The sequence below is a fragment of the Mesorhizobium sp. M7A.F.Ca.US.010.02.1.1 genome, from assembly GCF_004023085.1.
Lineage (GTDB): Bacteria > Pseudomonadota > Alphaproteobacteria > Rhizobiales > Rhizobiaceae > Mesorhizobium.
Genome location: NZ_RZRV01000025.1, coordinates 1 through 56,759, shown reverse-complemented (window position 1 = coordinate 56,759; position 56,759 = coordinate 1). Strand labels below are relative to the sequence as shown.

The 56,759-nt window shown below is 59.4% G+C and carries 53 protein-coding genes and 8 pseudogenes (1 of these 61 running past the window's edge); 25 read left to right on the top strand and 36 right to left on the bottom strand.

The features are described from left to right. Window positions 1-382: the 3' end of a hypothetical protein gene (locus EOA19_RS23080; protein ID WP_128304889.1), read on the top strand. 1,232 nt of this gene lie to the left of the window's left edge; 382 of the gene's 1,614 nt are visible here — the last part of the coding sequence; its start codon lies beyond the left edge, outside the window; the stop codon is at window positions 380-382. Then, window positions 372-1,397, top strand: coding sequence for a dienelactone hydrolase-related enzyme (locus EOA19_RS23075; RefSeq protein ID WP_128304888.1), 1,026 nt, complete (start codon window positions 372-374; stop codon window positions 1,395-1,397). The genes EOA19_RS23080 and EOA19_RS23075 overlap by 11 nt, the downstream gene beginning before the upstream one ends. Window positions 1,398-1,805: 408 nt before the next feature. On the opposite strand, the gene EOA19_RS23070 is transcribed toward EOA19_RS23075, so the two are convergent. Then, complete coding sequence (locus EOA19_RS23070) at window positions 1,806-2,333, bottom strand: helix-turn-helix transcriptional regulator (protein ID WP_245486264.1); 528 nt, start codon at window positions 2,331-2,333, stop codon at window positions 1,806-1,808. 117 nt (window positions 2,334-2,450) lie between these two features. Between EOA19_RS23070 and EOA19_RS23065 the strand changes: the two genes are divergently transcribed. After that, on the top strand, window positions 2,451-3,053 hold the full coding sequence (locus EOA19_RS23065) for a hypothetical protein (protein ID WP_128304886.1): 603 nt from the start codon (window positions 2,451-2,453) through the stop codon (window positions 3,051-3,053). Between the two features lie 57 nt (window positions 3,054-3,110). Further along, window positions 3,111-3,569 carry a hypothetical protein gene (locus EOA19_RS23060; protein ID WP_128304885.1) on the top strand — a complete coding sequence of 153 codons (459 nt, stop codon included), beginning with the start codon at window positions 3,111-3,113 and terminating at the stop codon, window positions 3,567-3,569. Between the two features lie 323 nt (window positions 3,570-3,892). Here EOA19_RS23060 and EOA19_RS23055 read toward each other — a convergent pair whose 3' ends face one another. From EOA19_RS23055 to EOA19_RS35375, 5 genes and pseudogenes are all read right to left on the bottom strand, one after another. Beyond that, complete coding sequence (locus EOA19_RS23055; RefSeq protein WP_128304915.1) at window positions 3,893-4,354, bottom strand: RES family NAD+ phosphorylase; 462 nt, start codon at window positions 4,352-4,354, stop codon at window positions 3,893-3,895. Then, window positions 4,354-4,797, bottom strand: coding sequence for an antitoxin Xre/MbcA/ParS toxin-binding domain-containing protein (locus EOA19_RS23050; RefSeq protein ID WP_127296804.1), 444 nt, complete (start codon window positions 4,795-4,797; stop codon window positions 4,354-4,356). Before EOA19_RS23050 ends, EOA19_RS23055 begins: the two co-directional genes overlap by 1 nt. Window positions 4,798-5,043: 246 nt before the next feature. Continuing rightward, on the bottom strand, window positions 5,044-5,253 hold the full coding sequence (locus EOA19_RS36005; RefSeq protein ID WP_245486263.1) for a hypothetical protein: 210 nt from the start codon (window positions 5,251-5,253) through the stop codon (window positions 5,044-5,046). 134 nt (window positions 5,254-5,387) lie between these two features. Further along, window positions 5,388-5,802: pseudogene (locus EOA19_RS23040) on the bottom strand (spore coat U domain-containing protein); the annotation flags it as partial. Beyond that, window positions 5,768-5,923, bottom strand: a complete 156-nt coding sequence (locus EOA19_RS35375; RefSeq protein WP_164893005.1) for a hypothetical protein — start codon at window positions 5,921-5,923, stop codon at window positions 5,768-5,770. The gene EOA19_RS35375 and the pseudogene EOA19_RS23040, both read right to left, overlap by 35 nt. 854 nt (window positions 5,924-6,777) lie before the next feature. On the opposite strand from EOA19_RS35375, the gene EOA19_RS23025 reads away from it, so the two are divergent. After that, the gene (locus tag EOA19_RS23025; RefSeq protein WP_128304884.1) at window positions 6,778-6,975 is read left to right on the top strand and encodes a hypothetical protein; all 198 of its coding nucleotides are present in this window, start codon (window positions 6,778-6,780) and stop codon (window positions 6,973-6,975) included. Window positions 6,976-7,090: 115 nt separating this feature from the next. Then, window positions 7,091-7,354 carry a hypothetical protein gene (locus EOA19_RS23020; RefSeq protein WP_127296814.1) on the top strand — a complete coding sequence of 88 codons (264 nt, stop codon included), beginning with the start codon at window positions 7,091-7,093 and terminating at the stop codon, window positions 7,352-7,354. A 1,285-nt stretch (window positions 7,355-8,639) separates the two neighbouring features. On the opposite strand, the gene EOA19_RS23015 is transcribed toward EOA19_RS23020, so the two are convergent. From EOA19_RS23015 to EOA19_RS23005, 3 genes are all read right to left on the bottom strand, one after another. After that, entirely contained in the window at window positions 8,640-8,813 is a 174-nt protein-coding gene (locus tag EOA19_RS23015; protein WP_127258409.1) for a hypothetical protein, read from the bottom strand. Window positions 8,814-8,887: 74 nt separating this feature from the next. After that, on the bottom strand, window positions 8,888-9,187 hold the full coding sequence (locus EOA19_RS23010) for a hypothetical protein (RefSeq protein ID WP_128304883.1): 300 nt from the start codon (window positions 9,185-9,187) through the stop codon (window positions 8,888-8,890). 757 nt (window positions 9,188-9,944) lie between these two features. After that, on the bottom strand, window positions 9,945-10,232 hold the full coding sequence (locus tag EOA19_RS23005) for a hypothetical protein (RefSeq protein ID WP_127296815.1): 288 nt from the start codon (window positions 10,230-10,232) through the stop codon (window positions 9,945-9,947). Between the two features lie 138 nt (window positions 10,233-10,370). On the opposite strand from EOA19_RS23005, the pseudogene EOA19_RS36000 reads away from it, so the two are divergent. Further along, a pseudogene (locus EOA19_RS36000) lies at window positions 10,371-10,682 on the top strand (transposase); the annotation flags it as partial. A gap of 790 nt (window positions 10,683-11,472) precedes the next feature. Here the strand turns inward: EOA19_RS36000 and EOA19_RS22990 are convergent. From EOA19_RS22990 to EOA19_RS22975, 4 genes are read right to left on the bottom strand one after another with little or no spacing between them, the layout of a single operon-like run. After that, on the bottom strand, window positions 11,473-11,955 hold the full coding sequence (locus tag EOA19_RS22990; RefSeq protein ID WP_127296816.1) for a DUF2269 domain-containing protein: 483 nt from the start codon (window positions 11,953-11,955) through the stop codon (window positions 11,473-11,475). Then, on the bottom strand, window positions 11,955-13,241 hold the full coding sequence (locus EOA19_RS22985) for an SDR family oxidoreductase (RefSeq protein WP_128304881.1): 1,287 nt from the start codon (window positions 13,239-13,241) through the stop codon (window positions 11,955-11,957). The genes EOA19_RS22990 and EOA19_RS22985 overlap by 1 nt, the downstream gene beginning before the upstream one ends. Beyond that, complete coding sequence (locus EOA19_RS22980) at window positions 13,238-14,761, bottom strand: FAD-dependent oxidoreductase (RefSeq protein WP_164893004.1); 1,524 nt, start codon at window positions 14,759-14,761, stop codon at window positions 13,238-13,240. The genes EOA19_RS22985 and EOA19_RS22980 overlap by 4 nt, the downstream gene beginning before the upstream one ends. Continuing rightward, a complete protein-coding gene (locus EOA19_RS22975) occupies window positions 14,758-15,237 on the bottom strand; it encodes a hypothetical protein (protein ID WP_206638101.1) in 480 nt (159 codons plus the stop codon). The genes EOA19_RS22980 and EOA19_RS22975 overlap by 4 nt, the downstream gene beginning before the upstream one ends. Window positions 15,238-15,853: 616 nt before the next feature. On the opposite strand from EOA19_RS22975, the gene EOA19_RS22970 reads away from it, so the two are divergent. After that, window positions 15,854-16,063: a hypothetical protein gene (locus tag EOA19_RS22970; protein ID WP_128304879.1), complete on the top strand. Its 210-nt coding sequence runs from the start codon at window positions 15,854-15,856 to the stop codon at window positions 16,061-16,063. Window positions 16,064-16,078: 15 nt separating this feature from the next. Then, on the top strand, window positions 16,079-16,399 hold the full coding sequence (locus tag EOA19_RS22965; protein ID WP_128304878.1) for a hypothetical protein: 321 nt from the start codon (window positions 16,079-16,081) through the stop codon (window positions 16,397-16,399). A gap of 124 nt (window positions 16,400-16,523) precedes the next feature. On the opposite strand, the gene istB is transcribed toward EOA19_RS22965, so the two are convergent. Both istB and istA read right to left on the bottom strand, forming a co-directional pair. Beyond that, a complete protein-coding gene (gene istB / locus EOA19_RS22960; RefSeq protein ID WP_127296454.1) occupies window positions 16,524-17,336 on the bottom strand; it encodes an IS21-like element helper ATPase IstB in 813 nt (270 codons plus the stop codon). Continuing rightward, window positions 17,326-18,855: an IS21 family transposase gene (gene istA / locus EOA19_RS22955; RefSeq protein ID WP_128304877.1), complete on the bottom strand. Its 1,530-nt coding sequence runs from the start codon at window positions 18,853-18,855 to the stop codon at window positions 17,326-17,328. The genes istB and istA overlap by 11 nt, the downstream gene beginning before the upstream one ends. Before the next feature lie 239 nt (window positions 18,856-19,094). On the opposite strand from istA, the gene EOA19_RS35370 reads away from it, so the two are divergent. Together EOA19_RS35370 and EOA19_RS22950 are read left to right on the top strand one after the other, a co-directional pair. Continuing rightward, the gene (locus tag EOA19_RS35370) at window positions 19,095-19,523 is read left to right on the top strand and encodes a hypothetical protein (RefSeq protein ID WP_164780330.1); all 429 of its coding nucleotides are present in this window, start codon (window positions 19,095-19,097) and stop codon (window positions 19,521-19,523) included. Between the two features lie 71 nt (window positions 19,524-19,594). Further along, window positions 19,595-19,871, top strand: a pseudogene (locus EOA19_RS22950) (ATP-binding cassette domain-containing protein); the annotation flags it as partial. 54 nt (window positions 19,872-19,925) lie between these two features. Here EOA19_RS22950 and EOA19_RS22945 read toward each other — a convergent pair. The 11 genes from EOA19_RS22945 to EOA19_RS35670 form a co-directional block, all read right to left on the bottom strand. Further along, a complete protein-coding gene (locus EOA19_RS22945) occupies window positions 19,926-21,062 on the bottom strand; it encodes a pyridoxal-phosphate dependent enzyme (RefSeq protein WP_128304876.1) in 1,137 nt (378 codons plus the stop codon). Next, entirely contained in the window at window positions 21,059-22,138 is a 1,080-nt protein-coding gene (locus EOA19_RS22940; protein WP_245486262.1) for a DSD1 family PLP-dependent enzyme, read from the bottom strand. The genes EOA19_RS22945 and EOA19_RS22940 overlap by 4 nt, the downstream gene beginning before the upstream one ends. 135 nt (window positions 22,139-22,273) lie before the next feature. Then, complete coding sequence (locus EOA19_RS22935; protein ID WP_127296457.1) at window positions 22,274-23,902, bottom strand: GMC family oxidoreductase; 1,629 nt, start codon at window positions 23,900-23,902, stop codon at window positions 22,274-22,276. Next, window positions 23,899-24,387: a hypothetical protein gene (locus tag EOA19_RS22930; RefSeq protein ID WP_127296458.1), complete on the bottom strand. Its 489-nt coding sequence runs from the start codon at window positions 24,385-24,387 to the stop codon at window positions 23,899-23,901. Before EOA19_RS22930 ends, EOA19_RS22935 begins: the two co-directional genes overlap by 4 nt. A gap of 65 nt (window positions 24,388-24,452) precedes the next feature. Further along, window positions 24,453-25,925: an aldehyde dehydrogenase family protein gene (locus EOA19_RS22925; protein ID WP_128304874.1), complete on the bottom strand. Its 1,473-nt coding sequence runs from the start codon at window positions 25,923-25,925 to the stop codon at window positions 24,453-24,455. Window positions 25,926-25,938: 13 nt separating this feature from the next. Continuing rightward, window positions 25,939-27,096 (bottom strand): amidohydrolase/deacetylase family metallohydrolase, encoded by a 1,158-nt coding sequence (locus tag EOA19_RS22920; protein WP_128304873.1) that lies wholly within the window; start codon window positions 27,094-27,096, stop codon window positions 25,939-25,941. Further along, complete coding sequence (locus EOA19_RS22915) at window positions 27,086-28,135, bottom strand: ABC transporter ATP-binding protein (RefSeq protein ID WP_128304872.1); 1,050 nt, start codon at window positions 28,133-28,135, stop codon at window positions 27,086-27,088. Before EOA19_RS22915 ends, EOA19_RS22920 begins: the two co-directional genes overlap by 11 nt. A gap of 14 nt (window positions 28,136-28,149) precedes the next feature. Then, window positions 28,150-30,042 carry an ABC transporter permease subunit gene (locus tag EOA19_RS22910; RefSeq protein WP_128304871.1) on the bottom strand — a complete coding sequence of 631 codons (1,893 nt, stop codon included), beginning with the start codon at window positions 30,040-30,042 and terminating at the stop codon, window positions 28,150-28,152. 114 nt (window positions 30,043-30,156) lie between these two features. Then, complete coding sequence (locus EOA19_RS22905) at window positions 30,157-31,461, bottom strand: ABC transporter substrate-binding protein (protein ID WP_128304870.1); 1,305 nt, start codon at window positions 31,459-31,461, stop codon at window positions 30,157-30,159. A 253-nt stretch (window positions 31,462-31,714) separates the two neighbouring features. Beyond that, complete coding sequence (locus tag EOA19_RS22900; protein WP_127297867.1) at window positions 31,715-32,659, bottom strand: MurR/RpiR family transcriptional regulator; 945 nt, start codon at window positions 32,657-32,659, stop codon at window positions 31,715-31,717. A 779-nt stretch (window positions 32,660-33,438) separates the two neighbouring features. Then, window positions 33,439-33,786: a transposase gene (locus tag EOA19_RS35670; protein ID WP_281040487.1), complete on the bottom strand. Its 348-nt coding sequence runs from the start codon at window positions 33,784-33,786 to the stop codon at window positions 33,439-33,441. Between the two features lie 3 nt (window positions 33,787-33,789). On the opposite strand from EOA19_RS35670, the gene EOA19_RS22885 reads away from it, so the two are divergent. Then, complete coding sequence (locus tag EOA19_RS22885) at window positions 33,790-34,809, top strand: IS110 family transposase (protein WP_128304868.1); 1,020 nt, start codon at window positions 33,790-33,792, stop codon at window positions 34,807-34,809. A 226-nt stretch (window positions 34,810-35,035) separates the two neighbouring features. Here EOA19_RS22885 and EOA19_RS22880 read toward each other — a convergent pair. After that, window positions 35,036-35,986, bottom strand: a pseudogene (locus tag EOA19_RS22880) (IS3 family transposase); the annotation flags it as partial. 740 nt (window positions 35,987-36,726) lie between these two features. On the opposite strand from EOA19_RS22880, the gene EOA19_RS22875 reads away from it, so the two are divergent. Next, window positions 36,727-36,936: a hypothetical protein gene (locus EOA19_RS22875; protein ID WP_127297887.1), complete on the top strand. Its 210-nt coding sequence runs from the start codon at window positions 36,727-36,729 to the stop codon at window positions 36,934-36,936. Window positions 36,937-37,091: 155 nt separating this feature from the next. Here EOA19_RS22875 and EOA19_RS22870 read toward each other — a convergent pair whose 3' ends face one another. From EOA19_RS22870 to EOA19_RS22860, 3 genes are all read right to left on the bottom strand, one after another. Further along, window positions 37,092-37,691: a response regulator gene (locus EOA19_RS22870; RefSeq protein WP_245486261.1), complete on the bottom strand. Its 600-nt coding sequence runs from the start codon at window positions 37,689-37,691 to the stop codon at window positions 37,092-37,094. Between the two features lie 1,391 nt (window positions 37,692-39,082). Further along, window positions 39,083-39,223, bottom strand: a complete 141-nt coding sequence (locus EOA19_RS22865) for a hypothetical protein (protein ID WP_245486260.1) — start codon at window positions 39,221-39,223, stop codon at window positions 39,083-39,085. Window positions 39,224-39,403: 180 nt separating this feature from the next. After that, a complete protein-coding gene (locus EOA19_RS22860) occupies window positions 39,404-39,781 on the bottom strand; it encodes a VOC family protein (RefSeq protein WP_128304867.1) in 378 nt (125 codons plus the stop codon). 486 nt (window positions 39,782-40,267) lie between these two features. Here EOA19_RS22860 and EOA19_RS22855 point away from each other — a divergent pair, with 486 nt between their 5' ends. The 3 genes and pseudogenes from EOA19_RS22855 (at window position 40,268) to EOA19_RS22845 (ending at window position 41,279) form a co-directional block, all read left to right on the top strand. Beyond that, window positions 40,268-40,924 (top strand): sensor histidine kinase, encoded by a 657-nt coding sequence (locus EOA19_RS22855; RefSeq protein WP_348629850.1) that lies wholly within the window; start codon window positions 40,268-40,270, stop codon window positions 40,922-40,924. A 66-nt stretch (window positions 40,925-40,990) separates the two neighbouring features. Next, window positions 40,991-41,083: pseudogene (locus EOA19_RS35995) on the top strand (integrase); the annotation flags it as partial. 13 nt (window positions 41,084-41,096) lie between these two features. Then, a complete protein-coding gene (locus EOA19_RS22845) occupies window positions 41,097-41,279 on the top strand; it encodes a hypothetical protein (protein ID WP_128304866.1) in 183 nt (60 codons plus the stop codon). Window positions 41,280-41,332: 53 nt separating this feature from the next. On the opposite strand, the pseudogene EOA19_RS22840 reads toward EOA19_RS22845, so the two are convergent. From EOA19_RS22840 to EOA19_RS22820, 5 genes and pseudogenes are all read right to left on the bottom strand, one after another. Next, window positions 41,333-42,399, bottom strand: a pseudogene (locus EOA19_RS22840) (IS110 family transposase). Between the two features lie 195 nt (window positions 42,400-42,594). After that, the gene (locus tag EOA19_RS22835; RefSeq protein ID WP_128304865.1) at window positions 42,595-43,314 is read right to left on the bottom strand and encodes a sulfite exporter TauE/SafE family protein; all 720 of its coding nucleotides are present in this window, start codon (window positions 43,312-43,314) and stop codon (window positions 42,595-42,597) included. Window positions 43,315-43,543: 229 nt separating this feature from the next. Further along, the gene (locus tag EOA19_RS22830) at window positions 43,544-43,978 is read right to left on the bottom strand and encodes a YqaA family protein (protein ID WP_128304864.1); all 435 of its coding nucleotides are present in this window, start codon (window positions 43,976-43,978) and stop codon (window positions 43,544-43,546) included. A 24-nt stretch (window positions 43,979-44,002) separates the two neighbouring features. Continuing rightward, window positions 44,003-45,331: a cation diffusion facilitator family transporter gene (locus tag EOA19_RS22825; RefSeq protein ID WP_128304863.1), complete on the bottom strand. Its 1,329-nt coding sequence runs from the start codon at window positions 45,329-45,331 to the stop codon at window positions 44,003-44,005. An 8-nt stretch (window positions 45,332-45,339) separates the two neighbouring features. Then, window positions 45,340-45,621 (bottom strand): metal-sensing transcriptional repressor, encoded by a 282-nt coding sequence (locus tag EOA19_RS22820; protein WP_128304862.1) that lies wholly within the window; start codon window positions 45,619-45,621, stop codon window positions 45,340-45,342. A 610-nt stretch (window positions 45,622-46,231) separates the two neighbouring features. Between EOA19_RS22820 and EOA19_RS22815 the strand changes: the two are divergent. Next, window positions 46,232-46,538: pseudogene (locus EOA19_RS22815) on the top strand (transposase domain-containing protein); the annotation flags it as partial. A gap of 7 nt (window positions 46,539-46,545) precedes the next feature. Here the strand turns inward: EOA19_RS22815 and EOA19_RS22810 are convergent. Beyond that, window positions 46,546-47,127: a DUF305 domain-containing protein gene (locus EOA19_RS22810; protein WP_127293844.1), complete on the bottom strand. Its 582-nt coding sequence runs from the start codon at window positions 47,125-47,127 to the stop codon at window positions 46,546-46,548. Between the two features lie 118 nt (window positions 47,128-47,245). Between EOA19_RS22810 and EOA19_RS22805 the strand changes: the two genes are divergently transcribed. The 8 genes and pseudogenes from EOA19_RS22805 to EOA19_RS22770 form a co-directional block, all read left to right on the top strand. Continuing rightward, complete coding sequence (locus EOA19_RS22805) at window positions 47,246-47,509, top strand: hypothetical protein (RefSeq protein ID WP_127293842.1); 264 nt, start codon at window positions 47,246-47,248, stop codon at window positions 47,507-47,509. Window positions 47,510-49,444: 1,935 nt separating this feature from the next. Continuing rightward, window positions 49,445-50,011 carry a hypothetical protein gene (locus EOA19_RS22800; protein WP_127293840.1) on the top strand — a complete coding sequence of 189 codons (567 nt, stop codon included), beginning with the start codon at window positions 49,445-49,447 and terminating at the stop codon, window positions 50,009-50,011. Window positions 50,012-50,069: 58 nt separating this feature from the next. Further along, window positions 50,070-50,474, top strand: coding sequence for a response regulator (locus EOA19_RS22795; RefSeq protein WP_127293838.1), 405 nt, complete (start codon window positions 50,070-50,072; stop codon window positions 50,472-50,474). 159 nt (window positions 50,475-50,633) lie between these two features. Then, window positions 50,634-50,795 carry a hypothetical protein gene (locus EOA19_RS22790; RefSeq protein ID WP_348629849.1) on the top strand — a complete coding sequence of 54 codons (162 nt, stop codon included), beginning with the start codon at window positions 50,634-50,636 and terminating at the stop codon, window positions 50,793-50,795. A gap of 284 nt (window positions 50,796-51,079) precedes the next feature. Then, entirely contained in the window at window positions 51,080-52,006 is a 927-nt protein-coding gene (locus tag EOA19_RS22785; protein WP_245486259.1) for a universal stress protein, read from the top strand. Between the two features lie 11 nt (window positions 52,007-52,017). Then, a complete protein-coding gene (locus tag EOA19_RS22780; protein ID WP_128304861.1) occupies window positions 52,018-53,619 on the top strand; it encodes an MBL fold metallo-hydrolase in 1,602 nt (533 codons plus the stop codon). A 124-nt stretch (window positions 53,620-53,743) separates the two neighbouring features. Next, complete coding sequence (locus EOA19_RS22775; RefSeq protein ID WP_128304860.1) at window positions 53,744-56,167, top strand: phosphoketolase family protein; 2,424 nt, start codon at window positions 53,744-53,746, stop codon at window positions 56,165-56,167. Between the two features lie 7 nt (window positions 56,168-56,174). Next, window positions 56,175-56,759, top strand: a pseudogene (locus EOA19_RS22770) (acetate/propionate family kinase); the annotation flags it as partial.

The window sequence follows — 56,759 nt, the reverse complement described above, 5'->3', positions numbered from 1 at the left end:
CCTGACATCGCGTGGAGAGAATATTGTGTCTTGGTTGGTCGGCGATATGTCTTCCGCCTTTTATGGGCGCAATGATGTGAGCGCCGGGATCATCTACCGTAGGCCGACCCATTACAGTAGCCTTCTTATCGCTATTTCGACCTGTGTGGTATTTGTGTACGGCTCCATCCGTTTAGGTGTCGAACGTCGGTTTTGTATGTCTTTGTGGAGAATGTCAGCGATCGTAGCGGTACTCGTTGCTAGCTACTTGCTGATCGATGCATTTGCTGGCTTTTCGATCCTTCTGGGCGTTGGAGTGCTGTTCGCGATATACGGCCTGTTTGACCCAGGGTTGGGGCGAGGGCAAGCGAGTAAGTTAGGAAACAATCAGAGTGTATCATAGTTGGCTTGACGTTTGGGATGAGCGGCGGGCGCGACGCGGTGAGGAAGGGAAGAAACCATCGGATTTCGCCCTTGACGCGGAACTCGCCTTTCCTGGTGCGAAGAAGATAACAAGTATCGAGGAATTCTGTGCCCTTGCGGACCAGGCCGTGGCTGATCCAGCCTTTTTCGATGACCCGAATCTGAGTGATCAGGGGTTTGAAAGGCTAGATGGGTGGCTCAAATTTCCATCGGACATTTCTACTGATATCGAACAGAACAATGTCGTCTCGGCGAAAATCACAGAAAGCGGGTCGTTCGATCAGGCGATGGTGATTTTTCACCATTGGAATGCAAGCTCCAGGAATCGTCAGATTGCCAACTTTTTCTCCCAGCGTGGCACCACGGTTGTCGAGATTGCTATGCCTTATCACTTCGAACGCAGCCGTCCCGGCTCCGTGCACGCCGACTATATGCTTAGCCCTAGTCTCGGTCGAACGATCCAAGCTGTAAGGCAGGCAGTGTTGGATGGGCGAAAACTCATACGTTGGTTGAAGATCGAAGGCTATCGAGAGATTTCGGTTCTCGGTATGAGCTTAGGCTCCTGGGTTGCGGGGATGGTCGCGGCGCACGACTCGACTGTGTCAAAAGCCTCGTTGTTTCTGACGGCCGGGAGTCTAGCGGATATGGTTTGGACAGGTCGCGCGACACGATTGATACGTGATAGCCTTGAGCCTGAGATTGAGCTGACCGATCTCAGAAGGGCCTGGGGTCCACTTAACTTGGAGAATTACGCACATAGTTTGGCGCGGCCTGATCTCGATCTTCATGTTGTGTTGGCTAAGAGAGACAAAGTGGTGTTGCCAGAGCTATCGGAAAGGTTCATGCATAGGCTGAAGGACGCCGGAGCTAGGCCAAATATTTTGAAATTAAACTGTGGTCACTATTCGCTCGCCATGCCGCCTTACATTTTGTTGGCCGGTTTGAGCTTGAAGCGGTTTCTGTCGCGTGCTGACAAGTCGGCCCGGAGAGCATGAGTTTGGTTTGGCCGGTCAGTTCACCGGCAAATTCTCTGGCAGGCATCACGACACAAAAGTGATGATGTGGGGTCGCCACCTACCGGAACCGACCCCTGGAAGTGGCCGACAAAGGCGCAGGCGAGACACCGGAAATTGTCGAAAAGGCCACGACACCCTTCTTCTCTACACGCGCCGGCAGGTTTGACGGCTTGTTCTCATATGGTTTCGACCCTCAAGGGAAAGCTCTTCATCAGCAAGCATTCCCGGCGCCGGCACAGTCGTCCATGTCAAGTCCCGTTATCATTCCCGCCGCTAACATCCGACGAGACGCCAGCGGCCGACAGGCGCGGGGAGGCGCTAGTCGGCCGCCGGGCCTGACCGGCAGAGGCATAGGAGCGACGCCGGCTGGGCCGAATTATAGGTCCTTTAGGAACACTCGTGGGGCGCCCAGGTGGCGGCTCTGCCAGGCGGGATCTTTTCGGAAAAGAGGAAGGTCGCTGGATCAAGTTTCAACGCCTTGGCGATCGCGGCAATCGTGTCCACGCTGATGTTGCCGCTCGCGCGTTCCAGTTTCGTAAATGTCGCCTCCGCCACGCCGATGAGTTCGGCCATCTCATAGCGGTGCAAAGTACGTCGTTGTCGCTCAAAATCGATGATATGCGCCAGCCGCTTGCGGATCGCATTGTCGTCCAACCGATGCGCCCATTCCGGAACTTTCTTACCGCCGGCGAGCAGTCCTGCAAAAGACACTTCCAAGCCCTTTGCCATGATCTGCAGCGTCGTCAATGTGACATTATTTTTCTGACGCACAGTCTGAATGTAGGTTCGATAGGCCAGTTTTTCGCCCTCAGGGGTCCGAAACAGTTCGGCCATGTGCATATGGGATAGGCCGCGTCTGGCTCTCTCCCGCTCAAGCGTCAGTGCAATGTTGGCGCGCAACGGGTTGTTGACCACGCCTCCGTCGTCTCGTTTCATAAATCGATGTAGTCGCACAAACCTGCCTTTTCGACCTGTCCTTTTTCGCGCGGATCATCCATAGTAAACTGTCAAATCTGCAGCGAGGAAAAGGCTATGACCATACTCAAATTCCTACTGGGGGGTGCCGTCGCCATCGCGGGCGCCGCAGCTCTTCCATCCCAATCAAAAGCGTCGGAATGGGGCTGTCAGGTCCTCCTATGTCTTTCCGGCGACTGGCAAGGCACCCCCTCGTGCCACCCGCCAATTTACAAGTTGATTGCGGCGATGGAAGCCCCGGGTTTTAATTGGCCGACCTGTCCGCAAGCCAACTCCAGCGCGGCGAGATTTGAGAAGTATGATGATTGTCCGTCTGGCTGGCAAGCAGTTGGCAGCTCCGAGTCCGATCGGCCGGGCTTAGGTCAAGAACGGAACATCTGCCGCATCGCGGCCGATAGGCTCACGCTGCCGGTCACGTTCACGAATAGTCGCCTCGGCCAGAATCAAGACAACGGATCTGGACAGGCTCAAATCGAAATCAACGGTAAGGTGGTGACGGCAAAAATCCAGACCGCGGGGAACGATCGAGGGCATGCCCTTGGTAATGGCCCCACCTACTACACCATCTCTCGGCCGATGCGCGGAAAGCCGTGGTTCATCGAGTATGACGACGCGAACGGCATGCGCCAGAAAAGCTGGTTCGATCTCAACATGCCATAAGCCAGGCGATCCCGCAGGACGAGACACTATGAGGGTCACAATTTAGGGAGGTTTGTAGTGTTCAAGGCACTTCTCCTGTCCACTTTGATTTTGAACACAGGCGCAGTGTTGACGGCGGCTGGTCAGAGCGACAAGCCGCGATCAAGCGTGGACAATCCTATGTGGCCCGCTTCACTGAAATGGGACTGCAAGACCGCTGCCAAAATCGTGTGTGAGCGTGATGGCAGTTGCTCGGTGGCTGAGGACCACACTCGATTTGTGCTGAACTACGGCAGCAACGAAGCTGAGTTTCCGGCCAGCAATGTCAGGATCAAACGCCACTATCAACAGACTGTGCAGGCAAGCCCTCTGCAGCAGGAAGTTAAAGTCGAACTGGCCGATAATCGCGTTCTTTGGCTGACGGCCGTGGATGCCAGCCGCACTTATTCGGAAGCATGGGTCGGTGCACTGAGCGAGTTGAAGGGTGGCGCGGTACTGATGGAATCCGAGGGAGTCTATTGCATGCCGCACAAGTGAGTGCGCGGAGAGGGGAGGAGCGAAGGCCGATATGGTCTCGCTTGAGACGCCGGCCCCGCGTTTCAGAAGAGTTCACGGCGTCCCGTCTAATTTCATCAGATGACGAGGTGATCTTAAGAAGCATAGATCTGTCGAACCGGGACGTCGATTAGGCGTTACTGCTGCAGGATCGCCCGGTTGCCTTTCGATGATCATTGATAAGACTTGTATCAAGCGCCGTGCATATTTTGCATAACTAAGAAATATTAACTTCCACCGAGGAAAGTCGCGTAATCTATCTTATGGAACTTTGTAAATCGTTGAAATAAAACACTATTTACGCACTACAGCAACCGCGCATCCAGATCAAAGGCTTCAATCCGCTCTATCCGAATCCCAGCGGTCGCGGGATGGCGATGATTGATGATCACGTTCTGGTCTGGGCTGTCCGCAATCGAAACGATCGCAGACGGAATGAACAGTATTGCCGCTCGATTGCTCGCGAGCCACTCATCTCCGATTCTCTGCGTTTCCGCCTCCCGCCGACGCCAATCCTCGGGAAGATCCGCCAGAGTGATGGGTTCAACGGGCATCTCATCTGACACCTCATAAACCACCATCGCAAGCGCCGGCAGCAGCTCCGGGTCCTCAACATGAACGAGCTTTTCGAGAACGCAGAGCGATGGCGATGTCGCGGCGTATGTCAGAGGACGGCCCACCGTGTTCCACCGGCCGTCGAACCGGAGACCGTAGCCCCCGTCGAAGGCCTCCGCGAATTGCAGGCTCGAAAGTCGCCAAAGCCGCATCAAGCAGCGGCACCCCAGGCAATCTTGCCGAGAATGGTTTCGATTACGCGCGCGCCGGCCTCGGTCTGGGCTACAGTTAGCGGCGTCTCACGCCCCAGCTCAGCCAACTCTTTACGCAGCCAACGGTTCGCCTTGCCGGCATCACCAAACGTCTCTTCCGCAAGCGACTGGATGCGGACAAGGCGCACGGCCCGATCGGACTCGTCTATCGTCAGCGGCTGGTTCTTCTCGGCGCGGTGTCTGCGCGTGCGCTGCGGAATGACAAAACGCTCGATCTCCTGTTCACTCATGCCGGCGAGAGAAAGCCCCTTCAGCGTGGCGAGTGGAAGCCGCCGCCGCACCACGGTCGCAAGATCGGCCTGCGAGCGAACGTCCGCTCCAAGCACGGTCACGCCGCCCAGCTTGCGGGCGACTTCCTCAATCACTGCGTTGGATGTGGCCATTTTTCTTACTCCGGCAATCTGCCACAGAAGTTAGGGCATCTTGCCGGAAATGCAATAGCATGGCTTGCCGGCGCACGCCGAGACGACGAGATGCGGACTCCCTGCCCTTGCGTGTGGAGGCTGAGCAGCAGGGCCGGTGTTGGCTCATCTGTCGCGACGAGCAAGGCGCGCCTACAAGCGGCTGCGGCGCAAACGCTGGTTCGATAGCGAAAATGAATGCTGCCCAGTTGGATTCGTGCTGCGCTCTTAGGCGTCTAATTCAAGTGGCTGTTGGTCCGGCTGCTCGTGCCACATCACCATGGGCGTCAACGGGCAAATTTTTGGCACCGATCCGCGCACGACTTGATAATGTCGGGACAATCCGATCATCACCAGAGCGCCCCGCCCGCCCTGCCATTGGACCAGGGCGTTCATTGCGAGCGTGGTCGACATCGAGACGAGCTTGATCGCGGGCATCGCCCGCCCCGACGCCTGAAACCGTATCGGCGAGCGAAATCGCGAAGGCTGAGAAGCTAAGCCGTAACCCGGGCGTCAGCAAGTCGTCCAAGTAGATGCAACTCAGATCCGGATTCTGTCGGGAGACCCCTGCTTCATGTGTACACCCCTGCCGAAGGCGTGGTCTGTGGGGGGACACGACCAAAAACTGTGAAGTTCTGCATCACCCCATTTCCGGTTCCCGCTACAGTGCTGCCGGGTGTCGAGGAGTCCCCCCATGGCTGGGTGCGATCGCTGTCCTTGTAGAGCCATACGTTACGGTTTCTGCGCCTTTCGATATCTTGCGTGTTGTCGGTGGCGCGCCTGTCATCCCGCCATTCAGCGAGACCGTATATGCTGCTGCCGGTGTGCAGGTGACTGAAACCTGGCCAGTGGCATCAACATTGCCGTCAAGTACCCCCTTCGACCGAAATCGTTGTTCTGTGTCGCAACGAGGCAGTTTGCAGCGACCGTCGCATTGATGGTGAGAGTCGGATCAGCGGCCACGCTGCCCGAGGCGGTACTGCAACTGCTGCTGGCAACTCGCCAGGTCGAGCATGCCGCTGATAGCAAAATCCTCCGCGACCGAGCCATTGCCGTGCAGCAGGAGCAAGGGAAGCCCGCTGCCTTTCTCGACGACGCGCAGTTTCACTCCATCGATCTTGAGAGTGCGTGCCATCAAACCGGGAACCAGGGCCTTCCTGGCGCGCGCGTGATTGTATGCTGCCAGCGACAGGGCGGTAGCCCCACCAGCGTGGCGAGCTTTATTCGCTTTGATAACATGCTGAACTCCGGCGCTGGGACTGTCGTGGCACCACAGTTTCACCAGCTAAAAAGGCCCCCCTCGCGCGGACGGGCCGAAGGACACTCTTTGGTGCGAAATCTAGATTGCTCGCGGCATCCATGGAACTCCGGGGTTTGCCGTTAAAGCCTCTTGCCACAGATGGCAACTCAGTGTGATCTTGAACATTGAGAAAAGCCCCCCGCGCGGTAGCCGGTCCGTAATGAGAAGTTACGTTTGACTGCTGGACGGATGCGCCGCCGAATTTGACGGCAGCCAATGCCGAGCGCATCGCCTGTGGCATCTCCGCGTCTTCCGGCAGCCCGCATGCGAATTCGGCAGCCTCAGGCAGAAGCGCGCTTCGCTTTGCCCGCGAGGAGATCTTCAAGCTCTTGTTTGGGCACTGGCCTGTTCAACGGCAAGGTTGAGGGATGGTTGTCCTTCTGTGACATCTATCCGGCCGATGCAGCCATTGAAATTGGCAGTATCTGGCTTTCGCCAATACTACAGCGAACGCGCGCAGCAACGGAGGCGATTTTTCTCCTTTTCGAGACGGAGGAATTCGCAAGGAATTTCGCAGCCGGTCAGTGGCAACGGTTAAACCCGAAGCCTGTTCCCCCATTGCGCCGGCAACGGCGGTAGACTGCTAAGCTTCAAAATTGCTCAATTCTCGGATGCTGCACTGGGGCGGAACTTTGATGCAATAGCGAAGTTCGAGAGGAGATATGTTCGCAGCAGGCACGCAGATGAACGGGATCGTAAACCACATCCTGGCCGAGGTGGCAGAGATACTTCCTTCGCTATCACCGGACGAAAAAGATTCGCTGCCGAAACTGCCGGTCGACGCACCCAACTTTCCCAACGACCTGGAACCGGTGATCCGAGCTGAGACGCCACCCCGCAGCAGAAAGCAGAAACCGTAGACCGTCAGTGCGACGGGAAGCCGCCTCAAGGCGAAGCCTGATGTCGGACAATGGGCGGAACCGAGCTCGGGAAGGCGCGTTGCTCCCCAGCGCCACTCCACGAAAGGCCGGATCAATGGTGGACAACCTATCTCGCAGGGAAGAACAACGCGGCACGCGACGACTCATGGCGTGGGGCGTGGCGGTTATTGCCGTCATTTTTCTAGGCCTGATGGCATTCTTTGTACTCACGCCTTTATCGAACGGCTCTTGGCAAACGGCACCGTTCAAGCGTGCTCCTGAGCAAAATCAGGGCGGTAATGCGCCAGCAGACACGTCACCCAGCCCAGGCGTGAAAAAAGACCCTCAGGAAAATACTGAAATGCCCGAGCAGCAGTAGTGGGGTTGTCAACAATTCCGCACCAGCTGGAAACTTTTCCGGGGCTGCCGGGCGATTTTAACAAAGAACCCGCCTGACTTGGGCGGCTTCCGGCGCATCTCCGAGCATGAATGTGCCGTGAGCATCACGTAGGGGAAGACCAGAACGGGAACGAGCCAAGAACCCGCTAGGTTTTGCGATCCAGTTGCCGAGCATCGATCGCTATGATCGAACTCGCCGCCTTGTCCTCAGCCAAACCGATGAGGCAATCGATCTCGAACATCGCCTCGATATGGCCTCGACGACTTACCGACCGGCGTAGGGTGTGGAGCGCGTCTCGCACCTCACATAGAGTGGTACGAAGGGTAAGTGGCATGGGGGAGCCCGCCTTATCGCATTCAACCACCAGCAGGTCTGTCCGGTTCCGTACAACTGAAAATAATGGCTGGCAGCCCTCAGATCATTCTCTTCAGCGCGCCGACAATATCCGCAGGGCAGAATTGTACATTTAAACGCTTTGTCTGTTCTCGTTGACTTGCCGGATTGGCAGGAGTTGAGTTCGCCATCAGCAAACGGTCCGATCGTGGCCTCCTTTATCCGAGCGACCTCGCCCTTTGCCAACGCGTATTTGAACAAGCTCGGATCGAGCGCGGCTGGGCCGTCAAGGCGGTGTGCGATACGGCGGCAGCAGCATTTATTGCGGCACTTGTAGTGAGAATGAAGCAGTGGACACGAGAGCCTACGGCAGGTCAGTCTCGTGGGCGGCACCCGGTTCAAAGGCCCCAGTACTCACTGATTGCTCGCTGCGGGGTAGTCCCCTGCAACATCGCAACTAGAAGGACGGTCTTCAGATCCTCAGTTGGCGAGCCTACCTAAGAGTCTCCGCGGGCGCTAAATTTCTCGTAAGGTTGGAACCTGTTCGTGAAATCGAAGTTTGGTTTGCAGCTTGGCTTCCGGGCCAGGTCTCAAAGCAAAGGCCCGTCGCTGTTTCAGTGTCCCTCAGCGGCGGGCCTAGTTCGTCAGCCGTTCGACTGTCTCGATGATGGCTTTCGCCAGAGTTCCGCACGCCAATTACCGGCAAGCCGCACGGGAATTTCACAGGCGCGTCGCTTAGGCATTATCGGCAGTAGTCGACACGATCAAGCAGCCAAAGCATGAGTTGAGTGACCGTGCCGACCAAAGCTGGACACGAGGGTGGGCCTAATGACCAGGTCCAATGATACTAGACAACGGCATTTCTACAATTAAGCCTGATGGCCTATGTCGGATAAGGTGTCCGCCGCCTCGCCCCAATAGGCGGCGGACTCTAATGGCGCTCCTTTAAAAATCGGGCTTCACGAAGTAGCGAATTCCAGTCGGTGCCGATAAGCTTGATCAGACCGCGCGCGTCCGGCTCTGAAATGCCGACTTCTTCAGACAAACGTCGGGCAAGCAGTTGCTGGTTGTCTTTGTCCACACGTCCATCGCCATCCTTTTTCATTGGCTCCTCCTTTGAACCAACTGCCGGACTGCGCTTTCGTTCACGGAAAACGAAAAAGCCAGCCGTCCGGCAAGTCAGCAGCCTTCGGTGGTCTTTTTCATCTGGCCAGGAGCAGCCGAGTTGGCATCGGTATCCTGTTGACCTGGCGCTGCCTGCTTGGCGCTGCCAGTTTGTTGACCCGGAGCGCAGTCCTTGGCGGATTTCGAGTTTGTTCCACTCGTGGTGGTCGAATCCGTCCGCTGATTGGTCGTAGTGCTCGGCATTGTCTTTGTTGTCGAGTTCGACGACCCGCCTGTGGTCGTGGTGGTCGATTGCGCAAAGGCGAGGCCAGTTAACAGTGCCATAATGGCTGAAGCGAAAAGAACCTGTTTCATGATCAACTCCATATCGGAACGTCCCTTCGGTACCGAACTTCGCTGCGAAATGACGGTTCCTAGAAAAATGCGCAATCGCATATCCGGAGCCCATCGCGCGCAATGGCGACGGGCTTGTAGTCATGCTTCGGTATAGTACTCGAGGTCCATTGCCTCTTCAGAGCTAACCATAAACCACCCCGGGAACTGAACTGACCCCCGAAAGTTGGACATCAACCTTCGGGGGTTTTCATGTCCAAACACAGCGAGAGTTTGAAGCGCACTGTTGTTGATCGTTATTTGAGTGGTGAAGAGAGCTATGCGAGCGCCGGGATGCGCGTAACTGGCTTACTGTGAATGCGAGCACGCTAGCTCAGCTAGGAACAGCGGATATGAAGCTTTCCCATTGAAGAAAGCACATTTGCAAGGTGGTCACTTCGCGCAACTCCACGAGAGGCCGGCGCCTACGCGATCCGCGGGCCTAATCGAGCCGGTGGCACTCTGGGTGACCGTGGTCGGCCCGACCGACGCACGGCCCGCATGGCGGTCGACTTCGTTGTCGAGTCCGATCGTCCAGCGGACGGACGATTGGGGACGACATCGGCAACACCTTCATGTCGACGATGACGTTTCCGCCTTCACCGACGAGCGCGGAACCGATCAACCGCGTTCGTCCGTGTGCGACACGCGCCGAGCGGTGCGCGCGGCCGGCCGGCGCTATTCAGATCGGCTGCCGCAGGTCGATTGACGCAAGGAACGCCAAGGACCGTATCTGATTTCATGTTCCCTTCACGATTCTGGGTTTGGTCGGTCGCCGGGATTGAGCCGCGCTCTCGATGGCCAAGGTCAACCGCTTCTCGTCCTCTATGGCGCGGTCGACTGCCTCAATTTCCTCTTGGAGCGCCTTCAGCTCGGCTCCGTAGCTGGAGCCGTCGCTATCCCCAATTTGAAAGCCACTTGCCCGCATCGCGTCGCGAGTATGGTGCACATTACGGATTCCTTCGCGTCGAGCCGCGACCAGAATTTCCCTAAACTCATCAAGACGTTCAACGTGACTGCGGGTCATTGCGTTCTCCTATTTCGTCGTTAGCGTCGCCGACGGCCAGTCAAGAACGGTGGAACCTCACCGCGCAGAAGGCTTAAGTGATTTACATCAGATACCCTCGCTAAAGCATTAGTGCGGAAGCTCAAATTTGAACGGCTTGCAATAACGTGTAGAGCGAGCACAGCTACATTAGGCTTCGGCCAAATCATTGCCTATCGGGGTTGTTGGTTAAGGGGGGCCAAGGATCAGGCGCTGGGGCGTTCCCGAGGTGGACTGACCACCAAGATCCACATGCTCTGTGGCACGCTCGGCCGTCCCTTGCGGTTTCTGATCACACCTGGCCAAGCCAATGACATCACCGCTGCTCCTGATCTTCTGAAGGGCCAGGAGGCCTGTGCCGTGCTGGCCGACAAGCCTGTGACAGCAACGACTTACGCCAACGCATCGCCGGCATGGAGGCCAAGGCGGTGATCCCATCCAAGCGCAACCGCAAGCCGCCATCCCTCACGACACCGACATCTACAAGCACCGAAACCGCATCGAACGATGCTTCAATCGCCTCAAACACTTCCGTAGATTCGCCACGCGCTACGACCGACGCACAGTTCACTTACAGGTTTCGTACACCTCGCCGCCGCAATGATCTGGCTACGCTGAATATCGATCCGGCTAGCGAAGCGCGGCGCACCCTTGCCGCAATCGGCATGTTCACAGAAATGCTTCGGATCCGCGCCCGCTCGTGAGGCGCCGGCGTCATGCCTTCCGCAAACCTCAGCGGTTCGTCGCTCAGATCGGTTTGGTCGGCCCCACGAAGGCATGGTGATCGAGGGAAGCTTGTTGGCAACCGTCGCGTTGATCTCCCGGCCGACGCGATTGCACTGCAATTGACCCTTCATATCGTGGCTGAGGATGTCCTTCCTTCGGAGTCGCCGGGCCCACCCAAGCATCATAGTAAACCTGATCGAGAATGACCGGTCGCCGATCGGGCAGGTTCTCATCGGCTGTCCGCCGGCTCGGTGACAGTAGAGCAACTGGTGATGTCGAGATTGGAATTGTGGGCCACAGGCTGGCAGATGGAACGTCCCATGGCCGGCAGGTAGATGTTGCCAAGGGTCGTCGGCCATAATCAGACAGCGCCTGGACTGGAACGCGTCGCGAAAGGCCGGCACTGTGTCGACCCCTCTGTTTCGGCGTTGAAATGGCGGCTTGGGCAACTCCTTCGCCCAGACGCCGCAGGGCAGCGTTTAGCGAGCCACGACGGCTAAAAGGCCAGCCACTCGATCGGCGGGCGCGCAATCATCAGCCAGAAGATGGCGAGCACAGCCGCAAAGGCTGGAAAGCCGAAGGCGAACCAGAGCCTGAACAACTGATTATAGCGCTCAGGCGGGGGTTGGTTGGACGTCGCGGCGTTGATGGCGAGATCGCGCATCTTGATCTGCATCCAAACCACAGGCAGCCAGAACAGGCCGGTGGCAATGTAGAGCAGGATCGAAAGAACGATCCATCCTTCAGCAAGCGAATAGCCCGCGTACTGGGCGAGAGCGATTCCGGTCACAGGTTGCGCAACAACGGCCGTAGCCGTGAACAGAAAATCGGCGAGGACGACGATGCGGGCGACAGCCGCGATGGTCGCGGCATTTCCGGTTCGGTGTGCCAGAAGCATGAAGAAGGCGATGCCGGCGCCAGTTCCCAACAGCACAGCCGCACCGATGACATGCAGGTATTTGAGCACGAAATAGACCATCAGCGTTCCTCCAGCACCGCCAGCGCGACAAAATGCAGAACCAGGATCGGCAGGATCTTCATCAGCGGGCCGAGCGGCTCGTTCCAGAGCTCCGGCCGCAGAATGCTCCCAGCGATCGCATAGAAAAGCGACAGCGCGATTGCACCGAAGAGACCAAGCCGGCCGGTCGGGCGCCAGGCGATCAGCGCGCCGACAATCATGTCGGCCAGCGCCCCGGCGACGACGGCCGGTCCGGCCAGCGCGCCGACCGCTGTGTCGATGAGCAACTCAACACCGCTGCGCCAGCCGGTGGTGAGGGAAATGATGCCGGTCATGATCCAGAAGAAGGGTAGCACGGCGAAGATCGCCGGCTTGACGAAGTAGAGACCGGCGAACCATCGTTCCTGCACCGTGGCAGGGTTAAGGCTGAGTGCGGTTGCAAGACTTGACGGTTGAATGCCGGTCTCCGCTATCCACGGCTGGGGATCACCGACCGCGCCCCGCTCGATCTCCTTTGCGGCATTGCTGCGCATCGGCGGACGCCAGCCGAGCTGAGCCGCCGCATCCCCAACCCGGTATAGGATTGCTGCGGCCCAATTGGGCAGGATGAATTCCCGGGCGCTGTTCCATCCGAACCAGTGGCGGTAGCAGGCAACGACCTTGTTCATGGAAAGGGCCTCAGGCCCAGCCAGTTCCAGAGCGAGGCGCGATGGGCTGTCGGGCCTAAGAAAGAAGAGAACGGTGGAGATCACGTCGTCGAGCTGTACGACCTGAAGACGACCCGTGTCGGGCATCACAGGCAACAGTGGCAAAGCAGCGAGACCACGAAAAAGCGCGCTTGCGCCGAACGCCGGCCTCCCCAGCACAACCGAGGGGCGCAGGATCACCCAGTTGAGATCGCGCGCCATCAATGCCTCATCGCCAGCGAGCTTGCTGGCGGAGAAAGCGGACGGCTGCTGGCGATCGACGCCGATAGCCGAGAAGTGGATGACCTTTTTCACATTTGCCTGTTCACACGCGGCAAAGAGTGCCGAGGCGCCGCCTGTATGGACATGCTGGGTATTCTCGCGAACGCTGTCCTGCAGAACGCCGGCGCAATTCACAACGGCATCGGCACCGGCAAGATGAGGGATCCAGTCCTGCGCCCGCAGCGCATTTGCCATGTCGAGCAAGATGGGAGGAGGCCCGGTGAACGGGGCAACACTGGGGCGATGGAGCACACGAACGACGTCATGTCCCCCGGCTGCCAGCCGCGCGCAAAGCGCGGTCCCGATCAAACCCGACGCGCCGGTGACGAGAACTCTCATTTAGCGTGCCCGGCATTCGGCGACGCTCGCGGCTCGAGCGGTCTCGTCGCGGGGCCGGAAAGAACCTCACCAGCTTCATCGAAGCGGGATCCATGGCATGAGCAGTCCCACGTCCGGTCGACCGAATTCCATCCAACAACGCAGCCAAGATGGGTGCAAATCGCGGAGCGGGCGGTTACCGTACCGTCCTGCGCCTTCCTGATAGCCAGTTGCTCTCCGTCGTGCTCGATCACCCCCCCTTCTCCTGGGCGGATCTTGCTGATTTCCATAGTTCTTGAACCCAGGAGCCGTTCGGCCACCAAATGAGTAGCCGTCTTGACGTTCTCAGATATGAACGTCGGGCCGCCTGCGAGCGGCTTGATACGAGTCGCGTCGAAGATCTCCGCCGCAGGGTGGGATTTGCCGAGAAGCTGCGACGCGAGGATCTCTCCTGCAACGGCACCTTGTGTGATGCCCCATGCGTCGAAACCGGTAGCAACAAGAAGGTCTGGTTTGGAAGAACTCGCCAAGCCGACAAAGGCCATTCCGTCCATTGATCGGAAATCTTCGTTTATCCAAAGGTGCGACGGTTGGTTGATAGCGAACGTTGCCTTGAGGAAGGCCAGCATGTCGGCGACGGCGCGATCCGCACCCTCGCGGTCTCCGGTCTTGAATTCGCCGCCGGCGGCCACCAGAAAGCGCTTGCCGTCACGGTTCGTCGTGCGAAAGGAATGAGACGGCCGGCCGGCACTGATGAACATGCCGTCCACTCTTGCTTGTTCCGGCAGTGGCGCTGCCGCGACCGGATGCGCGAATGGGAAAGCCTTGGCAAAGAAGAGTCCGTCTCCGATGATGGGCATCTGCGTGGCGACGACGACCTTACCGGCGGTCACAATGCCGCCAGCCAGAGTCAACTGATAAGGCCCCTCGCCTGCAATCTCAAGAACGCGGCTATTTTCGAAAACGGAGATGGTGCTCTCGCTCACCAGACGGGCCAGCCCGCAAAGATAAAGATACGGATCGAACTGGTACTGGCCGGAAAAGCGGAGCGCCGCGGTCGCCGTAACGGGCAGCTCCGGATCGGACAGGAATTCGGCGGGCAATCCAAGCGATGCGGCGGCGTCGGCCTCACGGCGTAACGTGTCCGCCTGTTGTTCGTCTTCAGCATAGATGAAGGCAGATTTGGCTTCCAGCTTGGCCTTATCCACCATAAGCAAGCACTGTGCAGCGATCTCTTCCTTGGCCTTTTCATTCGCGTCCGCGTAAAGTTTCGCGCCTTCGCGGCCGAAATTGCGAATGAGGGAAGCGAATTTGAGCCCATGCTGGGATGTGACCTTGGCGGTGGAGCGGCCGGTGGCCTGCTGGCCGATCTGACGTGCCTCGAGGAGCGCGACCCTCAGACCCGAGCTGCGTAGCAGATAGGCAGTGTGCAGGCCCACGATGCCCGCGCCGACGATTACGACTTCGAAGTCACGGTTGCCTTGGAAGGCACCGAAAGAAATCTCGGGCTCTCGATCGAGCCAAAACGGGATCGGCTTCATCGGCCAGTTCCTCTCTCGCGCCTTTCCAAGACTGACAGTTCGGCGTCGGCAGGCCTGCCGAATGCTTCGGCTTCGGCGGCTTCCAACTCGCTGAGCGATTTCGCGAGCACGGTACCCCACACGATGTGCACGGCGATCATCAGCAGATTCCTTTCTGCAGGATGACGCCATGCGGGAGCAAGAATTCGCGCTGCTGGAATCCAACCCAGGTAACTGGCTGTCCACACGCCGAGGCCATAGAGTATGCCGCTGCCGCGATGCCGAGGCAAAAGGGCGAAAACGGCGCCAGTCATGGCGCCGCTATTTGTTCGCGCCTGCCTTTCATCGCGCCCGGAGTTCATGCGATCGACAATTTCACGCAGCGGCAAAGGGTAGCGATTCGTCCCGTTTAGCAATCCATGGAACCGGCGCATGGCACTGGTCATCGCCATCGTTGCCGCAAGGCCGGCCAGAGCTCCCAACATGACGTGTCGCACAGCATTCTCCTGACGCGATCCTGCCCAACGAGGTTGCGGGTTGATTGTTCCTTGAGGTGCATCTCGATCGCATTGCAAGGTTGCTGCACGGTGGCCGCGGAAGTTCAAACGCTATCGAGGCGACGGGCAGGGTCTCAAGGCTGATTGTCAAGGAAATGATCGTCAACACGTTCCCGAGCCGGACTGACAACCAAATCCACGCTCTTGTCGACGCCCAAGGCAGGCCGCTCACGGCAGGCCAGGCGAGCGACATCGCCTCCGCAGCGGGCTTGACTAAGGGTTTAGCTCAATGCTGCTCGCCGACAAGGGCTACGATGCCGAAGCATTGCTAGGGCCAATATCCCTGGCCCCAACTGTAGCCCAGATAAGAAGTCCATCCACGCCCACCCAATTCGACCTTGACAATTATGTTCCGTTTTTGTTCACTGTGCGCACAATCTTTTGGAGCGATCTCATGGACCACACTGCGACGCTCACAGCCGCCAGGAAGCTGTTTTGCAGGCAATCGCTGACAAGTTCATTGCTCAGAATGATTGTCCTCAATTGCCATTTGCAAGAACGGCTTGACTCGCTCTCCGCACCGCGCCGGGCAAGTCGCTAGATCTAGGAGACCGAAATGGCGACAATGCATCTGCACGCCGACGCCGAAGCCGAATTGCACTCGGAGGCGGAGGAGCTCATCGCTCGCTACGAAAGCCCGCTTGAGGCCGTGAAGGCGCTCATGGCCTACAACTGCGAGCTTGAGACCCAAGTCCTCGCTCTCGCCAACAGGTACCCTGGCTTCGTGGCGATCAGCTACGATCCCACGCCGCCTGTGCTGGCATGACTTAGGCGGCTCTCGATGCACGACCTTATCGCTTTCATTGGCAATAACACCGAACTGGTCATCGCCCAGCCGACAGCCTTCGCCACATTCGCCGTGCTGTTCGGAGGCGGTGGATTTGCAGTTGGGCGCTATTTCTTAGCAGAGCGCATTGCCAATCTGGAAAGCCGAATTGCCAGACGAGATGACGAAATCATTGAGTTGAGAGCTAAACAGGCATGGCCAGAGCGGGAGGCATCGATGATACCGATCATAGGCACGTCTGAGTTTCTTCCCAGCGAGCCGGTCAAGTCACGCCAGCCGGTTGGCCAGCGGAGGGAGAGCCTCCATGTCAGATAGCTTGCTGCCGCAACAGAAGGCCCGGAGACTCATCGTCGTCACAGCATTGACCGCGATGAGAGCGGCGACTGTCGATTTTCACTGAGAACTGACCCGGCATTTCCACCGAGATTTGACCCGCCTTTTATGTATGTTTCGGTTCGGGGTTGAGGGTCAAGGTCCTGGCTTTCTCCTTCGCTTTTTTAGGCTCGTGGGCAGAGCTGTTCTTGAATCGGAAGCTGTCGTTTCCGGTTTCCAGGATGTGGCAATGATGGGTCAGCCGGTCGAGAAGCGCGGTTGTCATCTTTGCATCGCCGAAGACACTGGCCCACTCGCTGAAGCTGAGGTTTGTGGTGATGATGACGCTTGTGCGTTCGTAGAGTTTGCTCAGCAGATGGAAGAGCAATGCTCCACCTGATGCACTGAACGGCAGATAGCCAAGCTCGTCCAGGATGACGAGATCGGAATGCACGAGGCGATTGGCGATCTGGCCCGATCGTCCCTGTGCCTTCTCCTGTTCCAGCGCATTGACCAGCTCGACAGTCGAGAAGAAGCGAACCCGCTTGTGATGATGCTCGATGGCCTGCACGCCGAGGGCCGTGGCAACATGGGTTTTGCCTGTGCCAGGGCCGCCGACGAGCACGATGTTGTGGGCTTCATCGACGAACTCGCAACGATGAAGCTGCCGCACGAGCGCCTCGTTTATCTCGCTGCTGGCGAAGTCAAAGCCGTTGAGATCGCGATAGGCTGGAAAGCGTGCGGTCTTGAGCTGGTAGGCTGTGGACCTGACCTCACGTTCCGCCGTCTCAGCCTTCAGCAGTTGCGACAGGATCGGAATGGCGGCCTCAAACGCTGGCGCTCCCTGTTCGGTGAGTTCGCCTACAGCTTGCGCCATGCCGTGCATCTTCAGGCTCCGGAGCATGATGACGATTGCGCCGCTGGCGGGATTATGACGCATGGCGGACCTCCGCGGTCTTCCTCAAAGCATCGTAGCGTTCGACATTGGCCTTCGGCTCATTGGTGAGCGTCAAAGCCTGAGGAGCACTGATGGTCGGGGGCGTGAGCGATTTGCCGTCGACGAGCCGATGGAGAAGGTTGAGCACATGGGTTTTGGTTGGAACGCCGGCCTCCAACGCCATCTCCACGGCCAGAAGCACGGCCTGCTCGTCGTGTTGCAGCACAAGTGCCAGGATGTCGACCATCTCGCGATCACCGCCCGGCTTCTTGAGCAAATGCTGCTGCAACGACCTGAATGCATCGGGAAGTTCGGCAAAGGGTGCTCCGTTGCGTAGGGCGCCTGGTTGGCGCTGAACAACAGCCAGATAGTGCCGCCAGTCATAGACGGTCTGCCCTGGTCGGTCATGCGAGCGATCGATGACGCGGCGATGCTCACAGATGATCAAACCTTCCGCGGCAACCACGACACGATCCGGATAGACCCGCAGGCTCACGGGCCGGTTGGCAAAGGACGCCGGAACGCTGTAGCGGTTACGCTCCAGATGCACGAGGCAGGTTGGGGAGACCCGCTTGGTGTATTCGACAAAGCCGTCGAAGAGACGGGACGCCGGCATGAGAGCCTGGGCTTCCTCAGCCCAGATATCGGCAATGGTGCCGCGCATTTTTCCATGCGGGGTCTTGTGCCAAAACTCCTTGCATCGAAGCTCCAGCCAGTCGTTCAGGGCTTCCAGTGATGGAAAGCGCGGCATGGGTTGCCACAGTCGGTGACGCGCATCCTGGACGTTCTTCTCGACCTGTCCCTTCTCCCAGCCAGAGGCCGGATTGCAGAACTCAGGCTCGTAGAGGTAGTGGCTGGCCATGGCCATGAAACGGACATTGACGTCGCGCTCCTTGCCGCGCCCGACCTTGTCGATCGCTGTCCGCATATTGTCGTAGATGCCGCGCCGGGGAACGCCGCCAAACACACGGAAGGCATGATTGTGGGCGTCAAACAGCATCTCGTGCGTCTGCAACAGATAGGCCCGAACGATGAAGGCCCTAGAGTAGCTTAGCTTCGTATGAGCCACCTGCAACTTGGTGCGTTCATTGCCGATGATCGCCCAGTCTTCCGACCAGTCAAACTGGAATGCTTCACCCGGATCGAACGCAAGCGGCACGAATGTCCCGCGCCCTGTCGTCTGTAATTCCCTCTGCAGATCCGCCTTCCACTCCCGAACGAAAGCCGCAGCACGACCGTAAGACCCCTCATAGCCAAGGCTCAGCAGATCGGCATGAAGCTGCTTCACCGTACGTTTCTGTTTGCGATTCTTTTTGGCTTCCGTCCTCAGCCAGGCCGACAAACGGTCGGCAAAAGGGTCAAGCTTGCTCGGCCGCTCGGGAACCTTGAACTTCGGCTCCACCCCATCCACACGCAGGTATTTGCGCACGGTATTCCGCGACAGGCCGGTCCTACGGCTAATCTCACGGATCGATAGATGCTCTCGAAAATGCCAGCGTCGGATCACGCTCAGTAATGCCATGTCGATCACTCCGTAGCCCCCGCTGAAAAACGCAGGGCAAGGTTCAAACATGGGTCAATTCTCGGTGGAAATATCCTGTGTTGCCGGGTCAGTTCTCAGTGGCAATCAACAGACGTCCCACAACGTCCTCGACACCGCTCTCCAGGCCAAGGTCGAAATCCTTGAGTCGCAGGCGCGACAGTAGTTCAACCCGGCATCTCTCTTGCCTGGAAACTGGAAAGGCACGACCCAGCCGGGAAATGGTCGCTCGCCTTTCCGAATTCCTCGATATTCCGTTGCGGGATCGCAACAGCCTGTTTTTCGCGGCCGGCTTTGCTCCGGCGTTCCGCGAGAGCACCTTAGATGGTTTAAGTGCAGCCAAGGCGGCGATGGATCGCGTCCTGCAGGCCCACAAGCCGTATCCCGCCTTCGCGGTCGATCGGCATTGGACAGTGGTAATGTCAAACGCTGCGCTGCCGCAGCTAAACGAAGGATGTTCAGCGGATTTGATGCAGACTCCGGTGAACGCGATGCGCCTCATTCTGCATCCCGCCGGCATGAGCCAGCGGATCCTCACTACGCGGCTTGGCGCGCCTACAGTCTTGGCCTGCTCCGCCGCCAGGTTGAGGCCAACGCTGACTGGTTTTTCATCGTTGCGATGGTGTTCCGGTCCTACGCGCTCAACCTGACCACGTCGTGGCCGAGAACATTGCCTTCCCGCCGAAGATGCCCCGGGCTCGACCGCAAGACATCAGGCGAAAAGGTCGCCGCGGTGGCAAAGCTGCTGCAGATCGAACCCTTGCTGGGTCGCAAGCCACGTGAGCTATCCGGCGGTCAACGGCAGCGCGTCGCCATCGGCCCGGGCGCTGGTGCGCGATCCCCGGTCGTTCCTGTTCGACGAGCCGCTGTCCAACCTCGACGCGGCGCTACCTACGGAGCTCAGGGCCGAGATCAAGCGCCTGCACCAGTCGATCCGCCGGACCATGGTCTATATGACGCACGACCAGACTGAGGCGCTGACGCTGGCCGACAAGATTGGCGGTCAAAGGCTGAGGCGAGGACAAGTGCCGACGAAGAATCCGCTCTCATCCTCAGGTCCAGGCCGCGAAATCCTTGAAACCATGTCCGGTCACAATGCAGACCACGGTGTCCGTCGATCCGATCGTGCCTTTCACGAACAGATCGCGGGCCGCGGCCAGCGAGGCAGCCCCCGTCGGTTCGCAGAAAAGACCGGCTTTGCGCGCCAGTTCGATCATCGCCTCGCGAATGTCGGCATCGCCGACGGCGTGAGCAACGCCCTTGCTCGCGCGGACGAGTGAAAGCGTCAGACTGCCTTCCTCGGGATAGGCAAGCAACGGGTCCGAAATGCCCGAAGCGATCGTTTTGGGGGTCTCCCAGCCATCAACGTCGTTTTTTCCTTCCCTGAAGGCTCTCGCTATCGGAGCACAGCCTTCGGACTGCGCCGCGATCAGGCGCGGCACCTTGCCAGCCCTGTCCATGAAGCCCTGAAAGACGCCTTTGACCAACGGCCCGGAACTCGTCGGGATGGCGATCCAGTCGGGTCCGACGCCTTCCATCTGCTCATGGAGTTCCTGCCCGATCAGCCGCAAGGCATCCACGCCATAAGGGTTCAGATAGGTCGTCGTCAGATTTGCATAGCCGGTTTCGGCGCAGATTAGTCTGGCATGTTCAAACGCATTTCCGTAATGGCCCGGCACCTGCTCCAGCGTGGCGCCATAGGCGACAATCTGCGCCAGCTTGCCACGCGGCGTCGCGTCCGGGCAAACGATGATGGCGGGAATTCCGGCGTTCGCGGCATAGCAGGCGGCAGCGGCACCGGCGTTGCCGCTCGACGCGCTGACGATACCCCTCGCGCCAAGCGCAATCGCCCGGCTCAACGCCGCTGCCACAAGGCGATCCTTGAAGGAGCCGGATGGGTTGCGGGTTTCGTCCTTGGCGAGCAGCCGGCCTTTGAAGCCGGCGTGGAGGAGATCGGGTCTGAGTTCTCGAAGCGGCGTGCCGCCTTCTCCAAGCGTGATATCATCTGCGACGAAGTCAGCCCTGAGCCAACTGCGGCCCTCCGGTTTTTGATGGACAACTTCCAGTATGCCGCCGCAATCGGGGCAGCGGTAGACCAGGGTCGGCGGCAGGATGGCGTTGCAAGCGATGCAGCGCAGCGTCAGTTTCCGGGATGAGGTTTCGGCCTCTGGAAGTACCGCGAGCGTCATTGCATCATTCCGCGCGCCGCGACAGGAAAGACGCATTCGACCCGTTTGCCCCGCATGCCGACATACCAGTCATAGCGGTCGACCGTTGGATCGCAATGGCCGGGAACGAGACGCAGCGTTTCTCCGATGGCAAGGCTTCCGGGGCCCGAACGCAGGATGAGCGAACCGTGCTCATCGGATGCGCCGGCATAGTCGATATCCTGTCTGGCATGAATGAGAGGAAGACCGCTGTCGATGGCAATCCCCTTGTGTCCGCAATCCAGAACCGCGATTCCGTGACGGGCAGCGCTCATGACGGTGCTCAACACGAACAGCGATTGTTCGAAATCGGGAGCAGGACGATTTCGCGCATAGTCGGCATCCATGAACACATAGGAGCCGGCCTGCAGCTCGTTGTAGACGCCGCTGGCCGCCTCGTGGGCGAAAGTTCCCGTGCCTGCGCCGCCGACAATCGCGCATTCCAGCTTTTGCTTTCTGATTGCGGCGACCGTATCCATCGTTCGCGCCGCGGCCTGGCGTATCGCGTCGTGCCGCTCCTGCTCGGTGCGCATATGCTGGGCGCGCCCGTGATAGGATTGCAGGCCGCCGAACACCAGATGGCGGCTTCTCGCTATGCGTGCCGCCAGTGCCGCCGCGGGCTCGCCGGGCTCTACACCGCAGCGGCCGCCGCTGACGTCGACCTCGACCAGCACGGTCAACCGCGTGGCGAGGGATTCGGCCACTGCGTCGATCTGGTCGACCACAGCCGCGCTGTCGGCACAAAGCGAGATATTCGACATGCTGGACAGTGCGGCCAGTCGCGCCAGCTTGCGGGGAGAGACAACCTCGTTCGAAACGAGAACGTCACTGACGCCGCCCCAGGCAAGAACCTCGGCCTCAGCCGTTTTTTGCACGCATTGGCCGACGGCCCCCCTGGAGATCTGCCAGTGGGCGATGACGGGGGACTTGTGGGTTTTCGCGTGAGCGCGCAACCGCACGCCTGCATTGCGGCAGAACGCGGCCATTCGGTCGAGATTGCGTTCCATTGCATCGAGATCGATGACGAGGGCAGGGGTATCGATATCCGCTTCGCTCATTCCGGGCTCGGCAGGCGGGCGTTGGGGCATTTTGTCTTTCTCTGATCGCGATGATGCCAATCATGACCATGCGGGCAGTAGATCGTCTTTGCTTGGCATGCGAGACGATTGGACGAAGAGCCCGCTTCGTTTGCGTCAGGCGGCTATCGATGGCCGCGTCTGCTGCGACAGGGTTTCGAAATTGTCGCGGATATAGGCCGCGGCACGCAAGGCGAGCGCCGAGATGGTCGCCGTCGGATTGACGACGCCGCCAGTGGCGAGCACGCTTCCGTCGACAATGAAGAGGTTTGGAACCTCCCAGGTCTGGTTCCATTGGTTGACGACGGATGTCGACGGATCGCTGCCCATGCGGCAGGTGCCGATCATGTGCCAGGCGGGTGTGCGATAAACGCCTTCCTTGTCGCGATAATCATGCAGCCGATATTCGAAGGCGCCGCAGGCTCTTGCAAGCTCTTCGAGACGGTCGAGCATGTAGTTCATCATGCGCTTGTCGTTTTCACCTGGCGCGTAGCGGGTCCTTGCCGCGGGCACGCCATCGGAATCCTTGAGCACCGGATCCAGCGTCACGCGATTTTCCGGATTGGGCAGATCGTCGCCAATGCCGAAAACACCGATGGAATGGCCGAAGTGACGTTCGAACCATTGGTGATGGTCGCGGCCCCATGGCGCGCGCGCCGGCGTGAACCAGCCTGCCGCAAGCTCTCCCGCGGAGGGCGTGGAGGTGATGCAGTTGAAATTGAAGCCGTTGACGAAACCGCGCGACGGGTCCGTTTCGGCAAACTGCCGCGACAGCAGGGATGCGACGTAACCGATATGACCATCAACCGGCTCGTCGACCCACATCTCGCAGGCAACCAGGGTGTGATGCAGGAGATAGCGTCCGACCTGATCGTTGGCGTTGGCAAGATTGTCGGATGCAAGAAGAATCCGTGGCGTTCCGATGCCGTTCGCGGCCACGATAACCAGTTTCGCCCGCTGGAAATGTTTCATCCCGGTGTTACGGTCGACATAGAGAGCGCCACTTGCGCGGCCATCTTGGTCCTTCTCGATCTTGAGCACACGGGCATTGATGCGCAGTTCGCAACCGGCGTTCAATGCCTTCGGCCAGATGGACAGCGAATATTTGCTCATCGATCCGCGCGGGCAGCCGTTGCATGTGCCGCAATTGTTGCAGGCCGGCCGACCGTCGTAATCCTCGGAGATCGCCGCGGCCTCGACCGGCCACCAGTGCCAGTCAAGCGCATCGAAACCGGAAGCAAGGCGCTTGGCCACCTTGGACACAGGCATTGGCGGGGTCGGACAGCGGTCTCGCGGTGGCATGGCCAGATCGCCGGCAAGCCCCGACACGCCGACGAGCTTGTCGGCTTGCTCGTAAAAGGGAGCGATATCCTCATAGGTGATCGGCCAATCCGGCTGAAGACCATGCTCCGTGCCCTTGCGGAAATCGGAAGGACGATAGCGCGGCCAGATTGCGCCATAGACGTTGGTCGATCCGCCGACGGCGTTCCACATCAGGATTTGCGAGGAGTCCGAATTGACGGGGAAATCGTCCGGGTGGCTGCGTTTGTTGACGTCCGGGCTCCAGTTGGTCCGGCGCTGCCACGACCAGTCCGCATGGAGATGCGCATGATCTTTCGCCTCCACCCAGGATCCCTGCTCCAGGCAGACGACATCGAGACCGGCTTCCGCCAATGTCAGCGCCGCGAGCGATCCCGTCGCACCGGCGCCCACGATCAATACGTCACAGATGCGATCCGTCGTCATCTTTCCAGTCCCCAGCGATTTGTCTTTTCCGTGTCCAGCCCGAGCGACGACGTGTCGACGGGTCTAACCTTTTCGGTTTCCAGGTAATGGCCACGTCGATGGGCTGGCAGGTCCCTGTTGAAATCGAAGGGCGCCATCTCATAGCCGGTCAGATGAGGCCGGTGGGAGTATGGACGCCCCGTGTTCCGAATGGCTTCGATGACGAAGGGCGTTTCGTAATAGGCAAGCGTCACGGCCGTGTAGATCTTGTCGAAAAGCTCCGTGTCGGCTTCCTCGAAGGCCTTGACGGACGCGATGCGGATTTCACCATTGGCGCTTGAAAGGCCGTCCTTTTCCCAACCCAGCAGATCGGCCAGCGCCGTAATCTGCATATCGCTCCAGTCCGCAAAGAGACGCATCGCGACGATGCCATGCGCGCCGGCCTCGGATGCGGAGGGCCAGCCCTCGCTGCCGGGGATCAGTTCATCGACAAGAGCGCGGATCATCCGCGTTCTCTCGGGTGGGGAAAGGGGCGAATTTCGTTCGCCGGCAAACGCAAGCGATTGAGGGCTCATGCGGCACGTGCCTTTCTGTCGATCGTCACCGTGATCATCTTGAGTTCCGTCATGGCTTCCATCGTGTGCACGCCGCCCAGCCGGCCGATGCCGCTCTTGGTGCCGGTCCCGCCTCCGAAGGGCAGGTGAATTTCCCACCAGGTGCTGCCGGCGTTGACGTTGACGATCCCTGCGGGGATCGCCCTGGCGACCGAAACACCCCGCGCCACATCCGCCGTGAAGACGCCCACCGACAGGCCATATTCGCTGTCGAGCGCCAGATCGAGCGCTTCGTTTTCGTCCTTGAAAGCGAGTACCGGTACGACGGGGCCGAAAGTTTCCTCGCGATTGATTTTCATCTCGCGCGTGACGCCGGTGATGATCGTCGGTTCGAAAAACAGTTCGCTGCCGAGATCGGGGCGCGGCTTGCCGCCAAAGAGCACCTTGGCACCCTGCGCGATTGCGTCATCGACATGCTCTTTGACCTTGGCCGCGACCTTGGCGTTGTTCAGCGGCCCCATGGTCGTTCCCTGATGGAAGGGATCGCCAAGCACATGTTTTTGGGCATGGGCGACGAGCTTTTCGCACAGGCTTTCGGCAATCGAATGATGCGCGAGTACACGGCCTGTCGCGGCACAGACCTGACCCGCGTTGAAGAATGCGCCGCCGGCCGCGGCGGCGGCTGCCGCGTCGAGATCGGCATCCTCGAAAACGATCACTGGACCGTTGCCGCCCAGCTCCAGAAGCAGCGGCTTGCCGGCGCCGCGCTCGGCGATTTTCCTGCCGGTCGCGGCGCTCCCCGTAAAGCCGATGGCCGCGACGTCGGGATGGACCACGACGGCATCGCCGGCGGTTGCGCCTTCCCCGATAACCAGGTTGATGACGCCTGCTGGAAGACCGGCGCTGTCGATTACCTCCATCAAGGCACAGGCGACCAGCGAGGTGGACGGGGCGGGCACCCAGACGATGGTGTTGCCGGTCGCAATGCCCGGTGCCAGATATTCCACGGGGATGTTGACCGGGAAATTCCAAGGGGTGATGACGCCGTACACGCCACGCGGCTGGCGGATCGTCATGACGAGTTTCGTCGGATCCTCCGCGGGCAGGGTCTGGCCACCCAGTTGCTTGACGAGCTCGGATGCGAGTCGGAAGCCATCGGCGGCCTTGCCGACCTCACCCATGGCCTCCGCAAGAACCTTGCCCTGCTCGGCCGAGAGGATGCGTGCAATCTTTTCTTGCGCGGCGTCGATTGCCGAGGCGATGGCAACGCAGATCGCGGCGCGCTTGAAAACCGGCATGCCTGCCCATGCCGGCGCGGCTGCCTTTGCAGCGGCGACGGCCCGTTGTGCCGTCTCGCGGCTTGATCGCGGGAGTTGGGCAATGATCTCTCCGGTCGCGGGATTGACCGCCGCCATAGTATCCGGCTCCGTCCGCCATTCGCCGCCTATGAAATTGGCCGGCGCGTCTCTCATTGCGTAGCCACCATCCATTTTCAGATCTCCTTTATTCCGCCGCTGCTGCGAGCGTTTGATCATCGGTACCGATATCCTGGCCGGCAATGACCAGACCGGCGGCAAAGATACGTTCAGGCGCAACGACAATCTCGCCGCGCGTGTCTTCAAGGGAAAACGCGCCATTGCGCAATTCGAGGACGCTTGCATCCCCGGCCGAGCCAATCTTGAACGTTCCAAGCTCAGGGCGCTGCAATGCCTTGGCCGCATTGATGGTCGAGGCCGCGATGATGTCGTTGATCGACATGCCGAGCGCCAGGAATTTTGAAAGCGTAGTGACCTGATCGTAGGCCGGGCCCTCGATGCAGAGCGCATGAACATCGGAGGAGATGGTGTCCGGCAGGAAACCTTGCGCCATCATCGCGCGCGCCGTTTTCCAGGAGAAGGAGCCCATCCCGTGGCCGATATCGAAAAGGACGCCGCGTTGCCTTGCCTCGAGGATCTCCGGCTTGATCTTGCCTGCGCCGTCGACGGGCGCATTGGGGAAGGGCCGGAAACAATGGGTCAGCACATCGCCAGCACGCAGGCGCGAGACAACGGCCTCATAGGAGGGCGGCGGCTCATCGATGTGGGCCATCAGCGGCAGGCCCGTCTCGTCGGCAACCTGCAGCGCGACATCGAGAGGCTGGATACCGGCGGGACCGGAGGCGTGGCGACCGATACGCACCTTCACGCCAATGATGACGTCACGGTTGGCATTGATGATCTCGACTGCCTCACGCCCGGCAAGAAGCCGCATGTCATGGCCTTCGCCGATCATGATGTTCTTGGCAAAACCATAGATGCCGGCGAAGGAGATGTGCAGGTAGACGAGAATGCGGGCCGTGCTCCGCTCGATCACATGCTTGCGAAATCCCGGGAAATTTCCCGGTCCGGCACTTCCGGTATCGACGCAGGTCGAAACCGCGCTCTTGCGAGCAAACGCGTCCGGGTCCACGCCGAGCGACGTTCCACCCCAGTAAACATGCGTGTGCAGATCGATCAGGCCGGGCGTCACGATCAAGCCGGAGACGTTTCGTTCTTGCGCGCCGGAAAGACCGTCCCCAAGCGCAGCCACCTTTCCGCCAGCAAAGGCGACATCGGTGATGCGGTCGATGCCCTGGGAAGGATCGATGACGCGACCATTTTTCAAAACGAGATCATAGGGCATGAATTCGGCTTTCAGTTTCCAAGAAATGCTGATTGATGCGGGTGCCGTCCTCGGCGGCGAAATAGCGGACAACGTCGGGGCTCGCGCAGAGGGTGATGCGTTCGCCCGAGGACAGGCCGGACGCATCGCTGCAGGTTGCCCGGACGATGTGGCCGGCGACGTCGACGTCGAGGAATTGGAAGGGCCCAGCGGGTTCGATAAGCACAAGCTCGCCCGAAAGTGTGAGACCACCATTGCCGCGGGATGCCGGCTTCAGGTCGTGGGGACGCACGCCGAGAATCTGGTCGGAACTCCCGCCACAGAGATTGGCGGGTAAGAAGTTCATTTGCGGGCTGCCGATGAACCCGGCGACGAACTGGTTGGCAGGAGCCGAATAGACCTCCATCGGTGGCGCGAACTGCTGCACGACGCCATCCTTCATCACCGCGATCCGGTCGGACAGCACCATGGCCTCTTCCTGATCGTGCGTGACGAAGATGACTGTGATGCCGAGTGCCTTCTGCAGGCGCCGGATCTCGGTGCGCATGCGCACGCGCAGCGAGGCATCGAGATTGGAAAGCGGCTCATCCATGAGAAGTACAGAGGGGTTTCTGACGATCGCGCGGCCAACGGCAACGCGCTGGCGCTGGCCGCCGGAAAGCGCTGTCGGCAGTCGGTCGAGAAGAGCCTCGATGCCGAGAACGTCGGCTGCCCAGGCGACCTGCTTGCCAACGGTCGCTTCGTCCAGCTTCTGCTGGCGTAACGGAAAGGCGATATTTTCGCGCACCGTCATGTGCGGGTAGAGGGCGTAATCCTGGAAGACAAGCGCGATGTTGCGTTCACGCGGACCGAGATCCGAGATCTCCCTGTTGTCGAAGCGGATGGATCCCTCGTCGATATCCTCCAGGCCGGCGATGCAAAACAGCAATGTCGATTTCCCGCATCCCGACGGTCCGAGGAAGGAAATGAACTCGCCATCGTTGATCGAAAGATCGAGCCCTTTCAAAACGGCTATCGTCCCGAACCGCTTGTTAAGGCCCGTGATTTTGATCGATGCCATGGTGGTAGCTCCTTTCAGCCCTTGACCGCGCCGGAAAGCGCACCCTGGACAAGGTAACGTTGGAAGAAGAAGGCGACGGCCACGGGCGGCAGGATGGCAAGCACGCTGGCGGCGAAAAGCGGCCCATATTCATAGAAACGGGCCTGGTTGAGAAAGCCCGCGATGACGACCGGGATTGTCTGCGTCTTGGGGGTCGAGGTCAGGATCATGGCAAAGAGGAACTCGTTCCAGGACACGAGGAAGCAGAAGATGAGCGCCGCGATGATGCCCGGCCGCACCACCGGCACCAGAACCTTCCGGAACATCGTCCAGCGGCTGCAGCCGTCGATCTGTGCCGCGCGCTCCAGGCTGAGGGGCACAGCTTCGAAGCTGGTCTTCATCATCCAGGCGGCAAGCGGCATCAGGATGGTTGAATATGCGATCACCAGACCGAGATGGGTGTCGATGAGCCCGAGCGTCCGGAACAGGACGAAGAACGGCAGAACCAGCGTCAGCGCGGGAACCATCCGCGTCAGAAGAAGCGCCCAGAGGCTGACGGCGAAGAAACGGTGACCGGCGTAGCGGGCAAAGCCGTAACCAGCCAAGGTCCCCAGTGCGACGTTGACGACGGAGACGACGATGCCGATGCCGAAACTGTTGAGCAGGGACAACGGCACGCGTGCGGCCTGCACGCTGGTCGTGCCTTGCGCCAGGAGCACCGCTCGATAATTCTCGAAAGTAAGGGTCGAGGGCACGATGGAGGGAGGCGTGCGGATCAGGTCGGTGGCTGGCGACAGGCTGATCAGGATCAGCGCGGCAACAGGCAGGAACGACCAGACGAAAATCGCAACGACGGCGAGCGCGAACAGGATCTTGCCCGTGTTGCGCGTGGCAATCGGGCCCATCAGCCTCTTCGGCTTCCATTCCGGCAGGACGACCATGGTAGGCCGCGGACGGCCGGCTGTCGGCAGCCCTGGGGCTATCACCCCCGGCACAGTCGTTGTGGCTTTCCTTGGGCTGAGGAAGGCAAAATAGACGATCGCGAATGCAAGGCTGAGAAACGTCAGCACGTACAGAAGAGCGGCCCCTTCGCCGAACTTCAGAAACTGGAAGGATTGCATGTAGCCGAGCCAGGACAATGTGGTGGTCGCCGCGCCGGGGCCGCCGCGCGTCATGATCCAGATGATGTCGAAGGCCATGAAAGCATTGATCGTGGAGATGATCGTGGAGAAAAGCAGCGTCGGCTTGAGCCAGGGCAGCGTGATCGAGACGAAGCGCCTGACCGGCCCCGCGCCGTCGAGAATGGCCGCGCGGTGCAGGTTGCCCGGCATGGATTGCAGGCTGGAAAGAAGCATCAGGGTCGTCAATGGCGTCTGGTTCCAGACCTGGGTCAGTGCCACGAGGTTGAGGGCGCGGAAGCCGTCTCCGAACCATGCCCGTCCCCACGAACCGAGTCCTATGTCGTTGAGGAAACCGTTCAACAGACCGAAATTGCCCGCATAGATGAAGGACCACAGCACCCCGATCGACACAGGCGCCATGGCCCAGGGAACAAGGACTACACTGCGCAGAAAACCCCGGCCAGCAAATCGCTGGTTCAAAACCAGTGCGATCAGTGTTCCAAATATGGTCGTTCCGATGACCGCGATCGCGGAGAAATAAAGCGTGCGGCCAAGCGCATACCAGAAGTCCTGGTTCTGGAAGATCTTCGTATAATTGCCAAAGCCAACGAAAATCCAGCGTTTGGTGATCGGATTGGTGATGTTGAAGGACAGGTAGAAACTGTAGAGGAGCGGCAGGCCAACGATCAGGATCATCAGGATCAGTGTCGGGGCGACGGAGAAATAGGCAAAAGCCGGTAGGCTGATCCGTCGGCGGTTTTCGCGCGCAAGCGGCTCGGTTCTTTGCGACTGCAGTGTTATTGTCACGCGTCCTCGCACATCATCTGGGCCAGACCGCCGACAGTGCCTCGTCTGGCGATGTCGATGGAGGTTGATGCGGACGGAACAGCCGGTACCGATGACCGGCTGCCCCGGCATGTCCTACTGATATTGGGCCTTCAGCTCGGAAGCCTTGGACGCAAGCAATGCCACCAGCTCGTCGGTCGAGCTGCCCGAACGGATATATTCCTGAACCTGCTGCATCATGAACATATCCCATTCCGGGAACCAGATCGCCTTGCCGATCGAGCGTGACGTCGCCATGCCGAGCTGCTTGGCCGAAATGTCGAGGTCGCGCCATTTTGAAAAACTGGCGACGATCTCCGGATCCTGCATGACCTCCTTGTAGCCAGAGCCGAGACCGAACTCGAGTGCCCAGCGCTTGATCACATGATACTGGCCATCCTTGGCCTTGCCGCCGAAGAACTGGAGCAGGTTCCACACGCGCTCCTCATCGACGGGCTGCGCACCCATAAGATAGGCCGCCGTCCAGGCCATGGTCGAGCGGGTCGCGCCCGGCATGATCGCATTGCGCACCTTCCCCGCGATCTTGGAAACGGCGGGATCATTGGCGACCTTGTGGTTGTAATCATGGACGACCATGAATGTGTGGCGGCCGGAGGCATAGCTGGGTACCCCTTCGCCGGGCAAAGTCATGATGTCCTCGACGACCAGCTTTTCCTTGTAGAAGGTCTGGTTGATTTCGAGAATCTTGCGCAAGGCCGGCTCATCGACGAAGTTTCCATCGGCGTCGAAGACCTTGGCGCCCTCGGAATACCACGCCGCGAACATATACCAGGACATGTTCGGCCATTGCTGCTGCCACATCGCATGAAATGGCGCGTCGGATATGCCATCCTTCTTGAGCTTGCGGCAAACATCAAGAACGGCATCCCAAGTTTCCGGCGCCTGAGCCCCGGCTTTTTTGAGATGCTCCTCGTTGTAGAGGAAGGTATTGTAGCCGGCGTAGTAGGGGAGCCCGCACAGGGCCCCGCCGTTAGGCAGCGAAAGCGACTCGACGCTGACCGGGAACATGCCGGCCTTGATATCGGCAACGCCCGGCAGGCTCTCGATGTCACGGATCCAGTTGGCCGCGTGCCAGCGCGCAATGTAGTTCTCTTCGGAATACAGCATGTCGATATGCTGACCGCCGGTGAGCTTCGTTTCCGCCAAAGGGTGGTAGTCGCCCGATACGAGCTCGTAGTTCACGTTCTCGTCGTAGAGTTTCATGAACGTCTTGACGTTCTCTTCGACGATCTGCGGCTGGTATTGCCAGCCGACGAAGCTGATCGGTGTCGAGGGTGCCGCGAAAGCGCGAGACCCCATCATCGCTGCAGCGGACAACCCCGCCGCGCCTTGCAATATCTGTCTTCTGGACAGCAGGTGTCGTTCCAGCGAAGAAATCATGCCAGTTCCCCAATCGTTATAGCTTTTTGATTTCGGCCAACCGGCTGTGCCGGCAGATAACTTTCGGTATCTCCGACCTGGAAGATAAACTGTAAGGCCGGTTAAGCTCTTGCTGCAGGGGAACTATGCCTAAAAATTTTTAGCTGTCCAACAAAATTTTTATTTCCGGATCATTTTTTGGCCGCCCTGAGCGTATGTTCATTTTTTGAGCTGTTTTTTGATCAAAAAAGCAAAAAATGGACTCTATCTGGGATCAGTCGCACAATGGTTGGGTCTGGGCCGCATCGCGTGCGATCGCCAGTTGCTGCTTGAGGCGGCGAAGTTTTTCCCGGCCCGCGTCCTTGCGCGCGATGGCGACGCCGTAAGAGATGATATCGATCGCGATCATGTAGGCGTAGCGAATTGACGCTGGGCTCAGAATGTCTTCGTCCGGGGGGCAGTCTATCGGCAGAAGTTCATCAACCGCGGCAGCAAGAGGTGTTCCGTTCGGAGTCAGTGCGATCGTTGTCGCTCCGTACTCGCGAGCGACGGTTACCGCCTTTTCAAGCTCGATATTGGCGCCGGTGAGCGAACAGCAGATGACAACGTCCGTGCGTTCCACTGCTGTTGCCAACATGAATTGCATCTGGTGGTCGTTACAGGGAATGACACGTATCCCCAACCGGAAGAAGCGGTTCTGAATCTCCTCGATAAGCCATGAGGAGACACCGCCACTCCCGAATGCGTAGAGCGTGTGACAGACGCTGATCTTGTCGACGACTGCCTGGGCGCGTTCGAGGTCGACGTTGTGATGCATGTCCGCAATGGTTTTCTGCGCCCGTTTGCTGACGCGCTCCGCGACTTCGGCGATGGATCCGGGCGGCGTCTGGGGTTCGAGATAACGGATGCCGATGCGCACCGACCCCATGATCTTGAGCTTGAGGTCCTTTAGACCGTCACAGCCCAACATGCGGGAAAATCGTGTGATGGTTGGCGCCGATACGTCGAGCCAAGCGGTGAGCTCCTCGATGGGCTTTTCGGCAAAGCTATGCGGCTCGCTCAAAATCGCGTGCGCAATCCGGCGGTTTGTTTTGGAAAACTGTGACTGCTGGTCGACAATTAATCCGATAATGTCTTGTGCATTGCGCTTGTCGCCTTGGACGACCGCGCCTTCATTGGATTGCGATGTGCGATTTTCTTGCGACCGATTGCGAGCCATTGACTATCTCCTTTTAGGAATTGATCTCGCAACGTGGACGCGTGCCCAAGGCTGACAGCGATGGCACGCACGTCGTCTTCCGTCGCGACCGCTCGCTTTCGGAGTGCTTTCCAGCTCGTTGCATCAACTTACTTCACCCATACCGGCTATGATCAAGAGGATTTAGGAGCTCATAGACCCGGGCAAATTACGGTACCGCCTTTGCGTTCGATACCGCAAATCGGCGTGATGCATCGTAGGCATTTTCCAGCGACGTAGCTTTGGCTCGACTATCCGAGCAGTTTGTCAAGATTGCTTACGCTTCCCGCTCGTGCTTGGCCGGCCGCTGCATCAGGGTTTTCGGCGACGCCTGTTTCAGCCTGCAAGATCCGATTTCGGAAACAGTTCGGATATCCATTAGGTAGAACCCTCAGCGGTGCAGCAGAAAGCGGGTTCCACTCTTCGAGTCGCGACCTTCGATTCGGGCATAAATCGGTGGCAGGCCTTTCGTGCTGGAATGGCCTTTCCGACCAATAATGATGTGATCATGCACGGCGATGCCCAGCCGCTTGCCCCTGTCGACGACTGGTGATCTCGATCCGACAGCTGCTTCTTGCCCTCGATTGTGCGTTGCTCGTTCAGCGCGTGGATCAGCGTTGATCCCTTTATGCAGCGCAGCCTTTGAGGACTGACACTGGGGCAGGGCGGTTGCATGACCCATTCATTTCAAGGAAATTTAGATCGTAGCTGCGCAAGCATGATCCAGAATGCCGGTGGGGTATTGACCTTGCCCCCAGTTTCTATCCAGTTTTGAGTTCGATTCCGGCGTGGGTTGTGCCCTGCTGGGCGGGTGAAGGGACGGGCGCTGGCGCGGAGCCTTTGGCATAGCGCAGCGCGAGCGACCGTCGCGGATTGAAGGTGCCGGCGAACTCGGCCGGTGTCTGCCAGGCGATTTGGGAGTGCGGCCGCGCGGTGTTGTAATCGGCGCGCCACAGGGCGATGGCTACGCGCGCCTGAGCCAGCGAGGTAAACAGCGTCTCGTTGAGCAGTTCATCGCGCAGTCGGCCGTTGATGGGATGGACGGCCCCTGCACCCCGGCATCGGCGTGGCATAATGGCGGCCGGTGCATAACAGTCATCAGGAGGCATCCCATGGAGATCAGTGTCATTGGACTTGATGTCGCAAAGCAGGTTTTCCAAGTGCATGCCGCCGATGCGGCAGGTCGCACAGTTGCTCAGATCAAGCTGCGACGAGCGCAGGTTCTCGACTATTTCCGAACCCTGCCGCCCTGCCTTGTCGGCCTTGAGGCGTGCGCGACGGCACATTACTGGGCGCGTGAGTTGAGCGCGCTCGGGCACACCGTACGGCTCATGCCGCCAGCGTACGTGAAGCCCTACGTCAAACGCAACAAGACCGATGCCGCCGATGCACAGGCAATAGCGGAGGCGCTCACGCGCCCAACCATGCGCTTCGTGCCCGTGAAGTCAGCCGACCAACAGGCCATGCTGATGTTGCACCGAACTCGCGAGCTGCTCGTGCGCCAGCGAACAATGCTCGCCACTGCACTGCGCGCGCATCTCGCCGAGTTCGGCATCATTGCACCCCAAGGTATCCAGCGCGTCGAGAAGCTGGCGGCGCAACTGCATGACCCGTCCGTGCCGCCTCTCGCGCGTGACGCGCTGAACCTGCTTGTCGAGCAACTCGCGAGCACATGGAAGCAGATCGACACGATCGAGATGCAGCTTATCGCGATCCACCGAACCCAAGCCGTCAGCCGGCGGCTCGCTTCCATACCCGGCGTCGGCCCGATCACCGCTATGGCAATCACGAGTACAGTGTCCGATCCCACCATGTTCCGCTCGGGTCGTGAGTTCGCCGCCTGGCTTGGCCTAACACCCAAGAGCCATTCGAGCGGCGGCAAGGACAGGCTGGGGCGCATATCGAAGCGCGGCGACCGTTACATCCGTCACTTGCTGTATGTGGGCGCCGGCAACGCGATCCGGTTTGCGAAAGCGCGCGCCGCGGCGGGTGAGAACTGGATCCGCGGACTGCAGCAGCGCCGTCCGCCCAAGGTCGTCATCATCGCGCTCGCCAACAAGATGGCGCGGATCGCCTGGGCGTTGATGGTGCGTGAGCAGCCTTTCCGCTCGCCAGCTCAGTCGACGTTGTAAGGCGCAGGTCAGTGGACGAGGTTCACAGGTTGCGAGGGCGAACGTGAGGTGATGGCACAACCGGGCGGACCGGGGATCGACAAAGCCCGCAGAGCTTTGGGCGCCACGAGCGCGACCCGTTGATGAGACGTCGATCCGCGAATTCCATCAGGGCCAGCGGTCATGAGCACGGGCCGCATCAACAGGCCGTATACATGAACGCACCCGACCCGTGCGCTGCCGAAACCTCACCAAGAGCCTTGCAACGCAGGGGCCGTCCATACATGAAGCTCTCGATGAAGCCGTTCTGCATTGGCTTGCCCGGCGCAATGTAATGCCAGTCCACGCGGCTTGCATCGGCCCAGGCAAGGATCGCATTGCTGGTCAGTTCGCTGCCATTGTCACTGACCACCATTTTCGGCTTGCCGCGTTCGATCATGAGCCGATCGAGTTCGCGGGCAACCCTCACGCCGGACAGAGACGTATCCGCGACCAACCCAGGCACTCTCTCGTGCAGTCGTCGACGACGGCCATGATGCGGAAGCGGCGCCCGTCGGTGAGCTGGTCCGATACGAAGTCGAGCGACCAGCGCTCGTCGGGCCTCAGCGGCACCAGCATCGGCGCCCTTGTCCCGATCGCCCGTTTGCGGCCGCCACGGCGGCGAACGGCGAGCTTCTCCTCCCGATAGAGCCGGAACAGCTTCTTGTGGTTCACGATCAGGCCCTCCCGCCTCAGCATCACGAGAAGACGCCGGTAGCCGAACCGACGACGTTCCTGCGCGATTGCCTTCATCCGCTCGCGAACCTCGCGGGCGTCCGGCCTGCTGGTCTCGTAGCGAACCGTCATGCGGCAACAGCCGATGGCTTTACACGCCCGCCGTTCGCTCATCCCGAAGCCTTCCTTCAGGCGAGCGACAGCTTTCCGCTTGGCCGCGGGCGTCACCATTTCTTTTCCACAAGATCCTTCAACGCGGCATTGTCGAGCATGGCGTCAGCCGCTTTAGCCGCGTGTTCTCGTCCTCCAGCGCCTTCAGTCGCCGAGCCTCGGAGATATCCATCCCGCCGAAGCGGGCCTTCCAGTTATAGATCGAGGCGTCGCTGACCCCGTGCTTGCGGCACAGATCGGCAACCGATACCCCGGCCTCGTGTTCCTTCAAAATTCCGATGAGCTGCTCTTCAGAGAAGCGGCTACGTTTCATGTCCTGGTCCTCTCGATGGGCCAGAACGAACTTCAAACCGGATTAGATCAGAGGGGCAAGGTCAGTTTCAAGCGATTTATGCTGATCCCATGCTCGGCAAGGCCGGTGACAACGTCACCGAAGCACTGGCGGCATATCCCGACATGGAGACCGTTGCGGAAATTTCTAATTTCCTAGCCCGGTATGACTTGGGCGCGCCGAGCCGATTGCACTGAAGCGTGCCGGCGACGTTGAGGGCGCTTTGACCTGAGCGGCTTTGGCTAGTGGCGAAGCGGTCCCGCTCCGTTCTTACCGGCCATCAACTTGTTGTGGTCGGCTGCTTCATCTGCGGTGTCAAAGGGCGTTGCGGTGGTCGTCCCATCAGCGGCCAGTATCACAGCCAGGAACGGAAGGCCGATCAGCGGCGGTGCGTAAACAACATACGCTGGGCGGCTTTTTTCATCGCCCATTTAGCACGATTTGGTCGGCAGGTCGAAACCCGCAAGAACCCGCTGCCCCATTCACGGCAGCAGCGGGCCGTCCCAAAGGAGGACGTGCCGGGAGGGCGGTCCCTGCCAAGCCATAACTATTAGCATTACATGATGTTCCATCAGAGGTGAGCCTGCACGTCGGCCGAGATGCGGGTTGCCATGCGCTCCCTATGGGCGCAAACTCAATCGGTCGCTTCAAAAGCAAGAACAAACAGGCATGAGGCGTTTGGGAGCGATCATCAGGCTTTCGCCCGACCAGGGAGAAAGCCGATGTCAACACCGGCACAGATCCGGCTCGCGTATTTGATGAGCCAGCTTGCTCACACCGAAAGTATCTTGTCCAAGCAAGATATCATCGTGGGTTTGCTGGATCACGAAGGCAGTCCGACGGCGGACGCCATGCAACTTTTGGCGGACATGCACCACTTGCTCCAACGGACCCGCAAAAGCTTGTATGCGGAGACCGCAGCCCGGACATAGAACAATCGGCGAGGCCAGCGGGCAGGTTTGGAGCCTTTTCACCCCTCCGAAAACTGACTGGTTATACGCGCGAAAAGCCCGCCACCTTTCGGCAGCGGGCTCCTGGAGAGGCAGGCCATTTGGGGACGGGTGCTGCCCCAACAAGTTTCCTTTTGTCATGGTTCCATCTTGTCAACAATAAAAACGTTGCTTGAACTTGGGCGGCCCGCGCGAAGGATGCTACAAGATTGTTGGATGCGGTGCGGACGAGAGATGGGGGCATCACTCGGACGCGACTGGCTCAGGCGGGCTACCGCATCCACTTTCACCATCGCGTTATCTAAATGTTTCGGCCGATCGCGCCGACTTGCTTTACTGAGAGGGTTCGCCTCCGTTCGGCGCTGTTGGGTGTTGCCGATTGAGCAGTGTGGACAGCGCCGTAATGATCTGAGGAGGAAAGAACGGACGATCATCACGCTGTCCGGAACGCCTTCAGACCCCCAGGAAAACGCACCATCGCCGCTGATGTAGACCACAGGTAGGGTTGGGTTGGCTCGCCTGACGTGCCTCGCTACTTCCCACCCAGATTCTCCAGAGCCGAGACGGATGTCCGTAAAGAGGCCGGCGAACTTGTTTGGATCCTCATCAAACGCCTTTACGGCGGCTTCGGCACTCGGCACTCCTACGACGAGAAAGCCAGCGTCCTGCAAAGCTGATTCAAGGTCGAGCAGGATCAAGAGTTCGTCTTCGACGACTAGAATAGCACTTTCGCTCATGAAGCACCCCTGTCGGCAGCGCCATAACGGAGCGAGTGAGCTTTAGTTCCACCCGATCAACGGGGGTGGGATAGCGGCGGTAGGGGTATGGAATGCGCTGGGATCAACCAGCAGGGATCAACGAGCGGTGGAGGGGTTGGTTGCGCTCACCTGACGCTCTGCCGCTCAAGCGCCCAGTACCTGCGGCACCAAATCGACAGCAACCACCCTGGACCTGTCGGAACAGCCCCTTGGTGCGCTAGCTTGGTTTGGGTTCTTTACCCGGTGGAGTACCTAGTGGGATTCCCTCAAGATAGCTCCGATGGTTTCCAACGCAGGCGCAAATGTGTTTCTGTGGGCCACTGGACCGTCGCCAGATTGCATCAACAATCTCTGTTCGACGCGCACTCTTAGGGGGATTTTTGGGAAGTCCCGCTTTTTCCCTAAATACAATGTGCGAGTGAGCGTCTTCACCCACTTCAGGAGCATGCTCGGCATAGACGTCATAAACGTCATTTGCGGCGCTCGCCGTAGACGATACGGAAAATTCGTAATACCCGAGGTAGTGCACCGTGTCTCGAAGGGGCACCAATGTCTCCCCCTTAGCCTTGGCCTCTTCATTTCGGCGTTCGTTGCTGTTAGCCGCAGTCCTACAACCTTAAGAGTGCACGTCGCCTTCGGTGGCCAACTTTGCCCGCCAACCAACGGACAGTAACCATGTCTTAGGCACGGTTCTTACTGCGGGTTCTCTAAAATACAGCAACTTTTCGTACGCAAATGATTCCCTGTCTGTTTGCGGGGAGAATTGGGGGAATATGGCACATCTAGCGACAACGTCATTGCTACCCAACAAACTCAGTTCCGCCGCCGAGTCGACGTAACACCTGAAAAATGGATGGTTCTCGGAGCATCATAAGGCGACGGAGTTGCAGCAGCTGGCGTAGCAGCGGCAAGACTTGCGACTGCACCAAACAAAAGCGCAGAACTTGTGATTGCGAACTGATGGTTGCTCAGGAAATCGAGAGGATAGCTTCCTCCACGGAAGGACGGCGTTACACCACTCATTTGACGTCTCCCAATGTTTCGAACGCTACGCACCGCTGTACAACGCTTCCCAATTTCTCAAGCACGAACTCGTAGAGCCCGAGAGCCGCGCCCGAGGCGACCAAGGCGATAACGGCCCAGCCGATGGCGCCGCCGACAAGGCGCGGGTCCTGAGCCTAGTTGCGAGTGCGCCAACATCCGACTTTTATCGGCGTTTTTCCGATTTGGCGGTCGACTGATTCCGCTTGAGGCCATCTCACGGATCAAGCGTCAGGCTCCAGTACACACAATTCTCGAGCTGGATCACAAGCTCCCGGTAAGGGGCTTTATGATTGGTGTTCCGATCTACCCAAAAACCGCCAGCACGGTCAGCGCCACGCGCTCTCGTTTTTCTGTTCGTAGTCCCTGAATGCCTTTTTCAACCCGCCGAGGACTTCTTCCGCCGTTTGGAACATCGCCTTGAGCTGAGGTTCGTCCACCTTGCCGATGTCGTCGCGAAGATGGTCCATGGTCTCCTACAGGCGGGGCTGCATTTTCTGGGTATGGTGCCTCGGATCGCGGTCTGCTTCGCTGGCCATGACTTCCTCCTCGATTACCTGTCTACGGAACTACCCGCTGCTTTGAACCAGCGAGTTGCAGGTCCAACGAATCAAACCGGGGTCCGTTCCAGAAGTCAGGTCGCGAATCTGTCAGTGAGCGGCGGGTTGGAACAGCTCGATCACGTTCCCGGATGGATCTTCAAGCAGGATTTGCGAGCCGCCAACCCCGCTGATGATCTCGTTGCGGAATGGCAGCCCGGCACCTTTCAGTCGTTCAACTTCCCCTTTCAGATCTTCGACAAGCAGCAGGATGCGGTTCCATCCGCCGGGCACCGGACGGCGACCGTCCGGCATCGGCCGCGCGCCGGAGCTTGCAGCGCCACTCAACAGCAGCCGCAAGGGACCACGGGTCACCGACGCAAACGCTGGCCGTGCGTCCTGCTCGATGGTGAATCCAAGGTGCTGCGTGTAGAAGGCGACGGAGATTGCGACATCATTGACAATGTACCGAACACTGGCTGGCTTCATTATGGATCACCTTTCAAACGACCCCCGGCAAATTTATTAGAAGCGATTTCGTATGGGCAACGCAATGGACCAACAAGTAGCCGCGCCGATAAGTGGGTCGGTAGGCGAAGTCTTTCGTGTATTCCTGAGGCTTGGCCTCACATCGTTTGGGACGATTGGCCGTCTGCGCTGAAGACCGTCGTGGGCATAACGCTTAATGCGAAATTCCCCAAATGCATCGTTTGGGGCCCGAACCTGATCACGATTCACAATGACGCCTTTCGCCCGATCCTTGGCACCAAGCCTCCGGCGCTTGGCCGTTCGTTCCGAGACGTATGGAGCGAAGTATGGGCCGAAATCGGTCCAATCGCAGACCGCGCCTACGCTGGCGAAGCGACATTCATAGAAGACTTCCCTTTGATCATCGACCGGTATGGCTATCCCGAACAGGCATATTTTACGTTCTGCTACAGTCCGATCCGCGACGAGAAGGGCATCATTCGCGGCATGATGGATACCGTCATTGAAACGACCGGCAAAGTCGAAGCGCAAAAACAGTCACGCCTTCTAAACCAGGAGCTCGAACACCGGATCAAGAACACGCTGACAGTGGTCTCCGCGATCGTTAGTCAGACCTTGCAGCCCACAGGTGCTGGTCCGGAGCCCCGTGCGGCTCTTTTGCAAAGGATCGGCGCCCTCGCGCAGGCACAATCGCTGCTGACGCGATCCAATCTTGCCGAAGCAGATATCCATGACGTGACCAGGGAGTCGTTGGCGCCGTTCCGAACTGGTGACGGCCGGGTTCAGGTTGATGGACCGCCTGTCATGCTCTCGTCGAAGCAAGCATTGACGCTCACCCTCGCGGTCAACGAGTTAGCGACCAACGCGGTGAAGTACGGTGCCCTTTCAAACGAGACAGGACAAATACGGGTTCTCTGGCGGGCCGGGCGACCGGGCACCGAAGACCCGTTTTATTTCAGCTGGGTCGAAACTGGGGGTCCGCCGCTTGGGCCCCCGGTTCGAAAGGGCTTCGGCTCCCGGATCATAGAGCGAGTTCTTGCGCAGGACTTTTCCGGGCAGGCCGCGCTGATGCACGATCCTTCCGGAATCCGCTGCGAACTAACGACGCAAATGTGGCACATCGGCGAAAGTCCTAGGCCGTAGTGACGGTTTAACGGGTTGGGATTGAACGAAGCCGCTGACGCGACATTTGGCGCATGGGGTTGCGGGTTTTCGCGCCATTTTGGCCATTCGCCGGACCGGCTCGGTCTGGAGGACGTCCGCGCTTTCCAGGCGCATCTGGTCTGGACCGGAATCTCGTGGGGGCGAGAGAGCTGTGCCGCAAACCCAGATTGGTGCACCAGCCCAGCGCATCGAGGGCAGTGGTCTTGCTGCTGGCGACATTGAAGCAGATCGCGCCGAACTGCATCGCGAGATCGCGCGCAACAATGGCGCGCGGATCATTGCCGATCCATCCGTTCGCGCGTTTCAGGTCCTGATCGAAAGCTCGCACTTATAGTGCACGGCCCCAGTGGGTTTTCCTGATCCGGCGGTTTCAACCGGCTTTGTGCATTAGCTCCTGTCCACCCTTTCCAACCTCGTTGGCGATCCCGCGCCTTGTTTCATTCTATGCGATGACCGGCTCCTGTAGGGCTCGCCGCCGGTCATCAATGCCCAGACCATGCGGGCTGTCTCGTTAGCCAGCGCAACCGCCGCGACCTTGGTTGTTCGCCGTGTCACCAGCCATGGCCGCCTGGTCCCGTTCCCTTCGGCATAGCGGATGACCGCCATGGCGCCGACCACGAACAACTGTCGCAGGTAGCGATTGCCGGCTTTGGAGATGCTGCCGAGCTTCTCCTTGCCCCCGCTAGAGTTCTGCTTCGGCACGAGCCCGATCCAAGCCGAGAGGCATCGCCCCGACTTGAACGCGTGCGGATCGGCGACGGTCGCAACGAACGCACTTGCCAGCAGCGGGCCAACGCCCGGAATCTCCATCAACCTGCGACCCAGTTCGGCCTCTCGCGCACTCGCACGGACCCGGCGATCGTTTTCGAGGATCTGTTCCTTCACGACACGAAGCTGTGCTTCCAGCATCCTCAGGCAAAGCCGTGCGTCGGCCGGTATCCTGGCATCGTTCTCGTCGTTGATGACCACGAGAAGTTGCTCAATTCCATTACGCCCGATCGGCGCCACGACCCCGAACTCGGATAGGTGCGCCCGCAATGCGTTCGATATCTGTGTCCGCTGGCGGTTGAGCAATCAATCGAACCCGGTGCAGCATCATCACACTCCTGCTCGGGCGACTTCACCGGCACGAAGCGCATCGTCGGTCTTGTCACGGCCTCGCAGATCGCCTCTGCATCTGCAGCATCATTCTTCTGCCGCTTCAGATAAGGCTTCACATACTGTGCCGGCAGCAGCCGCACATCATCGCCACGTGCACTCAGTTCTCTCGCCCAATAATGCGACGAACTGCAGGCTTCGATTCCGACCAGGCAACGCGGCAGGCTCTCAAAGAACGGCAGCACACCCCCACGCGTCAACTTCCTGCGAACTGCAACCTCACCAGCCGCATCCACGCCGTGGACTTGAAACACGGACTTCGCAATATCCATACCGATTGTCGTAACGTTGCTCATCATAGCGCTCCTCCAGCTCTAGTCCCGCGATCATACAGCAGGAAGGGAGGAGAGCCGTCCACCGCATCAAGAGCGGAATGGCAGCTTCCGGGATAATCGTAGATAAGCCGGCGATATTGGTTGGACAGCAGGTTTCGCACGCGAGCGGACTCTTGGATCGGCCTTCGTCCGAATGGTCGCCTGCATTGCGCTCGATCAGCGAAGCAAGATCTCATGGACGGCCAGGGCGACGAGAGCCGCACCAGCTATCCCCTCTATGGCGCGCGTGATCGCATCGAACAGGCGTGGCCGGCTCTCAACGAAATGCATCAGGCTTTCGCGGAGCAGTATGGAGAGGACCGCCACGCTGCAAAGAGTGATCGCCACCCCTATCATCATCGTGCCGGCAAACAGCACACCGGCCACCGGTACGCCGCGTACGATCGCGAACGTCATGACGAACAAGGTAAGCGGGCACGGAACCAGTCCCGCCATCGCGCCGACCACCTCGCCCTCATGTTTGTGGTGATGGCGGTGGCGCAGAGCGCGCCAAACCATCCAGGCGCCTATCAAGCCAAGGAGACCCCGGCTGATGTCTTCGAGCAACGGCGCCCGGCCAACGCTGCCAAATGCGATCGAAACCAATGGCAGCGAGAGAACTGCAATCAGCACGGCGACCGTCACATGGGTGAAAGAAAGCGTTAGCGAGACCAATAGCCCACGCGCAACCTTTGCCTCCGATCCAGCGAGATAGGTCGCCAACACGGCTTTGCTATGGCCGGGCGTCAAGGCATGCGCCGCACCGAACAGAATGCCCATCGGCAGAAAGGTCATAAAGGCCAGCCAGCCGCCGCCGGCCGATAGCAGTTTGATCTGCTCGGCCAGTGCCAGGTAGATCGTGCGCTGGAATTCGACGAGGGTTTGGAATAACGCCATCGAACACTCACCCGCAGGTCAGTTCGAGGTGTGTCGCGAAAACCTTGCCGAGGTCGGTTCCCGCCGGATCACTGAAGGCGCCTGCCGGCGCTATTGAGGCGAGCAACAATGCCACGCTGGATACTAGGCCCGACAGGCGCATCTTTGGCTCGCTCTTCGCTCGTTTTCGATCACGCAGGACATCTGCCATTCCAAGCAGACCGAAATGGAGGCGGACATAGTCGCAGGATCAAATCACCTTCAGGGTTACAGCCGCAAGAACAAGATAGCGACCGACCTTGGCGATGGTGACGAGCAGCAGGAACATGCGAAATGGTTCACGCAAGGTGCCCGCAACGACCGTCAGAGGATCGCCAACGACTGGTGCCCAACTTAGCAGAAGCGACCATTTTCCATAACGGCGATACCATTGTTGTGCACGCTCAAGTCCCGCTTCATTCACCGGAAACCAGGGCCGATCGCGAAAACGCTCCAAGCCGCGCCCGATCAGCCAGTTGACGACTGAGCCGAGCACGTTGCCGACACTGGCTACCGCGATCAGAAGCCAAGGCGAGTAGTCCGCGAGCAGCAACCCAACCAACACCGCTTCCGATTGCATCGGCAGGATGGTCGCGGCGATCAAGGCTGCAAGGAACAGACTCGCGTAAGCTGCCAGCTCAGTCATGGAACCGCGTGTCTGCCTATCGACCTAGTGATGGTGGTCTTCCGGCTCGACCATCTTGAACGGCAGAACCTGTTCCCGACCCTTTGCCGTCAGGATCAGCCTCGCCTCGAACTCGTGTGGTTCTGCCGGAGCAACGCTGCTCTCCAGGCGGTGGTGATCGCCAGCGACAGGTCCAAGAGCCAGCGTCTCCGGCCCCTCCGGGCGATCGATGATGACAGTCGCCACCAGATCGTCGGCATGGCTGTCTATGGTGAGACGCATGCGTTCTCCGGCCGATGTGTCGACGATCTCCAGCAGTCCCGAGGCCAGATCGCCGGCGACCTTGAAAGGCTCAGGCGCGTGATGGGCATGCGAGGCACCGATGTTCTGCCCATTCTCGCCCTCCAGGCGAATATTCGCTTCGGCCAATGCCGGCAGGTGATCGACCAGTTCCCCCCGCAAGGCCTCGGTGATGCCGATCAGGTCCTTTGCGCTCGCGTTGTCGGCCACGCGGATAGCGACATCGGCATGCAGGCGATGGCCGATCCAGCGCGCCTGCACCTGGCCGATCCGCTCGATGCCGGATACGTGCTCGGCAGCGTGATGGATCTCGTCGATGATGCCAGGGTCGACGCCGTCCAGCATACGTGTGAGGACTGCCTTCGAGGACTGCCAGACGATGGCGAAGATCGCCAGCGTGATCAGCAGCCCGATAATCGGATCGGCGAGCGGAAAGCCCAGCCATACACCGATGGCGCCGAGCACGACGGCAAGGCTGGTAAAGCCATCGGTGCGGGCGTGATAGCCGTCAGCGATCAATGCGGCGCTGTTGATCTCGCGGCCGACGCGAATTCGGAACACCGCTACCGCTTCATTGCCCGCGAAGCCGATGATGCCGGCGATGGCGACCCAGCCAAGAAATGCGATGGGTTGCGGATTGATCAGCCGGTCGATCGCCTCGTAGCCGGCGACGATGGCGCTGAACAGGATGATGAGGACGATGACGATGCCGGCCAGATCCTCGACGCGGCCCAAGCCATAGGTGAACGTCTTGCTTGGCTTGCGGCGGGCCAGCACGAAGGCGAACCACAGCGGAATGGCGGTGACCGCGTCGCCGACATTGTGGATCGTGTCGGCCAGCAGCGCCACGCTGCCGGAGATGAACACGACCACGAGCTGAAGCGCCGCCGTGATGGCCAGGATAACGAATGACCATTTGATCGCCCAGATACCCCGGTCGGTCGTGGCGATCGTCGGATCGATGACACCGTGCGTGTGGCCATGGCCGCCGGCATCGCCATGATCGTGACCATGGCCGCCAAGCCCTTGCGTCATCGGACCGAAGCCGAACCAGTCGCGTATCTTGTCCATCATGCCGCTTCTCACAGGTATTTGGTGATGTCCTTGAATTCGTCGATCGAGCGGCGCTGCTCGCGCGCCAGCGGTCCAACGACGTCTTCGAGGCAATGGTTGAGGTGATCCTGGATCAGCGTCTTCTTGGCCTGCGAGATGGCCTTCTCGACAGCATGAAGCTGCTGGGCGACGTCGAGGCAGGGCCGGCCCGCTTCAATCATTTCGATGACGCCCTTGAGATGGCCGTCGGCCCGTTTCAGGCGCTTGACGATATCAGGGTGTGTTTCGTGGATGTGTGGCTGGCCGCTCATGGGTTGTCTCCTATCCTCCTGGAGGGGATGAGACAAGCCTCAAGCGGGCCTCGATTCCGATGCAGACAACCATTCGTCGGGATTTTGGAGAATAGTCCTCTTTCCTGCCAAATCAGGCCTGCAGGGTAGCCTTTTGCCTCGTCATCGCCTTCGCAATGACGTTCGAGTTGCTGCGTACTTTCGGCTATTTATCTGGCACGATCCGACAGCGTTTGTCGCCGCCCGGTCCAGCCGGCTTTCTGGATCGGGGCACCATTGACCAGTCGGAGAGGCTAAACGGTGAGGCGATCTGCAACTTGAGGTGCGCGATTACCGCCTCGGTTACGCTCTCCCTAGCATGGGCATTGGCGAGCTTGGCCACGGCCTCATTAACCCGCTGGGTCGCACTCGCCAGCAGCGCCTTGAGCGCTTCGATATCGTGTCACCGAGACGACTGAGGTGATCCCCCGCGCCTGGAAGGTCATCCAGACCATGTGAGAAGCACTCCTGTCGGAACTGCGATGCGATCACCAAGCCGCCGGCTCCGTTTCACGTAGTGCCGCGTGGCAAGGCGGGCCCCAGCTTCCTCGCCATGAGGCCATCAACTACATGCTCCCGCCGTTGGGACGCCTTCCTCGGCGACGGCAGGGTCCGCCTAACGAACAACGCGGCCGAACGTGCCCTGTGCTGCGTGCCACTTGGTCGGAAGGCACGGCTGTTCCGCGGTTTCGACCGTGGCGGACAGCGTGCAGCCGTGCTCCACGATGATCCAGACCGCCTGGCTGAACGACGTTGATCCAGAGGCTTGGCTCGCCGATGTTCTCGCTCGCATAGCCGACCAGCCGACTCGATCAGTGCGTGGAACTGGCCGCACCGCCAAGCTGCGGTTGCTGGCTGAGCACTGGATCGCGTCCTTCTTTGAGGGGCGGCAGGGCTAGCCACCGCCTACAGCGGCTTTTCCTCCAGCAACTTGCCGCTCAACAACTCTCGAGCCTCGCTCGCGCCCTCGCTCTTCAGAGTCGCAGGACCGGCATCCAACGGGTCGTTACCACGCCTACCATGCTGCTCGATATCCTCGATCAGCATTTGCATTTCGGCAATTTCCTTCACCTGATCGCGAGTAATCCTGTCCGCCAAATAGCGCACCCGCGGATCACGAATGTCAGCCTGTCGCGCGTTGTTGATGGCTATGGAGTGATGAGGAATCATCGCCTTCATGAAGTCCGTGTCACCTATAAGCGCTTGGCTGCGGTTCACCACCAGCAGGGCCACGCCTCCGATAATCGCCACCGCAAGTACAGCAATTTTCGCGACCTCTGGTTGGTACATGCGCCACATGAAGGCCAACATTACCGCTGTCATGACGCAGCCCATCACCAACGAGGAAATGAGCCGGGTCAAGCTGAACAGCATGTGGTCCCAACTGTAAACCAGTTGGTACATCAGGAAGAACATGATGACTGTCGAGGTGATGATCATCGCGGCGAAGCGGCTCCACCCCATGCTCATCCCCTGGTGCTGATCCATCGCGGCCTCCTATTGATCCAGACGCTAAACGGATTAGGCGGCCCTTGGTTCATCAGCGGCTGTCGCTACCCCTGATGTCCGGTTTTCACCGATGGCTACGACTGTTTGGAGGTTTGGCGTGTTCACGTGGAACGAGTTTCAGCACTGGGTCCGCCAGGTTTCACCTGCGCGCCCCACTTCCAATATGCAACGACTGAGGCTTCGTCGCTTCAGAGCATGGCTGACGCCAAAGCCTTGTCCAACCGACACCGACGACGACGGCATGAAAGACATCGACCTCGTTCGTCATCGCAGGCCTCTCGCGCACAAGTCGAAATTGTCCGAGATTAAGGCCCAGCTCGAAGACACGATGACAATCGCTGCGCCCGAAACGGCGGTGTAGGTCAGCGCAGATGCCTCGTTAAACCCTAAGAAAAATGGGCATCCCATCAAGCATAGTCCAAGTGCGAGTTGGAACCACTCCTTCCACCGATGTGGGCTCGCGAGCCCTGATATCCCGAAGATTGAAATCAGAAAGCCGACAATTGAGATTGTCAAACCCGCTGTCGTCGTGGCCGGTACAAGCCATGTGGCGAAATAAACAAATAGCCCGGCAATGGTTATGGGCCAGTCCTGCCACCTTTGATCGTTCATAGCGGATTCCGAGAACTCGTCTCCCCAGTTTTCAAGCAGTTACAGGCTAAGGCCCCTCGCTCTCAAGGTCGTTGACTTGGATCAAAGTCCCTGATCCGTGGGATGCCCATCGGAGTTGCGGCACCGGGACCACCCGAAGCCGCGAACCGACAGGAAGCAATTCTAAAATGCATTCATTCCGAACCGGCCTCGTCCTCCCGAGCTAACGTGGAATAACGAAACGAGCCAGCAATTGGACGTAGTTAACGGGCGGCGATAATTCCTGAGCACAAAGCGCCGAAGCGGTTCGTGAATCTACAGGTTTCTCTACTTCGATCGGGATCGTAGTGACAGGGCCAGCGCGTAAAAGTTCAAAGTTGGCAGCTACGACATTGGACCTTGGGTCCTTCCCTGCATCACAAGCGGACCCACTGCTCGTGGCCACCAATGAGACGTTGGTATATTGAGAGCAGAGGCGGTCCTGGCGCAAATGAGACAAACGCTGCGAGCAGCATCGCTAGTTGTGAACAGTCGTATTCCGAGCAATATCATATCCGGCAAACGGCCGGTCAGCTTTGCCCTTGGTCAAGCTGCAGTTGTCAATCACGCGTGAACCCGGATGCCAGAAGACCGTGGGTCGATTTCCACGCTGCCGAACTCGACGGGCAAGACGTCAAGGATCAGTCTCAAGCCGAAGTTTTGGTCAAGTTTGAAAGGAACCGGAGGGCCACCGCCCTCATGCCAATCGATTACCAGACCGCTGTTCGTAGTCTCCCATCGATAGTAATCGTTCCCGTCGCGTTCGAAAGCGCGCCGAACTTCGCAGCGTGTGCATAGTTCAGACGAGTGCAGGCGGCACATTGAGACGCGCGGGGAGGCGCACGTTACCCCCATTGATCTCGAATCTGGACGCGCTGAAAAGTTTTCTGGGCAGGCTTGCCGCCCTGGCGAGCCGTCGGGTGTCCTCGCTGGCCGGGTTCCCCGGAAGGTCTGGTGGGCGATACCCTGGACCACGGCAAGCATGTTCTTCACCGTGATTGAGTTCGGCCATAGCAGATCCCGTTGGGTCTCCGGCCGTTTCCGTCGCTGACGACCGAGGCGAATGGCATTAAGCCTTCGCTCGTCTGGATGGGGCTGATTCCAGTCTCGACGGGCACTTCGCTTCCATCCCTGCGTCAAGCGAAAATGTCCCTGTCGGCCCCCATGGGCCGCGCAAGGGGCGCCTGCCATAGGTTCCGCGAGAGAGGGGATGAGAGCTCCTAGTCTAAGCCGGGCTTTGCTCCTTGGTGTCGCTGATATCAGGCACAAAAAGCGGCTCGGCGTTGCGTTCGCCTACCTTCCTGGCGAGTGTCCGGCCAGGTCGTATCGATAGGCCTCAGACAAGACACGCCAAGCCAAAATTCATCACCCTGCGTCGTCGAAGAGCAAACATGGACCTTGCCGGCAGCCAAGACCGTCGCGGAGGCATCCAAGCCAGCTTCAAAGGCTTCCTGATTGGATCTGGCCCGGTACAGCCGGTCTGTCAGCACATAGCGAGCACTGAGCTCATCCAACCGATCCGCAAGCTTTTCCTTCTCCCCCTCCGCCTGCATCGCCGACACTCCCTGGCGAATGATTTGCACAACCTCATATAAAGGAGAATTGTGCGTTTTGAGAACCTGCGACCCGCAGGCGGGCTCCAAGCGAGGAGCAGGGCGAGCAAGAAATGGTGGCGAGCCAAAGAGACCACAGGGAAGAGCAACAAGCGCTGTTGGTCAAATTGGAACAACAGGGCTTTGCCTTCTGCTCGCGAGCTTTGCTGAACCACAGACCTGACTGCGCCCCTACCATAGCCCAAATGCGGAACCATCCGCACGGCCAGCCATTAGTCCCCATGGAACAAGCTGTGATCCTCGTCTTGGAGACTGACGTCCTTGTAAGGCATGAAATCTCGGAATTCCTGCGCGAGTGCGGCTTCCGAGTCATTGAAGGGGCCACCCGGGAGGAAGTGATTAAGGTGCTTGAGGTGGCGGCTATCCAGCCCGATGTGTTGCTGGCCGAATTGTCTGACTCGGCAGCTAATTTTGAGCTTTCTCAACACGTTCGAGAAAATTACCCTGGTATCGGAATCCTGCTTTCTGGCTCGATCAGCGCATCGGCCAAGAAGGCCGTGGAGCTCTGTCACGGAGGTCCAAATCCTAAAAAACGCGATTATACCGTCCTTGAAAGACGGATCCGCGCTTTGCTTGCCCAGCAAACCCAAAGTAGGGAGCCTGATCAGAAGGTTGGCTGATGGGAACCGAAAGCGGCGAAATGGGTTTAGTGGATGAAAGGGGTAGGGGAGCTGAATCTTGATAGGGCGACATGTCATTTTAGTTGTTGAAGACGAAATCATCATTCGAATGGACACTGCTGAACAGCTTCGCGAGATGGGTTTTGAGGTGGTGGAAGCCAGTCATGCCGCCGAAGCGCTTCAGGTTTTCCAGAGCCACATTCCCGTATCGCTGCTATTCACAGATGTGCAGATGCCGGGAGCGATGAACGGGCTCTCTCTTGCGAATTGGACCCTCCAAAACAGGCCGGGTGTCGTCGTGTCGATAACGTCTGGCTCTGAAGAGATGCTCGCGAAAGCCCGGGCCATTCGAGATAAGCAGTTGGTATTTTCCAAACCGTACGATGCAAAGGTGATAGGCAGGTTTTTTCTGAACCTGCTGGGGCCGCCTCCTCATAGTTTGCGATCCGGCAATGCCGGCTGAAGTCAATCCATAAACTCCCAAAGGGGGACAGTCCGGGTCATTCGCGGATTTCTGCTGGGTTACTCCAGCAGTCCGTCAGCCGGACCGGCGAGGTGTGGAAGCGCTCTGCTTGCTGATCGATCCTGAGCACTCTTGCGGGGACGTGCCCCGCACGCCGTCGTGAGCTTAGCTATCCGGAAGGTTCTATACGGCCACAATCAAGGCTATGGCCGTGCGCCGACATTCCTGCTGCTGATCGGCTACGAACAGGTCCGCTCTGTCGCAGCAGTGACTGCCGATGACATGGCCGCTGCCATGCATCATTGCGCCGGCACTGGCTAGGGACACAGGCTGGCCTCTGGCGTGGGTCGTTGGAGGCCTGTTGGATTGCTCACGGCGGGAGTTATCTCGTCGCATGTCGGTTCTTTGATCGAGCAGCGCAGGATGGGCTGTCGAAGCTTGCTGCAGGCCCGTGGCATCTCGCAGTCGAAGCGGCTGAGAAGACGCTCCGGTGTATGCCACCGAGAAAATCTAGGGTTTCTCGACGTGGCCTCCATGCCAATTGGAATCCCGAGTTGGTAGCCGGGCTCGGCTTGGCCAATTGCTGCCTCAGCATACGAACCGCATTGCGCTGGGTCAAAGTTCGTCTCGTCTATTGCGACTACAAGATGCTGCGAACGATGGCAGTTGGCCATCCGGCAATGGAGGCCATCCTAATGAAGCTGATCCTATCGTTGTACTTTGCGACCTATCCTGACGCCATCTCCTCGAAAATCGCGGCGAACTCGGTTGCTCTCGCCAAGCAGATCGATGCCTCGCTTCATGCCGTTGCCATCAATGTCGACATTCCGGACGTTTCGAACGCGCTCTCAAACTATTTGCTAGATCTTCCCTACAAGATACAAGAGGTCGAGGCGACCAGTCGCAAGCGCAGCAAAGTTCTCCTCGAGGCAATTGCCCAAGAAGCCGAACAAGGTGGTGTGTCCCTCACCACGCAGGAGTTGACCGCGCCACCGGCCTTGATGGGCGATCTTGCCGCGAAGCATTCCCGCTATTCCGATATCTGCCTGGTTGGTTGGGCGCCTGCCGACCAGACGGCGCGAATGATAGCCGAGGGGATCCTATTCGGCTCGGGTCGACCGACCCTGCTTCTTCCCGACTCCACGGACCTTGGGGCCCTTGGACATGTGGTTATCGCCTGGGACGGCAGCCGAGTGGCCGCACGGGCTGTTGCCGATGTGAGGGCTTTTCTCGAACGTGCGTCCAGGATCACCGTTGTGACCGTGACCGACGAGAAGCCGCTTCCTGGAGAGGGCATCGGCGAGCGCCTTGCGCTGGGCTTGAGGACCCGTGGTCTGGTGGCCGAGGCTGTCTCTATCCAGGCAGGGGACAGTTCAATCGGAACGGCGCTTCAGGAGCATGCTCTCAAGATCGGCGGCAATCTGCTTGTCATGGGCGGATACGGCCACTCCCGCGTCAGGGACTTCGTGCTTGGCGGAGCCACCGAAGGCATTCTCGCGGATCTTCGCCTGCCTGTCGTGCTGTCGCATTAGGTCGTCCTGAGATGAGAGGCGACACGGATCCTATCCTGCGTTTCCATGGCGCAGCCCATGGCGTCACCGGCTCATGCTATGAGATTGAGACGCCGCATTCGCGCATCCTCATCGACTGTGGCCTGTTCCAGGGGTCAAAGTCCGAACGGGAATTAAACTACGGGGCGTTCCCGTTTCCCCCGGACGCGATTGACGCTGTCATCCTGACGCACGCGCATATCGATCACAGCGGCCTTCTGCCTAAACTGCTCAAACAGGGCTTTTCTGGTCCAATCCATACGACCCGCGCCACCATCGATCTTTGCTCGGTCATGCTGCCGGACTCGGCGCATATCCAGGAAATGGAGGTCGAGCACCTGAACCGTCGCAACGCGCAGCGCGGGCGCCCACCCGTCGAGCCGATCTACGGCCAGCAGGATGCGGCCGCGTGCATGACATTGTTTCGGGCTTTGGAATATGGCGAATGGACCGCCATCACCGATGGCGTTCGCGGCCGCTTCTGGAATGCTGGTCATCTGCTTGGTTCGGCATCGGTCGAGCTGGAGATCGACCGGGGTGATGCACCGCTGCGCATCATATTCTCGGGCGACATCGGTCCAGGCCACAAGCTGCTTCAGACCGATCCCGTGGGGCCGGCAGGCGTTGACTATCTGATCTGCGAGTCGACCTATGGCGACCGTGACCGGCCGGACGTTTCGCCCGAACAGCGGCGATTCCAGCTCGGTGACATCGTGCGTGGCGCCGCGGAGGCCGGCGGCCCCCTCATCATTCCGTCCTTCGCCGTCGAGAGGACGCAAGAACTGCTGGTCGATCTGTATTTGCTCATGCAAGCGGGGCAGGTGCCGTCAGCTCCGGTCTTCGTAGACTCGCCGCTGGCAACACGCGCCAGTGCGATTTTCGAGCGGCATGCCAACGAGATCGAACAGGGTGACGTGCTGCGCCAGGCGCTCAACTCGAAGGAGCTGCGCTTCACGGAGACGGTGGAACAGAGCAAGGCGATCAACCGCCTGAGCGGCTTCTTCGTGGTGATCGCCGCCAGCGGCATGTGCGATGCGGGTCGAATCCGCCATCATCTCAAGGCCAATCTCTGGCGCCGGAACGCCACGGTGATGATGGCCGGATACCAGGCCCAAGGGTCGCTTGGCAGGATTTTGCTCGACGGCGCGCAGCGCGTGCGTATCCAGGGTGAGGAAGTCGAGGTCAAGGCACGCATTTGCCTGTTCGACCTCTATTCCGGCCACGCCGACGCCAGCGAACTGGTCGCCTGGCTCAAGGCTCGAAGTCCGGTGAAGCATGCGGCTTTCCTGACACATGGCGAGGATGCCGGGCTCGGTGGCCTCAGCGAGCGGCTGCGAGGGTTGATCCCTTTTGACAGGATCATCGTGCCGATGCTGGATGACGCCTTCCGATTGACGCCCGGCGGCAGTTTGCCGGTTGAGCTCAATGAGCCGCGCCGTCTGAGGCCGGAAAAGGTCGCCCGTCTCGACTGGCACAACGATCTTTCCAAGCTTCTTCTGGACATCAACGAGACGGTCCGCGCCGCCGCCGACGAACGGGGTCGCGCAGCGGTCATCAGGCGCGTGCGCAGGGCGCTTGAGGACAACGATGCATAGAGGGAGGCCACGAAGCGATGAACTGAAAGCGCGGGAACGCGTTTGTGTCCATTCGCTGCAGATCGACGAACACAGGCGCATGTCGCGGTCCGGCGACAGTCGCCAATAGGCAATGGAGTCAGACATGACCGAGCATACGACTGTACCAGCTTCCGGGGGCCGGCTGGCCGACCGCGAACTGCACGATATCGATGCCTATTGGCGCGCCGCGAACTATCTGACGATCGGCCAGATCTACCTGCTCGACAATCCGCTGCTGCGCGAGCCGCTGCGGCTGGAGCACGTCAAGCCGCGCCTGCTCGGCCACTGGGGAACGTCGCCGGGGTTGAGTTTCATCTATGCGCACCTCAATCGCGCGATCCGGCTCAGGAACGCAAACGTGATCTATGTCTGCGGCCCCGGCCATGGTGGCCCGGCAATGGTGGCGAACACCTATCTTGAGGGCACCTACAGCGAGCTCAATCCAGACATCGAGATGAACGAGCAGGGGATGCGCAAGCTGTTCCGGCAGTTCTCGTTTCCCGGCGGTATACCGAGCCATGCAGCACCGGATGTGCCGGGCTCGATCCATGAGGGTGGCGAGTTGGGTTATTCGCTGTCGCACGCCTATGGCGCGGCCTTTGACAATCCGGATCTTGTGGTCGCCTGCGTCGTCGGTGACGGGGAGGCTGAAACGGGACCGCTGGCAGCCGCATGGCATTCCAACAAATTTCTCAACCCCGCGCGCGACGGGGCGGTTCTGCCGATCCTGCATCTGAACGGCTACAAGATCGCCAATCCAACCATTCTGGCCAGAATTCCCGAAGACGAATTGCGGGCGCTGTTCGTTGGCTATGGCTATGAGCCGCTCTTCGTCGAGGGGCACGATCCGGCATTGCTGCATGAGCGGATGGCCGAGGTGCTCGACGATGCGCTCGATCGCATCCAGGCCATCCAACATTCCGCGCGCAACGGCTCCGCCGCGACCGCGTCGCGACCGACATGGCCGATGATCGTGCTGCGCAGTCCCAAGGGCTGGACAGGGCCGAAAGAGGTGGACGGGCTGAAGACCGAGGGCTTCTGGCGCTCGCATCAGGTTCCCCTGTCGGGCCTTGCGGAAAACCCCGCCCATCTCAAGCTGCTCGAGGAGTGGCTGAAAAGCTACCGGCCCGAGGAACTGTTCGACGCCGCCGGCGCGCCGGTCGCCTCGATCCGTGCCACCGCACCCCAGGCCACACGGCGCATGAGCGCAAACCCGCATGCCAATGGCGGTCTGCTGCGCCGATCCCTCGAACTGCCCGGTTTGCACGACCATTCCGTGGCCGTCGCACTGCCCGGCGCGGTTAAGGCCGAGTCAACGCGCGTGATGGGGAACTTCCTGCGTGACGTGATGAAGATGAATCAAGCCGCGAAGAACTTCCGCATCGTCGGCCCGGACGAGACCGCCTCGAACCGGCTTCAGGACGTGTTCGAGGTTACCGAGCGTGCCTGGATGGAAAAGATCCTGCCCGAAGACGTTCATCTTGGGCGCGAGGGCAGGGTTCTCGAAATCCTTTCCGAGCACACCTGTCAAGGTTGGCTCGAAGGCTATCTGCTGACTGGGCGGCACGGTCTATTCTCCTGCTACGAGGCGTTCATCCACATCATCGATTCCATGTTCAACCAGCATGCAAAATGGCTGGATGCCTGCCGCGACATTCCGTGGCGGCGGCCGATCGCGTCGCTGAACTATCTGTTGTCCAGCCATGTCTGGCATCAGGAACACAATGGCTTCAGTCACCAGGATCCCGGCTTCATCGACGTTGCCCTCAACAAGAAGGCCGACATCGTGCGGGTCTATCTGCCACCGGATGCCAACACCTTGCTGTGCGTCGCCGACCATGTGTTGCAGACCTGGAACCGCATCAACGTCATCGTCGCCGGCAAGCCGCCCTCATGGCAGTGGCTGTCCATGGACAAGGCGATCGTTCACTGCAGGGCGGGCATCGGCATATGGGACTGGGCTTCGACGGATAACGGGGCCGAGCCGGATGTGGTGATGGCTTGCGCCGGCGACGTGCCGACCCTCGAAACGCTGGCCGCGGTGCAGATCTTAAGGCGGCAGATTCCCGATCTCAGGCTTAGGGTGGTCAATGTCGTCGACCTGATGACCCTGCAACCCAAGGAATTTCACCCGCACGGTCTCTCGGATCGCGAATTCGACGCGCTGTTCACCACCGATAAGCCGGTCGTCTTTGCCTATCATGGCTATCCCTGGACCATCCATCGCCTGACCTATCGGCGCACCAACCACGACAACATTCATGTGCGCGGCTACAATGAGGAGGGGACGACCACGACGCCCTTCGACATGACGGTGCTGAATGGGCTCGACCGCTTTCATATCGTCCAAAGCGTCGTCGATTGGGTTCCACGACTGAAGAGCATGCGGGTCGGCGTCAAGCAGGCGATGGACAGCAAGCTGCTTGAACATCGAGCCTATATTCGCGCCCATGGGCAGGACATGCCGGAGATACTTGACTGGAAGTGGGGCCAAGACCTCGAAGTGGCGCCGACCAACGTGGGTTGAGGGCGACATGACAGACGCCATCCTGGTCCTCAACGGCGGGTCCTCCAGCTTGAAGTTCGCTGTCTTCGAGGGACGCGACGAACTTCCGCTTGTGCTGCGTGGCAATGTCGCTTCGCTCGGGCAACATCCACGGCTGCGTGTCGAGGCCGTGGGCGATCAGCCCGTGATCGAAAGGAGCCTCGGCGATGGCCCAATCGATATTGCTAAGGCATTCGCGACAGTAGCGTCCCTGCTCGCCGATCGCGATCTTCTGCATCGCATCGGCAGGGTCGGGCACAGGGTCGTTCATGGTGGCCGTGATTTTACGGAAGCCACCCGGCTTGACGCGCGCGCGATCGAGGCACTGCGCCTGCTTGAACCGCTGGCGCCGATCCATCAGCGGATCAATCTAGAGATTGTGGCACTGGCTACCGGCCTGCTGCCGCATGCCCCGCAGGTCGGCTGCTTCGACACGGCATTCCATTCGACCCGGCCAGCGGTGGCCAAGACTTATGGCCTTCCGCACACAATGACTGAGGCGGGTATCATTTTCTATGGTTTTCATGGACTGTCTTTCAGCCACCATGCTTTAAAACTGCGCGGCCCCGCCGGC

Bases quoted from the DNA above. Each gene is read 5' to 3' on its own strand.
- EOA19_RS23065 (WP_128304886.1), top strand. From the start codon at position 2,451: ATGACCATACTCAAATTCCTACTGGGGGGTGCCGTCGCCATCGCGGGC.
- EOA19_RS23055 (WP_128304915.1), bottom strand. From the start codon at position 4,354: ATGCGGCTTTGGCGACTTTCGAGCCTGCAATTCGCGGAGGCCTTCGAC.
- EOA19_RS23050 (WP_127296804.1), bottom strand. From the start codon at position 4,797: ATGGCCACATCCAACGCAGTGATTGAGGAAGTCGCCCGCAAGCTGGGC.
- EOA19_RS36005 (WP_245486263.1), bottom strand. From the start codon at position 5,253: ATGCCCGCGATCAAGCTCGTCTCGATGTCGACCACGCTCGCAATGAAC.
- EOA19_RS23025 (WP_128304884.1), top strand. From the start codon at position 6,778: ATGTTCGCAGCAGGCACGCAGATGAACGGGATCGTAAACCACATCCTG.
- EOA19_RS23020 (WP_127296814.1), top strand. From the start codon at position 7,091: ATGGTGGACAACCTATCTCGCAGGGAAGAACAACGCGGCACGCGACGA.
- EOA19_RS23015 (WP_127258409.1), bottom strand. From the start codon at position 8,813: ATGAAAAAGGATGGCGATGGACGTGTGGACAAAGACAACCAGCAACTG.
- EOA19_RS23010 (WP_128304883.1), bottom strand. From the start codon at position 9,187: ATGAAACAGGTTCTTTTCGCTTCAGCCATTATGGCACTGTTAACTGGC.
- EOA19_RS23005 (WP_127296815.1), bottom strand. From the start codon at position 10,232: ATGACCCGCAGTCACGTTGAACGTCTTGATGAGTTTAGGGAAATTCTG.
- EOA19_RS22990 (WP_127296816.1), bottom strand. From the start codon at position 11,955: ATGGTCTATTTCGTGCTCAAATACCTGCATGTCATCGGTGCGGCTGTG.
- EOA19_RS22985 (WP_128304881.1), bottom strand. From the start codon at position 13,241: ATGAGAGTTCTCGTCACCGGCGCGTCGGGTTTGATCGGGACCGCGCTT.
- EOA19_RS22980 (WP_164893004.1), bottom strand. From the start codon at position 14,761: ATGAAGCCGATCCCGTTTTGGCTCGATCGAGAGCCCGAGATTTCTTTC.
- EOA19_RS22970 (WP_128304879.1), top strand. From the start codon at position 15,854: ATGGCGACAATGCATCTGCACGCCGACGCCGAAGCCGAATTGCACTCG.
- EOA19_RS22965 (WP_128304878.1), top strand. From the start codon at position 16,079: ATGCACGACCTTATCGCTTTCATTGGCAATAACACCGAACTGGTCATC.
- istB (WP_127296454.1), bottom strand. From the start codon at position 17,336: ATGCGTCATAATCCCGCCAGCGGCGCAATCGTCATCATGCTCCGGAGC.
- istA (WP_128304877.1), bottom strand. From the start codon at position 18,855: ATGGCATTACTGAGCGTGATCCGACGCTGGCATTTTCGAGAGCATCTA.
- EOA19_RS35370 (WP_164780330.1), top strand. From the start codon at position 19,095: ATGGTCGCTCGCCTTTCCGAATTCCTCGATATTCCGTTGCGGGATCGC.
- EOA19_RS22945 (WP_128304876.1), bottom strand. From the start codon at position 21,062: ATGACGCTCGCGGTACTTCCAGAGGCCGAAACCTCATCCCGGAAACTG.
- EOA19_RS22940 (WP_245486262.1), bottom strand. From the start codon at position 22,138: ATGAGCGAAGCGGATATCGATACCCCTGCCCTCGTCATCGATCTCGAT.
- EOA19_RS22935 (WP_127296457.1), bottom strand. From the start codon at position 23,902: ATGACGACGGATCGCATCTGTGACGTATTGATCGTGGGCGCCGGTGCG.
- EOA19_RS22930 (WP_127296458.1), bottom strand. From the start codon at position 24,387: ATGATCCGCGCTCTTGTCGATGAACTGATCCCCGGCAGCGAGGGCTGG.
- EOA19_RS22925 (WP_128304874.1), bottom strand. From the start codon at position 25,925: ATGGATGGTGGCTACGCAATGAGAGACGCGCCGGCCAATTTCATAGGC.
- EOA19_RS22920 (WP_128304873.1), bottom strand. From the start codon at position 27,096: ATGCCCTATGATCTCGTTTTGAAAAATGGTCGCGTCATCGATCCTTCC.
- EOA19_RS22915 (WP_128304872.1), bottom strand. From the start codon at position 28,135: ATGGCATCGATCAAAATCACGGGCCTTAACAAGCGGTTCGGGACGATA.
- EOA19_RS22905 (WP_128304870.1), bottom strand. From the start codon at position 31,461: ATGATTTCTTCGCTGGAACGACACCTGCTGTCCAGAAGACAGATATTG.
- EOA19_RS22900 (WP_127297867.1), bottom strand. From the start codon at position 32,659: ATGGCTCGCAATCGGTCGCAAGAAAATCGCACATCGCAATCCAATGAA.
- EOA19_RS35670 (WP_281040487.1), bottom strand. From the start codon at position 33,786: ATGCCTCCTGATGACTGTTATGCACCGGCCGCCATTATGCCACGCCGA.
- EOA19_RS22885 (WP_128304868.1), top strand. From the start codon at position 33,790: ATGGAGATCAGTGTCATTGGACTTGATGTCGCAAAGCAGGTTTTCCAA.
- EOA19_RS22875 (WP_127297887.1), top strand. From the start codon at position 36,727: ATGTCAACACCGGCACAGATCCGGCTCGCGTATTTGATGAGCCAGCTT.
- EOA19_RS22870 (WP_245486261.1), bottom strand. From the start codon at position 37,691: ATGAGCGAAAGTGCTATTCTAGTCGTCGAAGACGAACTCTTGATCCTG.
- EOA19_RS22865 (WP_245486260.1), bottom strand. From the start codon at position 39,223: ATGGACCATCTTCGCGACGACATCGGCAAGGTGGACGAACCTCAGCTC.
- EOA19_RS22860 (WP_128304867.1), bottom strand. From the start codon at position 39,781: ATGAAGCCAGCCAGTGTTCGGTACATTGTCAATGATGTCGCAATCTCC.
- EOA19_RS22855 (WP_348629850.1), top strand. From the start codon at position 40,268: ATGATGGATACCGTCATTGAAACGACCGGCAAAGTCGAAGCGCAAAAA.
- EOA19_RS22835 (WP_128304865.1), bottom strand. From the start codon at position 43,314: ATGGCGTTATTCCAAACCCTCGTCGAATTCCAGCGCACGATCTACCTG.
- EOA19_RS22830 (WP_128304864.1), bottom strand. From the start codon at position 43,978: ATGACTGAGCTGGCAGCTTACGCGAGTCTGTTCCTTGCAGCCTTGATC.
- EOA19_RS22825 (WP_128304863.1), bottom strand. From the start codon at position 45,331: ATGATGGACAAGATACGCGACTGGTTCGGCTTCGGTCCGATGACGCAA.
- EOA19_RS22820 (WP_128304862.1), bottom strand. From the start codon at position 45,621: ATGAGCGGCCAGCCACACATCCACGAAACACACCCTGATATCGTCAAG.
- EOA19_RS22810 (WP_127293844.1), bottom strand. From the start codon at position 47,127: ATGGATCAGCACCAGGGGATGAGCATGGGGTGGAGCCGCTTCGCCGCG.
- EOA19_RS22800 (WP_127293840.1), top strand. From the start codon at position 49,445: ATGGTGGCGAGCCAAAGAGACCACAGGGAAGAGCAACAAGCGCTGTTG.
- EOA19_RS22780 (WP_128304861.1), top strand. From the start codon at position 52,018: ATGAGAGGCGACACGGATCCTATCCTGCGTTTCCATGGCGCAGCCCAT.
- EOA19_RS22775 (WP_128304860.1), top strand. From the start codon at position 53,744: ATGACCGAGCATACGACTGTACCAGCTTCCGGGGGCCGGCTGGCCGAC.